The sequence below is a fragment of the Exiguobacterium sp. genome, assembly GCF_020832205.1.
GTDB lineage: Bacteria > Bacillota > Bacilli > Exiguobacteriales > Exiguobacteriaceae > Exiguobacterium.
This window is the reverse complement of record NZ_JAFIFD010000003.1, coordinates 1-56,590: the sequence shown is the minus strand read 5'-3', so window position 1 is coordinate 56,590 and position 56,590 is coordinate 1. Positions and strand designations below refer to the sequence as shown.

The 56,590-nt window shown below is 54.6% G+C and carries 56 protein-coding genes and 1 tRNA gene (1 of these 57 cut by a window edge); 13 read left to right on the top strand and 44 right to left on the bottom strand.

The window, feature by feature from the left end; translation table 11 throughout:
- A protein-coding gene (locus JJU47_RS00550) for a polysaccharide biosynthesis protein (protein ID WP_228615631.1) crosses the window boundary here: on the bottom strand, positions 1-1,400 show its 5' portion. Its footprint begins 514 nt before the window's first position; 1,400 of the gene's 1,914 nt are visible here — the first part of the coding sequence; its start codon is at positions 1,398-1,400; its stop codon lies off the left edge, out of view.
- Between the two features lie 403 nt (positions 1,401-1,803).
- On the opposite strand from JJU47_RS00550, the gene JJU47_RS00545 reads away from it, so the two are divergent.
- Positions 1,804-2,556, top strand: coding sequence for a homing endonuclease associated repeat-containing protein (locus JJU47_RS00545; protein ID WP_228615630.1), 753 nt, complete (start codon positions 1,804-1,806; stop codon positions 2,554-2,556).
- Positions 2,557-2,591: 35 nt separating this feature from the next.
- Here JJU47_RS00545 and JJU47_RS00540 read toward each other — a convergent pair whose 3' ends face one another.
- The 4 genes from JJU47_RS00540 to speE all read right to left on the bottom strand — a co-directional run bounded on the left by JJU47_RS00540 (position 2,592) and on the right by speE (position 5,831).
- A complete protein-coding gene (locus tag JJU47_RS00540; RefSeq protein ID WP_228615629.1) occupies positions 2,592-3,542 on the bottom strand; it encodes a sodium-dependent bicarbonate transport family permease in 951 nt (316 codons plus the stop codon).
- A 200-nt stretch (positions 3,543-3,742) separates the two neighbouring features.
- Positions 3,743-4,111, bottom strand: coding sequence for a Na-translocating system protein MpsC family protein (locus JJU47_RS00535; protein WP_228615628.1), 369 nt, complete (start codon positions 4,109-4,111; stop codon positions 3,743-3,745).
- Between the two features lie 2 nt (positions 4,112-4,113).
- Positions 4,114-4,995 (bottom strand): agmatinase, encoded by an 882-nt coding sequence (gene speB, locus JJU47_RS00530; RefSeq protein WP_228615627.1) that lies wholly within the window; start codon positions 4,993-4,995, stop codon positions 4,114-4,116.
- Entirely contained in the window at positions 4,992-5,831 is an 840-nt protein-coding gene (gene speE, locus JJU47_RS00525; RefSeq protein WP_228615626.1) for a polyamine aminopropyltransferase, read from the bottom strand. Before speE ends, speB begins: the two co-directional genes overlap by 4 nt.
- A 205-nt stretch (positions 5,832-6,036) precedes the next feature.
- On the opposite strand from speE, the gene JJU47_RS00520 reads away from it, so the two are divergent.
- Complete coding sequence (locus JJU47_RS00520; RefSeq protein ID WP_228615625.1) at positions 6,037-6,957, top strand: EAL domain-containing protein; 921 nt, start codon at positions 6,037-6,039, stop codon at positions 6,955-6,957.
- 39 nt (positions 6,958-6,996) lie between these two features.
- On the opposite strand, the gene JJU47_RS00515 is transcribed toward JJU47_RS00520, so the two are convergent.
- Positions 6,997-7,149, bottom strand: coding sequence for a hypothetical protein (locus JJU47_RS00515; protein ID WP_228615624.1), 153 nt, complete (start codon positions 7,147-7,149; stop codon positions 6,997-6,999).
- 135 nt (positions 7,150-7,284) lie between these two features.
- Between JJU47_RS00515 and cls the strand changes: the two genes are divergently transcribed.
- Positions 7,285-8,814 carry a cardiolipin synthase gene (gene cls / locus JJU47_RS00510; RefSeq protein ID WP_228615623.1) on the top strand — a complete coding sequence of 510 codons (1,530 nt, stop codon included), beginning with the start codon at positions 7,285-7,287 and terminating at the stop codon, positions 8,812-8,814.
- On the opposite strand, the gene JJU47_RS00505 is transcribed toward cls, so the two are convergent.
- The 9 genes from JJU47_RS00505 to ypfJ all read right to left on the bottom strand — a co-directional run bounded on the left by JJU47_RS00505 (position 8,790) and on the right by ypfJ (position 17,147).
- Positions 8,790-9,323 (bottom strand): TVP38/TMEM64 family protein, encoded by a 534-nt coding sequence (locus JJU47_RS00505; protein WP_228615622.1) that lies wholly within the window; start codon positions 9,321-9,323, stop codon positions 8,790-8,792. The genes cls and JJU47_RS00505 overlap by 25 nt on opposite strands.
- A 59-nt stretch (positions 9,324-9,382) precedes the next feature.
- Positions 9,383-10,645, bottom strand: coding sequence for a dicarboxylate/amino acid:cation symporter (locus tag JJU47_RS00500; RefSeq protein ID WP_228615621.1), 1,263 nt, complete (start codon positions 10,643-10,645; stop codon positions 9,383-9,385).
- A 159-nt stretch (positions 10,646-10,804) separates the two neighbouring features.
- Entirely contained in the window at positions 10,805-11,308 is a 504-nt protein-coding gene (locus JJU47_RS00495) for a YwhD family protein (protein ID WP_228615620.1), read from the bottom strand.
- Between the two features lie 59 nt (positions 11,309-11,367).
- Positions 11,368-12,417 (bottom strand): DUF871 domain-containing protein, encoded by a 1,050-nt coding sequence (locus tag JJU47_RS00490; protein WP_228615619.1) that lies wholly within the window; start codon positions 12,415-12,417, stop codon positions 11,368-11,370.
- A gap of 50 nt (positions 12,418-12,467) precedes the next feature.
- Complete coding sequence (locus JJU47_RS00485) at positions 12,468-13,841, bottom strand: PTS transporter subunit EIIC (protein WP_228615618.1); 1,374 nt, start codon at positions 13,839-13,841, stop codon at positions 12,468-12,470.
- A 13-nt stretch (positions 13,842-13,854) separates the two neighbouring features.
- The gene (gene murQ / locus JJU47_RS00480; RefSeq protein ID WP_228615617.1) at positions 13,855-14,748 is read right to left on the bottom strand and encodes an N-acetylmuramic acid 6-phosphate etherase; all 894 of its coding nucleotides are present in this window, start codon (positions 14,746-14,748) and stop codon (positions 13,855-13,857) included.
- A 126-nt stretch (positions 14,749-14,874) separates the two neighbouring features.
- Positions 14,875-15,339 carry a GNAT family N-acetyltransferase gene (locus JJU47_RS00475; protein WP_228615616.1) on the bottom strand — a complete coding sequence of 155 codons (465 nt, stop codon included), beginning with the start codon at positions 15,337-15,339 and terminating at the stop codon, positions 14,875-14,877.
- Positions 15,336-16,184 (bottom strand): MurR/RpiR family transcriptional regulator, encoded by an 849-nt coding sequence (locus tag JJU47_RS00470; RefSeq protein WP_228615615.1) that lies wholly within the window; start codon positions 16,182-16,184, stop codon positions 15,336-15,338. The genes JJU47_RS00475 and JJU47_RS00470 overlap by 4 nt, the downstream gene beginning before the upstream one ends.
- Before the next feature lie 108 nt (positions 16,185-16,292).
- Positions 16,293-17,147 (bottom strand): KPN_02809 family neutral zinc metallopeptidase, encoded by an 855-nt coding sequence (gene ypfJ, locus JJU47_RS00465; protein WP_228615614.1) that lies wholly within the window; start codon positions 17,145-17,147, stop codon positions 16,293-16,295.
- Positions 17,148-17,302: 155 nt separating this feature from the next.
- On the opposite strand from ypfJ, the gene JJU47_RS00460 reads away from it, so the two are divergent.
- Both JJU47_RS00460 and JJU47_RS00455 read left to right on the top strand, forming a co-directional pair.
- Entirely contained in the window at positions 17,303-18,082 is a 780-nt protein-coding gene (locus JJU47_RS00460) for a VLRF1 family aeRF1-type release factor (RefSeq protein ID WP_024371138.1), read from the top strand.
- Positions 18,083-18,149: 67 nt separating this feature from the next.
- Positions 18,150-18,338: a 2-hydroxymuconate tautomerase gene (locus JJU47_RS00455; protein ID WP_228615613.1), complete on the top strand. Its 189-nt coding sequence runs from the start codon at positions 18,150-18,152 to the stop codon at positions 18,336-18,338.
- A 41-nt stretch (positions 18,339-18,379) separates the two neighbouring features.
- Here JJU47_RS00455 and JJU47_RS00450 read toward each other — a convergent pair whose 3' ends face one another.
- On the bottom strand, positions 18,380-19,966 hold the full coding sequence (locus JJU47_RS00450) for a Na/Pi cotransporter family protein (protein WP_228615612.1): 1,587 nt from the start codon (positions 19,964-19,966) through the stop codon (positions 18,380-18,382).
- 22 nt (positions 19,967-19,988) lie between these two features.
- Positions 19,989-21,284: an HD domain-containing protein gene (locus JJU47_RS00445; RefSeq protein ID WP_228615611.1), complete on the bottom strand. Its 1,296-nt coding sequence runs from the start codon at positions 21,282-21,284 to the stop codon at positions 19,989-19,991.
- 106 nt (positions 21,285-21,390) lie between these two features.
- On the opposite strand from JJU47_RS00445, the gene JJU47_RS00440 reads away from it, so the two are divergent.
- Both JJU47_RS00440 and JJU47_RS00435 read left to right on the top strand, forming a co-directional pair.
- Positions 21,391-22,233, top strand: coding sequence for a lipoate--protein ligase family protein (locus tag JJU47_RS00440; RefSeq protein ID WP_228615610.1), 843 nt, complete (start codon positions 21,391-21,393; stop codon positions 22,231-22,233).
- A 4-nt stretch (positions 22,234-22,237) separates the two neighbouring features.
- Entirely contained in the window at positions 22,238-23,083 is an 846-nt protein-coding gene (locus tag JJU47_RS00435) for a DegV family protein (protein ID WP_228615609.1), read from the top strand.
- 60 nt (positions 23,084-23,143) lie between these two features.
- On the opposite strand, the gene JJU47_RS00430 is transcribed toward JJU47_RS00435, so the two are convergent.
- Positions 23,144-25,093: a glycoside hydrolase family 3 protein gene (locus JJU47_RS00430; protein WP_228615608.1), complete on the bottom strand. Its 1,950-nt coding sequence runs from the start codon at positions 25,091-25,093 to the stop codon at positions 23,144-23,146.
- A gap of 327 nt (positions 25,094-25,420) precedes the next feature.
- Between JJU47_RS00430 and lipA the strand changes: the two genes are divergently transcribed.
- Together lipA and JJU47_RS00420 are read left to right on the top strand one after the other, a co-directional pair.
- Positions 25,421-26,320 carry a lipoyl synthase gene (gene lipA / locus JJU47_RS00425; protein ID WP_260564018.1) on the top strand — a complete coding sequence of 300 codons (900 nt, stop codon included), beginning with the start codon at positions 25,421-25,423 and terminating at the stop codon, positions 26,318-26,320.
- 18 nt (positions 26,321-26,338) lie between these two features.
- Positions 26,339-27,169 carry a lipoate--protein ligase family protein gene (locus JJU47_RS00420; protein ID WP_228615607.1) on the top strand — a complete coding sequence of 277 codons (831 nt, stop codon included), beginning with the start codon at positions 26,339-26,341 and terminating at the stop codon, positions 27,167-27,169.
- 26 nt (positions 27,170-27,195) lie between these two features.
- Here JJU47_RS00420 and amyS read toward each other — a convergent pair whose 3' ends face one another.
- From amyS to JJU47_RS00405, 3 genes are all read right to left on the bottom strand, one after another.
- Positions 27,196-28,740 carry an alpha-amylase gene (gene amyS / locus JJU47_RS00415; RefSeq protein WP_228615606.1) on the bottom strand — a complete coding sequence of 515 codons (1,545 nt, stop codon included), beginning with the start codon at positions 28,738-28,740 and terminating at the stop codon, positions 27,196-27,198.
- 171 nt (positions 28,741-28,911) lie between these two features.
- Complete coding sequence (locus tag JJU47_RS00410) at positions 28,912-29,439, bottom strand: DUF2812 domain-containing protein (RefSeq protein ID WP_228615605.1); 528 nt, start codon at positions 29,437-29,439, stop codon at positions 28,912-28,914.
- A complete protein-coding gene (locus JJU47_RS00405) occupies positions 29,436-29,768 on the bottom strand; it encodes a PadR family transcriptional regulator (protein ID WP_228615604.1) in 333 nt (110 codons plus the stop codon). Before JJU47_RS00405 ends, JJU47_RS00410 begins: the two co-directional genes overlap by 4 nt.
- 354 nt (positions 29,769-30,122) lie before the next feature.
- Here JJU47_RS00405 and JJU47_RS00400 point away from each other — a divergent pair, with 354 nt between their 5' ends.
- On the top strand, positions 30,123-31,490 hold the full coding sequence (locus tag JJU47_RS00400) for an IS1182 family transposase (RefSeq protein ID WP_228615603.1): 1,368 nt from the start codon (positions 30,123-30,125) through the stop codon (positions 31,488-31,490).
- Positions 31,491-32,127: 637 nt separating this feature from the next.
- On the opposite strand, the gene eno is transcribed toward JJU47_RS00400, so the two are convergent.
- The 8 genes from eno to JJU47_RS00360 form a co-directional block, all read right to left on the bottom strand.
- Positions 32,128-33,420: a phosphopyruvate hydratase gene (eno, locus tag JJU47_RS00395; RefSeq protein WP_228615602.1), complete on the bottom strand. Its 1,293-nt coding sequence runs from the start codon at positions 33,418-33,420 to the stop codon at positions 32,128-32,130.
- A gap of 27 nt (positions 33,421-33,447) precedes the next feature.
- On the bottom strand, positions 33,448-34,989 hold the full coding sequence (gene gpmI, locus JJU47_RS00390; protein ID WP_228615601.1) for a 2,3-bisphosphoglycerate-independent phosphoglycerate mutase: 1,542 nt from the start codon (positions 34,987-34,989) through the stop codon (positions 33,448-33,450).
- Entirely contained in the window at positions 34,990-35,742 is a 753-nt protein-coding gene (tpiA, locus tag JJU47_RS00385) for a triose-phosphate isomerase (RefSeq protein WP_228615600.1), read from the bottom strand. It abuts the gene before it with no gap.
- A gap of 18 nt (positions 35,743-35,760) precedes the next feature.
- Positions 35,761-36,945: a phosphoglycerate kinase gene (locus tag JJU47_RS00380; protein ID WP_228615599.1), complete on the bottom strand. Its 1,185-nt coding sequence runs from the start codon at positions 36,943-36,945 to the stop codon at positions 35,761-35,763.
- 98 nt (positions 36,946-37,043) lie between these two features.
- Positions 37,044-38,051 (bottom strand): type I glyceraldehyde-3-phosphate dehydrogenase, encoded by a 1,008-nt coding sequence (gene gap, locus JJU47_RS00375; RefSeq protein WP_228615598.1) that lies wholly within the window; start codon positions 38,049-38,051, stop codon positions 37,044-37,046.
- Between the two features lie 59 nt (positions 38,052-38,110).
- Entirely contained in the window at positions 38,111-39,139 is a 1,029-nt protein-coding gene (locus tag JJU47_RS00370) for a sugar-binding transcriptional regulator (protein ID WP_228615597.1), read from the bottom strand.
- A gap of 110 nt (positions 39,140-39,249) precedes the next feature.
- Positions 39,250-39,507 carry a glutaredoxin family protein gene (locus JJU47_RS00365; RefSeq protein WP_228615596.1) on the bottom strand — a complete coding sequence of 86 codons (258 nt, stop codon included), beginning with the start codon at positions 39,505-39,507 and terminating at the stop codon, positions 39,250-39,252.
- A 4-nt stretch (positions 39,508-39,511) separates the two neighbouring features.
- The gene (locus JJU47_RS00360; RefSeq protein WP_228615595.1) at positions 39,512-40,654 is read right to left on the bottom strand and encodes an RNA polymerase factor sigma-54; all 1,143 of its coding nucleotides are present in this window, start codon (positions 40,652-40,654) and stop codon (positions 39,512-39,514) included.
- Between the two features lie 121 nt (positions 40,655-40,775).
- Here JJU47_RS00360 and JJU47_RS00355 point away from each other — a divergent pair.
- Positions 40,776-40,848, top strand: a tRNA-Arg gene (locus JJU47_RS00355).
- A gap of 153 nt (positions 40,849-41,001) precedes the next feature.
- Entirely contained in the window at positions 41,002-41,577 is a 576-nt protein-coding gene (gene clpP / locus JJU47_RS00350) for an ATP-dependent Clp endopeptidase proteolytic subunit ClpP (RefSeq protein WP_138859072.1), read from the top strand.
- A gap of 36 nt (positions 41,578-41,613) precedes the next feature.
- On the opposite strand, the gene JJU47_RS00345 is transcribed toward clpP, so the two are convergent.
- The 12 genes from JJU47_RS00345 to hprK all read right to left on the bottom strand — a co-directional run bounded on the left by JJU47_RS00345 (position 41,614) and on the right by hprK (position 51,704).
- Positions 41,614-42,045 carry a hypothetical protein gene (locus tag JJU47_RS00345; RefSeq protein ID WP_228615594.1) on the bottom strand — a complete coding sequence of 144 codons (432 nt, stop codon included), beginning with the start codon at positions 42,043-42,045 and terminating at the stop codon, positions 41,614-41,616.
- A gap of 70 nt (positions 42,046-42,115) precedes the next feature.
- Entirely contained in the window at positions 42,116-42,640 is a 525-nt protein-coding gene (locus JJU47_RS00340; protein WP_024370425.1) for a DUF2179 domain-containing protein, read from the bottom strand.
- A 92-nt stretch (positions 42,641-42,732) separates the two neighbouring features.
- A complete protein-coding gene (locus JJU47_RS00335; protein WP_024370426.1) occupies positions 42,733-42,969 on the bottom strand; it encodes a hypothetical protein in 237 nt (78 codons plus the stop codon).
- 86 nt (positions 42,970-43,055) lie between these two features.
- Complete coding sequence (gene whiA, locus JJU47_RS00330) at positions 43,056-44,009, bottom strand: DNA-binding protein WhiA (RefSeq protein WP_228615593.1); 954 nt, start codon at positions 44,007-44,009, stop codon at positions 43,056-43,058.
- A gap of 30 nt (positions 44,010-44,039) precedes the next feature.
- Complete coding sequence (locus JJU47_RS00325; protein ID WP_228615592.1) at positions 44,040-45,035, bottom strand: gluconeogenesis factor YvcK family protein; 996 nt, start codon at positions 45,033-45,035, stop codon at positions 44,040-44,042.
- A gap of 1 nt (position 45,036) precedes the next feature.
- Positions 45,037-45,909: an RNase adapter RapZ gene (gene rapZ, locus JJU47_RS00320; protein ID WP_024370429.1), complete on the bottom strand. Its 873-nt coding sequence runs from the start codon at positions 45,907-45,909 to the stop codon at positions 45,037-45,039.
- A 123-nt stretch (positions 45,910-46,032) separates the two neighbouring features.
- Positions 46,033-46,986, bottom strand: a complete 954-nt coding sequence (gene trxB, locus JJU47_RS00315) for a thioredoxin-disulfide reductase (protein ID WP_228615591.1) — start codon at positions 46,984-46,986, stop codon at positions 46,033-46,035.
- Between the two features lie 68 nt (positions 46,987-47,054).
- Positions 47,055-48,527: a tetratricopeptide repeat protein gene (locus JJU47_RS00310; protein WP_228615590.1), complete on the bottom strand. Its 1,473-nt coding sequence runs from the start codon at positions 48,525-48,527 to the stop codon at positions 47,055-47,057.
- A gap of 295 nt (positions 48,528-48,822) precedes the next feature.
- Positions 48,823-49,305 carry an acyltransferase gene (locus tag JJU47_RS00305; RefSeq protein ID WP_228615589.1) on the bottom strand — a complete coding sequence of 161 codons (483 nt, stop codon included), beginning with the start codon at positions 49,303-49,305 and terminating at the stop codon, positions 48,823-48,825.
- Positions 49,298-49,948, bottom strand: a complete 651-nt coding sequence (ppaX, locus tag JJU47_RS00300) for a pyrophosphatase PpaX (RefSeq protein ID WP_228615588.1) — start codon at positions 49,946-49,948, stop codon at positions 49,298-49,300. Before ppaX ends, JJU47_RS00305 begins: the two co-directional genes overlap by 8 nt.
- A complete protein-coding gene (gene lgt / locus JJU47_RS00295) occupies positions 49,948-50,766 on the bottom strand; it encodes a prolipoprotein diacylglyceryl transferase (protein ID WP_228615587.1) in 819 nt (272 codons plus the stop codon). The genes ppaX and lgt overlap by 1 nt, the downstream gene beginning before the upstream one ends.
- Complete coding sequence (hprK, locus tag JJU47_RS00290; RefSeq protein ID WP_228615586.1) at positions 50,766-51,704, bottom strand: HPr(Ser) kinase/phosphatase; 939 nt, start codon at positions 51,702-51,704, stop codon at positions 50,766-50,768. Before hprK ends, lgt begins: the two co-directional genes overlap by 1 nt.
- A gap of 153 nt (positions 51,705-51,857) precedes the next feature.
- Between hprK and JJU47_RS00285 the strand changes: the two genes are divergently transcribed.
- A complete protein-coding gene (locus tag JJU47_RS00285; protein WP_228615585.1) occupies positions 51,858-52,214 on the top strand; it encodes a hypothetical protein in 357 nt (118 codons plus the stop codon).
- 44 nt (positions 52,215-52,258) lie between these two features.
- On the opposite strand, the gene JJU47_RS00280 is transcribed toward JJU47_RS00285, so the two are convergent.
- From JJU47_RS00280 to uvrA, 3 genes are all read right to left on the bottom strand, one after another.
- Positions 52,259-52,621 carry a hypothetical protein gene (locus tag JJU47_RS00280; RefSeq protein ID WP_228615584.1) on the bottom strand — a complete coding sequence of 121 codons (363 nt, stop codon included), beginning with the start codon at positions 52,619-52,621 and terminating at the stop codon, positions 52,259-52,261.
- Positions 52,622-52,682: 61 nt separating this feature from the next.
- Positions 52,683-53,852: a DUF4097 family beta strand repeat-containing protein gene (locus tag JJU47_RS00275; protein WP_228615583.1), complete on the bottom strand. Its 1,170-nt coding sequence runs from the start codon at positions 53,850-53,852 to the stop codon at positions 52,683-52,685.
- A gap of 65 nt (positions 53,853-53,917) precedes the next feature.
- Positions 53,918-56,590 (bottom strand): excinuclease ABC subunit UvrA (gene uvrA, locus JJU47_RS00270; RefSeq protein WP_228615582.1); only part of this gene is annotated, 2,673 nt, incomplete at its 5' end.

The window sequence follows — 56,590 nt, the reverse complement described above, 5'->3', positions numbered from 1 at the left end:
ATTTGTTCTTTGAATAAAGGTACGACGGACCCGCGGCTACCTAGTACGTTTCCAAACCGAACGACAGAGAAAATCGTGTCACTCGATCTTGCTTTTTCTTGAACAATCATTTCTGCTATTCGTTTTGTCGCTCCCATTACGTTTGTTGGATTGACGGCTTTATCCGTCGAAATCATCACGAATCGATTGACGTGATGACGAGCCGAAACGTTCACCATATTTTTAGTACCGTAAATATTGTTTTTAACGGCTTCTAACGGATTATCTTCCATTAAGGGAACATGTTTGTGTGCAGCCGCGTGATAGATGATGTCCGGTTTATGCATGGAAAATATTTCTTCAAGTCGATGCTCGTCTTGGACGTCGCCAATCACTGCGTGAAGTAATGTATCTGTCTCGAGCGCTTTTAATTCACGCTCGATTAAATAAATACTATTTTCACCGTGCCCAAGAAGAATCATCTCGGCAGGTGCGAATTTAATAAGTTGGCGACATAGCTCTGATCCTATCGAACCTCCAGCTCCAGTGACGAGCACTTTTGCTCCTTCTACATGATCCGAAATTCCTGAGATGTTCAATTGAACAGGTTCACGTCCGAGCAAGTCTTCAATTTTCACTTCACGGATCTCACTGATTGACACTTTTCCTGTCGCCAGTTCAGATAAGATTGGTAATGCATGCGATTCGGCACCCGTTCGTTCAATTCGTTTAAGAAGTGCGAGACGACGAGAATAAGGGAGGCTTGGAATTGCTAAAATCACGACTTCAATGCAGTGATCTTGAACAATCCGTTCTAACGCCTCGGTTGTTCCGATAATAGGAACTCCATGAACGTAGAGTGATTGGAGTTTAGGATCATCATCTAAAATACCGGTCACATTTAGCACGTTTGTTCGATACTCCTTCAACTCACGTATAATCATTTGTCCAGAATCACCGGCACCAATAATGAGAGCTTTGCGACCAGGCTGATTTGAATGTGGTTTCAGCATGTCAAATACATGATTTCTAGCCAACACTCTCGTCCCGACAATCACATTCAAGGCAAGCATTCCTTGGAAAACGAGTAAGCTGCCGAGCCCATATCCATACTGAGCCTGGCTATACGCAAATAAAATGATGTCACTACCGAGCAATGCGACGATGACTCTTTGAATTTCTCGGATTGAAGCATAACGCCAATCGATTTTATGAATTTTCAAAAGAAAACCAAAGGTGCTAAAACTAATCGTTTTGATGACAATATAAGTTCCTATGTCCACCCCTCCCCATGCCAACGTTGGGAAGAGAAAGGTTGCTGTTAAATACAACGCAGCTGAAATCACGAGTAAATCGAGTAACAAAAAACGCACATTTTTTTGATTATTTCGATACACGTTCACTAAAATCGCCATTTTCATTCGCACCTCCGAGGTCTAAGTTGTGTATTCATGGTGTCGAGGAAGTTCAGAAATGTTCCGTAATGTTAGTAAACTACCCGTCTCGATTCAACAAACTTAAAGAAGATACGAGCTTTTTCTAATCAACGAAATAGATGAGATAAAGGATTTTATGAAATAATTCTCGCTATTTCATTCATTTGCTGAATATTTGTTCGATAAAAGGGAATCACTATGTACATAATCATTAATTGGTTATTGCTTACATTTATCGAAAATAACTAACTTATGGGATGAGAGGGTGATAATCATCCAGTGGAAAGCTACTAACTTGAATTGATTTGGAAAACTCACACAACCGTTCATTCACACCACGAATTCTTCTGAGGCGCTCATGACGTCTTCATAAAGGAGAGACACCAAGATGAAAAAATGGACACGTTCACAAATCGTGCAATCTCTGCAGCTCGCGGCCCAAGAATATACCGAGCTAGACTCAAAGCGGTATAACTTATGGTCGCAACATAAAAACGTACCTTCCTTGTCAACTGTCATTCACCAGTTCGGATCTTGGCGTGAGGCGCTCGTAGCGGCTCAAATTCAAATGTCGTTCCATTATTATTCAGATGAAGATATCTTACGTGCGCTGAACAAAGCCGCGGAAGAATTACCGCTCTTTACGAGCCAAACCTACCGCCAGTGGTCGAAAGTAACCCGTTCCCCCTCCCTTACGTTAATTAGTAGCCGATTCGGTTCTTGGTCGAATGCGCTCCGTGAAGCGAAGCTCCAAACGACTGCAACCAAAAACAACGAGGAACGTATCATTCAAGCGCTCATCGAGGCGTCGGCCGAGCTCGAGCGGCTCACGTCCCAACATTACGCCGTCTGGGCCCAGGAGAAAGGCTATCCGACCGTGGCGACGATCGCCCGGAAATACGGGTCATGGAGTTACGCCTTGTTCGTGTTAGACATCGCCCCGCCGAAGCGGAAATGGGACGAAGAAGACGTCATCACGGCGCTCCGGCTCGCGAAACAAGAGCTGAATCATTTCAGCATCCTTCATTACCGAAAATGGGCAGAAGGCCGCAACGTGCCGAGCACGTCGACAATCAACGCGCTGTTCGGCAGTTGGACGGCTGCGTTGAAATGCCTTGAAGAACAACATGTGACACACTAAAAAAACGCCGTCTCGGGAGCCGAGACGGCGTTTTGTCATGTGACGATCGTGATGAAGAGCGGGATTCCGACGAGCAAGTTGAACGGGAACGTGACTGCGAGGGCGAGCGTCAAATAAAACGACGGCTCGGCTTCCGGCACCGATGCTTGGAGCATGGCCGGTGCGGCGATATACGACCCGCTCGCCGCAAGTGTCATGAGCAGGATTGTCCCTCCATCGGACAGCCCGGCGACCGAGGCTGCGGCGTAACCGATTGCCGCCCCGATTAGCGGGAACGTCATGCCGATCGCTAAAAATTTCATCCCATAGGACGGGACCGTCTTCAGTTGCTGACCGACTTTCACGCCGAGGCTCAGTAAAAACAAGAGCAACACCCCTGGGAACAAGTCGACGAAGAACGGCGTCAGCGCCGATGTGTCCGGTGTGACGAGCCCGACGATGAGCCCGGCGATGAGGAGCAGGATGCTTTTCGAAAGCAAGCTGTCCCGAATGACGGTGAACGACTGGCTCGGGGCGGCCGTGATGCCGAACACGTGGGTTTGATTGTAAAGCAACAAAGCGACGACAAGCCCCGGAATCTCAAGGACGACGACGAGCGTCGTCATGAACGGTTCATACCCGATGCCGAGCCGTTCGAGCTGGGCCGCGGCCGCGACGTAAGTCACGAGCGAGACCGAGCCGAACGTCGCCGCCATGGCGATCCGTTCATGAAAACCGAAGCGGAACAGTCCGCCGAGATAAAACGCGACGAGCGGCAACACCATGCCGAGGATGAGCGTCACCGTGAGCGGGAGCGCCAAGTCGTCAAACGAGACCGACGCGAGCCCCATCCCGCCTTTCAGTCCGATCGCCAGCAGTAAGTACAAGTTGAGCGTGATGCCGAGCGATTCCGGGATTTTCAAGTTCGATTTCCCAAGGGCGGCCACGACACCCGTCATAAACATGAGCACCGGGGCGCTCGTCAATAAAAACGTTAATAGTTCCATCTTTCTCCTCCTAGGCGACAAAAAGCGCACACCTAAAGAAAGGTGTGCGCTGCATGCCGACGGCTCGAACACGTTCGCTCCGTCTAGCCGACAACTGTCGGGGTATATGAGTCCAGCTCCGGGTCAAGACGGCGACGAAGCGTTCCGAAGCTCGCTTCGCCAATCCTGACACGTATCTGTTTTCTAGTGTATAAATGACGTCACGGCTTGTCAATCCCGCTATCCCACGCGGCATCGAGCCGAAACACGATAAGGCGTTCGCCCGTCTTCGTGCTGATGTCCGTGTGGAGCGACGTGATGCGTCTGCCGAGCACGTCTTGAACGATCGCCTCGAGTTGCGTCCGGCCCGACTCGACGAGGTTGTTGCGATACTTTTTCAATTGCTCACGACCCGCCGATTTCATGGCGAGATCATACTCGGCCGGGGTCAAGACGCCTTGGAGCGTCACGATGGCCAAGTCGCGGAGCAGGTCTGCCTTGCACGTCAACGAACCCCGGCCGAGATACTCTTTCTCCCATTGGGTGATCCGAGCGCTCAGTTCCATCTCGAGCTGACCTTTTTTCGGCATCGTTACTTCACGAACCCGATCATCATTTCGCGAAGAATCTTCGCAGCCGCGATTGCCGTCATGTCTGACTGATCGTATGCTGGTGACACTTCCACGAGGTCGGCCCCGATGATGTCGAGGTCGGCGCCAGCGATCGCATGAACGGACTCAAGCAATTCTTTCGTCGTGATGCCGCCGATCTCTTGCGTGCCTGTTCCCGGTGCCGCCGATGGGTCGAGCACGTCGATATCGATCGTGACGTACACTTTTTTCCCGGCGAGTGTCGGCAACACACGCTTGAGCGGTTCGAGCACTTCGTATTTGTACATGTTATAGCCGACTTCTTTCACCCAGTCGAACTCTTCTTTCATCCCTGAACGGATTCCGAACGAGTAACAGTTCGAAGGCCCGATCAACTCGGCCGCTTTTTTGAGCGGTGTCGAGTGCGAGAGCGGCTCGCCTTCGTAATCGTCACGAAGGTCGGTGTGCGCATCAAGGTGCAAGATGACGAAATCGTCGCCGTATTTGTCATGCATCGCTTTGATGACCGGCCATGTGACGAGGTGTTCCCCGCCCATGCCGAGCGGGAACTTGCCTGCGTCGATGACGTCTTTGACGAACGACTCGATCATGTCGAGCGATTTTTGTGCGTTACCGAACGGAAGCGGGATGTCCCCAGCGTCATAGACGGCTGCTTCCGACAAGTCACCGTCAAGGTACGGGCTATATTCTTCAAGACCGATCGACACTTCGCGGATCCGGTTCGGACCGAAACGTGAACCCGGACGGAAACTGACCGTCCAGTCCATCGGCATGCCGTAAAGAACTGTCTTCGCGTCCGTCACTTCCGGAAGGCTCGCGATGAACACTTTGCCTGAATAAGCTTCATCGAAACGTTTGATCATTTTGTCAAATCCTCCACAAATTTCGGAAGGACGAATGCCGCCTTGTGAAGCTTCGGCGTGTAGTACTTCGTCTCGATGTCGTGGAAACGCTCTGCTGATACTTCTTCCGGGTCATACTGCTTCGAACCGATCGTGAACGTCCACATACCGCTCGGGTACGTCGGCACGTTCGCCGTGTACAGCTTCGTGATTGGGAAGATTTCCTTCACATCCCGTTGTACCGTTTGGATGAGTTCTGGGGTGAACCACGGGTTATCCGTCTGCGCGACGAAGATGCCATCCTCTTTGAGCGCTTTCGAGATGCCTGCATAGAAACCTTTCGTGAACAAGTTGGCAGCTGGACCGACCGGTTCTGTCGAGTCGACCATGATGACGTCATACTTGTTCTCTGACTCGGCGATGTGCATGAAGCCGTCACCGACAATGACTTCGACGCGCGGGTTGTCGAGCTCGCCCGCAATATTTGGTAAGTATTTCTTCGAATATTCAATGACTTTCCCGTCGATGTCGACGAGAACCGCTTTTTCGACTGAAGGGTGTTTCATGATCTCACGGATGACGCCGCCGTCTCCGCCGCCGACAACGAGCACGTGCTTCGGATTCGGGTGCGTGAAGAGCGGCACATGTGCCACCATCTCGTGATAGACGAATTCGTCCTTATCCGTCGTCATGACCATACCGTCAAGCAACAACATTGTTCCGAACTCGTCCGTTTCGACCATCTCTAGTCGTTGAAACTCCGTTTGTTCGCTCTCATAAACGTGGTTTACACGGAACGTGATCCCGTAATCTTCTGTCTGGTGCTCCGTAAACCATAATTTTAATTTTTGGTCCATCGATAGAACCCCTTTCTGTTCAAAAAGTTGTTCGTATGCGAGTGGCGTTTTGAGGCGCTTCTTATTCATACGATAGGAAGTATACAAAAACTGTACGCATTTTGCACGATTTTTTTATTTATTCGTCCATGTATGTGAGTTTTCCGTGAGGTTTAACCGATAAACTGGATATAGCTGTAATTTACAATTGGAAAGGAGGGATCCTATGTGGTCTCCTTGCGTGGCATGTTCCACGACAATCCCGTTTATCGAACGGGGCTTATTAGTCGTCAACGATCAGCCCCACCCATACGAATCGTTTGATGAACTCAAAGCGAAGCTATCCTCAGTCGAGGACAACGTCTATTGTGTCAACCCGGCTACAAAGCAACAAACGCCGATTTTATCTGCTGTTGACCTGCTCGAACAGATCGCCAACCGCGACACGATCGAACTGATTCAACACGGGGAGTTCGAGAGCCACTTGCAGCCGATCATCCACCTCGACAGCGGGGAACGATTCGGCTACGAGGCGCTCTTGCGCAGCCGAAACGACATCTCGCCGGGTGAATTATTCCGTGCCGCCAACCGGTTCGGGTTGCACTCGAAACTCGATCAACGAGCGCGGGCCGAGGCGATCAAAGCGACGCACCACGCCGTCCTTCCGCACGAGAAGACGTTCATCAACTTCTTGCCGTCAACGATCTATAACCCGGACTTTTGCCTGCAACATACGTTCGAGGTGATTGACCGGTACAACCTCAGCCCGGACCGGTTCATCTTCGAAGTCGTCGAGACGGAGAAAGTCCAAGACGTGGCCCACTTGCAACACGTGTTTTCTACATATAAGAAGCGCGGGATGAAAGTCGCCCTCGATGACGTCGGGGCCGGATTCTCGACGCTCGATATGTTGAAGCGGCTCGAGCCGGACTACGTCAAAATCGACCGGTCATACGTGTCGTATTGCGACGAGGACGCTGAAAAACGCGCGTTCCTTAAAAACGTCCGTCAATTGACACGCTCAATGGGCATCACTCTCCTCGCCGAAGGCATCGAGCGGAGCGAAGAAGTCGACGTCTGCCGTGAACTCGGTTTTGACCTCGCCCAAGGTTACTATTTCGGCAAGCCGTCTCCTTACGCACTTTAATACACGAATGGCCTCGAGCGTTTGCTCGAGGCCGTTTGTTTAATCGTCGTTCTCTTCCGTGTCATCTTCCATATCGTCGTTTTGCATTTCTGTATCGTCATTGTTCATCGGTTCCTCGTTCGCTCCCCCGCAAGCTCCGAGAATGATGCCTGTCGCCAAGAGCGACGCGGCCAATGTACCTTTTCGTTTCATTCCAAACACCCCTTTTTAGTAGTCGTGTCGTACAGTACGGTTAATTCCCCTCGTCCTTCCGACGAAACGTGTTTTTTGATTAAGAATATGCAAACGGTGGAATGAATTCAGTGATGACAACCGAACCGAAAGAAGGTGTACCTATTGAAACGACGCGTTTTACAATTTTTCACGATGATCCTGTTCGGTATCCTCCTTCTTGTCCTCTTGTACTCGATTGACGGACTTATTCCTTTCCTGATCGTGATCGCCATCGCTGCCCCGCTGCTCGTCGGCTGGCACATTATTTTCGACAAAGTCCAACCGCAGGCGAAACTCGCCTGGCTGCTCGCCGTCTTGTTCATCCCGTTCCTCGGGTCACTCGCCTGGGTGATGTTCGGCCGGACACCGCGACGGCATCGCCGCATCAAACGGACGTCGTCCGAGATTCGGATGTTCCGCCAAGCGATTGAGGACGAACGCATCGAGACGACGAACGACATATCGGACCGTTTCCCGCTCACCCGTACGCTCGAGAAACTCGGGGCGACCGGTGCCGACGGCCATACGTCGACACGGTTGCTCGTCAACGGGGACGCGAAATACGAAGCGGTGCTCAAAGACATCGAGGAAGCGACGCATCACATCCACGTCCAATATTATTTGTTCCGAACCGATGAGATCTCGATGAAAATCCGGGACGCCCTCATCAAGAAATCAAACGAGAACGTCACCGTGCGCTTCCTGTACGATGGACTCGGAAGCCAAGAAATCGGCGAAGCGTTCATCGAGCCGCTCCGGGAGTCACGCGTCCACGTCCAAGCGTTCGACCCGGTCGTCCATCCTCTGCTCGTCTTCAACGCCAACTTCCGTAACCATCAAAAGTTGATCGTCCTCGACGGAAACGTCGCCTATACCGGCGGCTTGAACGTCGGTGACGAGTATCTCGGGAAAGAAGAGAAGCTCGGCTTTTGGCGCGATACCCACCTTCGCGTCGAAGGACCGCTCGTGCGCGAACTGCAACGGCTCTTCATCGAGAACTGGCTCTATGCGGGACACGAGGACGACAAAGAGACGTGGGACTTGTTCGCCGACAGCGAGCATTTACCTGAGTATTTCATCGATGAGCCAAACGCCTCGAACGGGGCGACACAACTGCTCGTCACTTCACCGGGAAAAGACGTGACGATTCGAGACGGTCTGATGCGTCTCATGATGGAAGCGAAAGAGTCGATTTGGATTACGACGCCGTACCTCATCCCTCCGCCGGAACTGCTGGCGCTGCTTGAAGTCGCCGGCAAAAGCGGGATCGATGTCCGCATCGTCGTCCCGGGAAAAGGCGATGAATGGTTCAGTTTCCACGCGACCGAATATTATTTCGAGCAATTGCTCAAACGGAACGTCCGCATTTATAAATACAATCGGCATTTTATTCATGCAAAAACCGTCCTCATCGATGGCAAAATCGCACTCGTCGGGACGGCTAACTTCGATTTTCGGAGCATGTATTTGAACCATGAGATGACGATCGCCCAGTACGAGACGTCTTCTGTCGGCGAGCTACGCGACGCCTTCTTGCAAGACTTCGAGGAATCGATCCTCATCGACTGGTCGATCCTTCGGAAAAAAACGAACGGCAAACGCTTTGTCGAAGCGTTTTGTCACATCTTCTCGCCGCTGCTCTGACGGCTGCGCCAGATGAAATACGTCAAGGCGAGGACGACGACCAACGCAAGTTGCCAGCCCGTCGCGACATCCATGATCGCGGTCACCGCGAGTGCCTCGATCAAGAGCGCGGGCCCTTTTCCGATCGTACTCGCCACCGAGAATGATGAGAGTGTCATCCGGCTGTATGCGGCCGACAGCGTCACGAGTCCCGACGGCACGAACGGCAACAGCCGCATGCCGAGGACGAGAAACCACGCCTCTGCCCCTCCCGCTTCCCGAAGCCGCTTGAGTCGTCTTCCGGACGGCGGCGCATACGTATGTAACGCTTTTCGGTAGAGGATGAAGCTGACGATCGCTCCGAGCGCCTCCCCGGTCATCGAGACGATGACACCGGGTCCGAAGCCGAGCACTTGCACGTTCAGCGCCGTCAAAAACGCGCTCGGCAACACGCCGGCGACCGCAATAAGACTGTTGAGCACGATACTGATTACAATGAACAGCGGGATCGGGATGAGTTCCCATTCCATCACGTCCATCCCCTTTCCTCAAAAAAGGCTGTCCCGCACGTTGCGGGGCAGCCTTCTCGTTATTTCGCTTCGACTTCGTCCCACGCGTCTTCATCGACAGGTGGAAGATGTTTCTCTTCAAGTTTCGATACGACGACCGCACATGTCGCATCACCCGTGATGTTGACAGACGTACGGAGCATGTCGAGGATTCGGTCGACCCCGATGATGAGGGCGATCCCTTCGACCGGCAAGTTGACCGACTGCAAGACGAGTGCGAGCATGATGAGCCCGACACCTGGTACGCCAGCTGTTCCGATTGAGGCGAGGACTGCCGTGATGACGACGGTCACAAGCTCTGTAATCGTCAAGTCGGCCGCAAATACTTGAGCGATGAAGATGGTCGCGACCCCTTGCATGATGGCCGTTCCGTCCATGTTCACCGTCGCGCCGAGCGGCTGGACGAATGACGAGATGGAACGTGGCACGCCGAGCTTCGTTTGGGCGAGCTCCATCGATACCGGGAGCGTCGCGTTCGACGATGACGTCGAGAAAGCGAGCGTGATGGCCTCGTAGAAGTTCTTGAAGAAGAACACCGGGCTCATCTTCCCGAGGAAGAGAAGCGCACCGCCATAGACGATGGTCGCATGCAAGAAGAGCGTCAAGACGACCGCGAACATGTACCACGCCATCGCTGCCACCGCGTCAAATCCGATGCCGCCAATCGCCGAAGCGATCAAGGCGAAGGCACCGTACGGGGCGAGTTTCATGACCAAATGGATGAGGTGCATCATGATGCGGTCCCCTTGTTTCACGAACCGGCGCCACGTTTTGGCGCGTTCTCCGAGCGCGATCATCGCGAAACCGATCAGCGCCGCGAAGACGATGATTTGCAACATGTTGCCTTCGGCTAGCGCTTGGATCGGGTTCGTCGGAATCATGTTGACGAACGTCTGAACGATGTTCGACGATTCTTCCGACGCCGCCGTCTCAAACTCTAAGTTCGCCGTCGGGAAGTCGCCGCGCTCACCTGGCTGAATGACCGATGCCACACCCATCGCGAGCATGATGGCGAGTGCCGTCGTCGTCAAGAAGAACAAAAGTGCCTTCGATCCGACACGACCGAGCTCTTTCGGGTCCCCAAGACCCATAACGCCGAGAATGATCGAGAAGAAGACGATCGGCACGACCAGCATTTTAATCAAGTTCAAAAACACGGTTCCGACCGGGGAAAGTATGTACGTATTGACGATATCATACACGTTGCCAGACAGACCGGCTAGCCCTAGTCCGACGATGACCCCCAGTACAAGACCAATTAGAATTTTCTTCGTTTCACTCATCGTGTCACCCTTTCTTTTTTACACAGTGCGTATAGTATAGCATAATACTGAATTTTCATACAATTACGCTACAATCACAAATTCATAACAGCTCTAGATTCCCGCTTTCTAGCCAAACCAAACAAAAAAGATTGGAGACCGAAACCGGTCCAATCTTTTTCACTCGGCAGCCAAGCGCGCAAGCTCTTCGCGCAGCTCGGTCGACTGCTCCCAAATTTCGGGACGGTGCGCTTGCAAGAAGCGAGCCAAGACGTCCCGGGACGGCGCATCCATCATGTCGATCAAGATGCGTCCTTTGAGCGATTTATCCATCTGGTTGACATGATACGGCAACAATTTATAGCCACGACGCGCCTCGACGTCGACGGACAAGTCACACGCCGCGACGCCTCCGTAGTAAAACCCTTCCGGCTTGCGTCCGACGGTCACCCAGACGATCCAATACGGCTTGCCGTTCGGCACCGCTTCCGGGTCGGTCAAAAACTTGATACGCTTCTCGATCGCCGACTTGGCGTGCATCGCACCCATGTCGATGACAGCCGTGCCCGCCTCGGCGTCGATAATGACCGGAGACATATTGTTCAAGCTGAGCGATCCGACCCCGAACCCGCCGTGTCCGTCCGTCGCATCGTCGGCGATGATGTTAAAGTTGATATCTTTCATAATAGCGTCCCTCCCCCTCTACTGTACACAATGACAAGGGAGCGTGGCAATCACGAACGTCAACTCCACTCGATTCGAAACTTCGTGCCTGGCCCGATCGCTTGGACGAGCGGACGGTCCCGCTCGATGACACGTCCGATGACGTTCACGCGTGCGTCGGCTTGAAGATCCACTTTCGTCACTTGCATTTCGCCAGCATAGCGTCCGTAGTCGACGTTGTCAATCGTGATCGTGCCAAGCGGTCTGGCCGCGCTATGACTCGGAACGAGCGCACCGTCTCCCGGACGTCCATACGACCGGGATTCCACGGAACGCACGACGTCACGCGCCGGGTCCATGCGATTCGTGTGAACGTCAGCCGATGCCAAAACCGCTACGTCCGCTTCCGCGTGGAGGACGACCACGCCTTCCGCATAGGCAGCGAATTGGGCCACGGCCGCCTCCGAAAGTCCCGGGTCCCCGACTAAGATGCGGTCGACGGTCGAGGCGAGATCGATCAAACAAGCGAACGGGGACAAGTGACGGTGGTCTTCAAGCGTCGGCAATCGCTCATATAACGGTCCACGGAGTGTCCCATCGCCCGGGATGAACGCCTGCACGCTCAATCCTTGCCGTTTCAACCACGCATTCTTCTCCTCAAACCACGTCCGGTCGAGTCCCGTCTCCGGCCGCGGATAAAAGTTATGCCATGCCTCGACGTTGTTCGTGTCGAGTCCCTCCCGTTTCATCTCTTCAAGCTCTTCGGCCGATATCGTGCTCGCGTTCAACGCGACCGTCATCCGTTTCGACAAATCGGCGACTTGTCTTGGGGTCACCCCATAATCGACACGGAGACCGGTCACGCCCCATTCGAGAAGCGTATGGGCGTCGTCCCACGTCTTGCCGAGTGCGGCGAGTGACGTCGGGGCGATGTCGGCGAACAGTTCCATCTCATACTGTTTGGCAACTGCGCCGAGCTGCCGGAGCCGCTCCGTATAGACGGAAGGGTCATCTTCCGGAATGTGCAGCGAGGTGAATAGTGACGTGAATCCTATTTCGCGCATGCGCCCGATCCATTCCTCGAACTGTTGGGTGAGCGGTTCGCTCAAGTAAACGGATAATCCTTTCATAGTCCACTCCTCCTAAACAAAAAGGTGACTCCTCGGAGCCACCTCGATTGTCAAATTCCGTCTGCCATCTCTTCTTTGAAGCCGAACAAATACGTGAAGATGAAGCCTGCCGTATACGAGATGACGAGACCCCCAATATACGTCAAGTACATCCCGTTGTCGATGAGCGGTGTGAGCGAGAGACCGGAGACACCGATCCCGAGCGCTGCCGTCTTCATCGTCGCTTGGAACGCTCCGCCGACCGCGGCGCCCATACACGCCGTCAAGAACGGACGCCCGAGCGGGAGCGTGACCCCGTAAAGGAGCGGCTCGCCGATTCCGAGGAAGCCGACCGGGATGGCCCCTTTAATGATGTTGCGGAGACGTTGGTTGCGCGTCTTCACGAAAATCGCAATGGCGGCCCCGACCTGTCCGGCACCAGCCATGGCGAGAATCGGCAACAGCGCCGTGTTCCCGACCGTGTTGAGGAGCTCCAAGTGAATCGGTGTCAACCCGTGGTGCAACCCGACCATAACGAGCGGCAGGAAGAACCCGGCGAGGACGGCCCCGGCGAGCGGTCCGCCGACTTCAAGCACGGCGTTCAGCCCGCGCATGATCCCGTCCGACAAGACACCAGCGACCGGCATGACCGCATAGAGTGCCGTGAAACCGACGACGAGCACCGTGAGAAGCGGTGTGAAGATAATATCGACCGCTGTCGGCATGAACCGACGGACATGCTTCTCGATGTACGTCATGAGCCAAGCCGCAAAAATGACCCCGAACAATCCACCCCGTCCGACGACGAGCGGTTCCCCGTAAATCGTGATGTCGGCGAGCATCGGGTTGAACAAAATTCCCCCGGCGATGGCACCGAGTACCGGTGTGCCTCCGAATTCTTTCGCCGTGTTCCATCCGACGAGAATGGCAAGGTAGGCGAAGACCGTGCTACCGAGCAATAAGAGAATCTGCATCCACGTCTCCGTCGGGTCGACGCCGGCGTTTTTCGCAAAGTTCGCCGTCCCGTTGATGATCCCTGAAGCGACAAGCCCCGGGATGAGCGGGATAAAGATGTTCCCTAAACGGCGCAAGAAACGTTTGAACGGCGACTTCTGTTTGTCTTTCACTTTTTGGCGTTCAATCGCTGCCCGCTCGTCGGGCGTCAAGTTCGCATCGACCGCTTCTTCCCCGATTGCGAGCCCCGTTTCCCGGCTCAAATGGTCGGCGACGCGGTTGACCGTTCCCGGCCCGACGACGATTTGGAGCGTCTCGTCATCGATGACGCCCATGACACCGTCGACTTTTTTCAATCCGTCGATGTTCACTTTCGTTGGGTCTTTTAACGCCAAACGGACGCGCGTCATGCAATGCGCGAGTTGACGGATGTTATCTTTTCCCCCGACATGCTCGAGTATGGCGTGCGCCAACACCTCTTCTTTCTTCATCTCGTAATCCCCCTTAGAGCGCGTCGCGGACGAATCCGTTCGCACGCTGTAATCGCTCGACTGCCTCCGCATAGGAAACGTCGGCTAAAATCATGACGATCGCCGTCTTGACGTGACCGTTCGATGAATCGAAATAACGCGCGGCCGTCTGTTCGTCGACCCCTGTCGCTTCCGCAATCATCCGTTTGGCCCGCACTTCAAGCTTCTCGTTCGTCGGCTGCACGTCGACCATCAAGTTTTGATACACTTTGCCGATGCCGATCATCGACGCCGTCGAGATCATGTTGAGGACGAGCTTTTGAGCCGTCCCAGCTTTCAAGCGCGTCGATCCGGTCAATACTTCCGGACCCGTCTCGACCTCGATTTTAAACTCGGCGTGCTCGCTGATTTTCGATCCTTTATTACACGACAACGCGGCTGTCGTCGCGCCGACCTCGCGCGCGTAATCAAGCCCGCCGATGACGTATGGCGTCCGTCCGCTCGCGGCGATGCCGACGACCGTATCGCGCTCATCCAAGTGAAGCGCTTTCAAATCATTGACTGCCAATTCCTTGCTGTCTTCTGCCCCTTCGACCGCTTTGATGAGCGCGCGTTCGCCCCCGGCGATCAGTCCGACGACCATGTCCGGCGATACCCCGAACGTCGGCACACATTCGGCCGCATCTAAAATCCCGAGCCGTCCGCTCGTCCCAGCCCCGATATAAATCAAGCGCCCGCCTTGTTTAAACGAAGTGATGGCCCGTTCTGCCACTTGGGCGATGACGGCCACTTCTTCTTTGATGACGTGCGGTACACGCGCGTCTTCCTCATTCATCACGGTCAATAGCGCCTCGACCGACATCTCGTCAAGGTTCATCGTCCGTTCATTTCGTCGTTCCGTAGCTAGTTTATGTAGCATCGCCACCATCCTTTCTTCTCTATGCTTTTATTGTACTAATTTGAAATTTAAAGTCAAATTTTTTTAAAAATATAAAGAATTAAAATTTCATAGACGGTGAATCAAATGAAAAACTCGACCGGTCACCCGTCGAGTTCATGCCTTGCCTTCTTTTTTGAGGACGTGGACGGCGTCGCCCCGTGCCGTCACTGAATCTTTCTCATACACGTAGCCTTGCCGCTCCCAAAAGCGGTACGCCCGCTCGTTATGCGGGAGGACGCCAAGCCGAAATACGGAATGATGAGGAAGCATCTGTTCCCGCTCGAGCTGTTCGTAAAGGATTTGCGCGACTCCGTTGCCGTGAAATCGTTCATCGACGACGAACAAACCGAGCCAGAGCGAACCGTCGACCGGGTGCCGTCTCAACAGGTCGGCGATGGCGACGACTCCCTCATCTGCTTCCGCCAACAGGCTGACCGTCCCTTCGGCCTCGAAGTCCGCCACGTTCTCCAGACAAAACGCGTCCGGTGTCTGTTCATTCATGGCGGCAAACGTCACTTGGCGGCGAAGAAACGACTCCAACCGGCCTCGGTCCGCGTTTGTGTACGGTCGAATCTTCATCGCCGCAGCTTCACCATCTCGTCGCGCGCCTCGGCGTACTTGTCGATGAGTCCTTCCCCTTTTCGGTGGAGCAGCCCCATGTAGAGCGTGTCGACAATCGTCAATTGCGTCATCCGTGAAGCGATGCTCGCAATTCTAAAGTCGCGCTCTACGTTCGGCGTACAGAGCCGGACATCGGCTTCGCGGTAAAGCGGTGACTTGTCGAGGTCCGTGATGGCGACGACCGGGACACCTTGCTTTTTCGCGAACCGGACGAGCTCAAGCACATCTTTCGTCCGACCCGACGTGCTGATCGCGACGAACACATCGGTCGGTCCGAGGTGGGGGATGAGCGACAACATATAATGAAAATCTTGTGACGTCTGCGCGGCATAGCCGAGTTTCGTGAACTTATACTGCGCGTCATACGCCGCCGTCGACGAGCCGCCGACTCCATAAAAGACGACGCGGTTGGCGCGGGCGAACGTGTCGATCGCATGTTCGAGCTCGCGCTTGTCCATCGCCTCCGCACACGCTTCGACGGCCATCTTGTTGACGTGGATGACTTTTTGGAACGAGTCGTACGGAGTATCTTTCTGTTGGAGCACGTTGAAGTCGGTCAACGTCGTCTCCGTGATGGCCAAATCTTTCACGAGCGCAAGTTTGAACGCCTTGAAACTGTCGATCCCGACGACACGAGCGAAACGGACGATACTTGCCTCGGACACGTCGGTCTTCAGGGCGAGCTCTTTCGTCGTCATGTTCGGGACGAGTGTCGAGTGTGTCAAAATATAGTCCGCAATTTTTTTCTCGACGGACGTCATCTCGCTCAAGGCGAGTTCGATTTTTTTTAGTAAGGATTCCATCCGGTCATCCCCTTCCTGCTACTGGTGTCTTGTTCTAATGATAGCGGATTCTTTCGGCACAAGCCAACTGCAATCAAAAAAAGGCCGAGCCTGTGCTCGACCTCGTCGTCATAACTTGTTTGTATTGAACGTGTCCCCGCCTTGGATCGTCCCGTTTTGGAATCCTTTCTCGAACCAGCGCTTGCGCTGTTCGGACGTCCCGTGTGTGAACGAGTCCGGCGTGACGTACCCGCGTGCTTGTTTTTGAAGCGTGTCGTCTCCGATTTGGTGAGCGGCGTTCATCGCTTCTTCAAAGTCACCCGCCTCTAGATAGCCCATCCCTTGGGCGTGGTGGGCCCAGACGCCCGCGAAGTAATCCGCCTGTAATTCAAAACGGACTAAGTACTTGTTGAATTCGGCTTCACTCATTTCGTTTCGAAGCGGCATGATTTCATTTGTCGTACCGAGCAGTGTCTGAACGTGGTGACCGACCTCATGAGCGACGACGTACGCCATCGCGAAGTCACCCGGGGCGTTGAAGCGTTGACTCAGTTCGTCATAAAAACTTAAATCGATGTACAGTTTCTGGTCGCCCGGGCAGTAGAACGGGCCGACCGCAGAGCCGGCGATGCCGCACGCCGATTCGACTTGTCCGGAAAATAAGACGAGCGTCGGTTCACGATACGTCAAGCCGTTCTCGGCGAAAATGTCCGTCCATACTTCCTCGGTGTCCCGTAAGACGACCGACACAAAATCAGCCATCTCTTCTTCCCGCGCCGATCCTTGGTACGTTTCCGAGGATTGCGGTTCGTTCAAGCCGATGTTGTTGACGATGTCGGCCGGATTGCCGCCGTTTAAGAGCGTGAACACGATGACCAAAATGAGCCCGAACCCGCCGCCGATGCCGGCGATCCCTTTGCCGCCGACCCGTTGGCCGCGCCGGTCTTCCACGTTTCGACTCGCCTGTCTGCCTTTCCATTTCATAATGTCGTTCCTCCTACGTCTGGTCTGTCTTTTTACTTACCCCGTTTATAGACGTTTCGCACCTGAATTTTCACGATTTCCCATCGTCTTCTGTGTTTGAGCGCCGTCCAAGTAGGTAACAGGTTAAGAGAACGTTGACTTAAGGAGGAATGGATATGGGATTAGCGAGTGATTTGAAACGATTGCGAAACGTGGAGTGTAAAGACAAATGCGTCTTATCGGTTTATTTGAATACGGGACCGAACCAACAAGGCGACTGGAACATTCATTTAAAAAATGGATTAAAGCGAATCGGTGAATATTTGGAAGCGTCCGGAAACGAAGCACAGCAAAAGAGCTTCAAAAAGATGCGGAAAAAAGTCGAAGACGAGCTAGGCAAACATCGGAACGACCTCGCTCGGAGTCTCGTCATCTTCGCCTCTGAAGAGAACGACTTGTTCGAGACGTACTATTTGCAACATGACGTCGAGACGGCGTTTCATTGGGAGACAAAACCGGTACTCGAGCCGCTCGAGGCGCTGCAAGCAACATACCCGTCGACCGGTGTCATCTTGACGAACCTCGACCACGTGACCGTCCTCGACACATCGCTTGGCCATATCGACGCCGCTTTCTCGTTCGCCTTTGACCCGGAGACCGAAGAGTGGGTCCGTTTCGAAGGGACGGCGTCGGGTGACCGGATGGCGTCAAGCAGTTCCCAAGTCGACAAATTCGACCGCCGTCTCGCCGAGAACTTGAACCGTTTCTATCGTGACCTCGCTCAAACGGTCGAACAGATGAAAGGGGCGCATGACTGGGAAGGGCTCGTCGTCATCGGTGAAGCCGAACTTGCCAACTCGTTCCGTGACGAGTTGCGGACGAAGCCGGAACGGGTCATCCATAAAAACTTGTCCAAGTCGAGTGAGCCAAAAATCATCGAAGCGGCATTCCATTGATTTTCTGCTTCCTTCACGCTCTCGGATTCTCTAAACTATAAGAGAACGAGAAAAAGGAGGAATCACTATGCCATACGTAACCGTGAAAATGCTGCCGGGCCGTACAGTCGAACAGAAACGCGCCTTGATCGAAAAAGTGACGGACGCCGTCTCCGAGACGACGAACGCCCCGAAAGAAAACATCACCGTCTTCATCGAAGAGATGGAAGCGACGCATTACGGCCAAGCCGGCGTCATGCACGCTGACAAGAAATAACACGTTCACCCGCCTGTCACGTCCGACAGGCGGGTGTTTTTTTAGTCTTCCAAATTCACTTCGAACCGCTCGCTCGGAACGGTCGGTTTGATCAAATGACGCGTCGCCCGCCAGACGTGATAACCGATCCGGTCGAGCCAAAGGAGCGCCTGTACTTTCCGAATCGTCAAATCCATCTCGAGCTGGTTGGCTGCCGTTTCTTCAAGCAGTTCGGCCCGATGCGCTTTTCGGTATTCGGCGAGCTGTTTCGACGCTGTCTTCCACTGTTTCGCCTCTTCCGGCGGGGTGTGATGATTCAAACTTTCGACGAGTTCGAGCTCGTGTAAGACGAGCTCTCGGGCGACTAAAAAGTCGGTGTCCCGAAGCGCATCGACCGGCTCGACTTCGCGCATGACGAACAGCCACCGCTCAAGGTGATCGATCGTATGGAGCAGCGATAAATGTTGACCGTAGTCGTTTCGGCCGCGTGCTTCCTCGAGCTGAATCGTGCTCAAAAAGACACGGACGTCACCGAGCGTCTTTTCGACGAGTTGCAGCTCGTCCTCCCGCTTCCTCCCCTCTTCAAGTAACAACCTCGTCTCCCGGCCGAGATACCGTTCAATTTCAATCAACGAGCGCCGCGCCGCCTCGAGGGCGACCGCTGGGATGCGGGACATGTTCGGGTCAAGGAAACGGGTCAGCTTCTCCGCCCGGCTTGGGATCCATTTCAACAACCGACGGCTGAACGCTTCATGGAATGGCAAGAACGTGAACACGCCGAGCAAATGAAACGATGTATGGAAGAGGGCGAGACGCAGCAACTCATTCCAGTTCAAGCGGTCCGCGATCCCGTTGACGACCCCGAACAAGAGCGGGAACGTCAGCCAACCGATCAACAGAATCGATCCATGGACGAGAACGTGGGCCAAGACGAGACGCCGCGCCGACTTCCATCCCCCTAAAGAGCCGATGGCAACGACGAGGCTCGTCCCGGCGCTTTGACCGAGCACGAGGAGCGACGCTTGCGTGAGCGACACCGTATCGGTCGCGAGCGCCGTCATCGTCAACACGAGACCGATCGTCGACGACTGGAGGACGGCCGTCATGAGCAGCCCCGTCCCGAGAAGCGCGAGTTGATGGAGCGGCGTCTCGGCGTCCCACTCGTTGAGCGAGAACGTGACGGTGTCTTGCATCGATTCTTGCAGCGTACCGATTCCGACGAAAATGAGACCGATGCCGACGAAGAGCATGCCGATCCGCTTCACGCGACGGTCGATCAAACGAAGCGCCATACCGACGCCGATGAGCGGTAAGAACAGCTGGCGAATGTCGAGGTTGTAGCCGAGGAGCGCCACGATCCATCCGGTCGTCGCACTGCCCGCGTTCGCCCCGATGACGAGCGTGAGCGCCTGGGTGAACGTCAACAGCCCCGCACTGACGAAACCGATCGTCATGAGCGTCGTCACGGTCGATGATTGGAACAACGTCGTCATCGTCGCCCCGAGCAGGGCGCCGGCGGCCGGTCCTTCGGCGAACTGGTTGAGCCGGCGCCGCAACCGCTCACCGGCGAGACTTTTTAACGTGTCGGTCAACAGCATCATCCCGAGCAAGAAAATTCCGATTCCTCCGATTAGCGTCGCGACCCCCATCGTCTCACTTCCTTTTCAGGTGTCAGTCCCCTCGTAACGTTGACAGCATCCACGATTTTTCTGAAGCATGGTCCTTCAAATTGAGGAGCACGTCTTCCGGATAGTAAATCTTCTCGTCCGACTGCCGCGAGTTGAGAATCGATTGGACGAGCATCGATACTTCTGAGATTTCTCGCCGATCGCCATCGTTCATTTGCAAGAGGATGCCTTCATAGTTACCGTGTCCTTTATACAAGTCATACGGCAGCTGGCTGAGCTGATCCTCGAGCAAGTAATAGCGCGTCGGCAAGCCGATCCTCTCCATCGTCTCCTTCAACCGGTCCATGTAGCGGACGCGGTTCGCTTCCGGGAAGTTTTTATATTTGAGCAACCGTCGATTGACGAAACGGCTCGCGAGATCGGATAAGATCGCGTCCTCTTCTTCCATCCACTCTTGGAAATAGAAGTAGACGACCGTCTCGTCGAGTTTCAAGTAATGGGCGAGCGTCATGTCTTCCCGGTTGAAGATTGGAAGGAAGTGGCGCGGTTCCATGTTGAAGGTGTAACCCGATTCATACAGTTCTTGCGCCCGCTCGAGGACCGCTTTTAACAACAAGTCGCTCGACCGCGTCGCCGGGTGCAAATAAACTTGCCAGTACATTTGATAACGCCGCATGATATAGTCCTCAATCGTGTGCATCCCTGACTGTTTGACGACGACTTGGTCTTCATCAGGACGAAGGACGCGCAACATGCGCTCCAAGTCGAACTTGCCGTAACTGACGCCGGCGAAGTGGGCGTCGCGGAGCAAATAGTCCATCCGATCGACGTCGAGCTGTGAGCTGAGCATGTTGACGAGCAGACGGTTCGGATGCGTCTTGTTGATGATGGCCGCGACTTCTTCCGGAAAGCCGACTCCCATCTCCGATAACACTTTGTTCACTTCCGTGTCGCCTAAGATGATGCGCTCGGTCCATACTTCGTGACGGACGGAGAAGACGTGTTCGAACGCGTGCGAGAACGGTCCGTGTCCGACGTCATGGAGGAGCGCCGCCGCGAGCAACAGTTCGCGGTTGCGGTCGTCCCACTCTGGGTACTCGTGGAACTGATCGATGAGTTGGCGTGCGATCTCATAGACGCCGAGCGAATGATGGAAGCGGGTATGTTCCGCCCCATGGAACGTCAAAAACGATGTGCCGAGCTGTTTGATGCGGCGCAACCGTTGAAATTCTTTCGTGTTGATCAATTCCCAAATGAGATGATCATAGACGTAAATATAGCGATGCACCGGATCTTTGAACACTTTTGACCCGGATAATTGACCACGTGACGTGTACATGACGTTTCCCCCTACGTTTCATTATTATGTGAATTCGCCTTTTAGCGAGTACTTCCCTCCATGTTATACTAGAGAGGAAACTATTTTTTGAAAAGGAATTATGTATATGATCCATCCACTTTTACGCCAACCGACATACCGCGTCATCGACCAGTCCGCCCTCGGCCCGATGTTCCAAGCCGAGCAGTCGTTCGCGACCGATGACACGCTTTGCGCCTCGACGAAAGCACAAGGTGCCGTCCTTCGCGCCTGGGTCCATTTGAACACGGTCGTGCTCGGCATTCAAGACGCTCGCCTTCCCCACTTGAAGGACGGCATCCGTCTGCTTCAAGAACGGGGCTATCGTCCCGTCGTCCGCAACTCGGGAGGACTTGCCGTCGTCCTTGACGAAGATGTATTGAACTTATCTCTTATTCTACCCGAGAATGACGGCATTCAAATCGACAGCGGCTACGAAGCGATGACTTCTCTCATCCAACACATGTTCGCCGACGTGACCGATGCAATCGTCGCCGGCGAAATCGTCGGGTCATACTGTCCCGGCAGCTTCGATTTATCGATCGACGGCAAAAAGTTCGCCGGCATCTCGCAACGACGCGTCCGTGGCGGCGTCGCCGTCCAAATCTATTTGAGCGTCCGCAGAAGCGGTAGTACGCGCGCCGCACTCATCCGCGACTTCTATAACGTAGCCATCCAAGGTGAAGCGACGCGTCACACGTATCCGGCCATCATTCCAGAGACGATGGCCTCACTCGAAGACTTGCTTCAAATCCCGCTCACCGTCCAGGACGTGTTGCGCCGCGCCTATGACGTGCTCGGACACTTCAGCGAACTTCACCCGGGCACGCTCGACCACGCCGAGCAAGACACGCTCGCCACCCAGCTCGACCGGATGTGGAAACGAAACGAACCGATTCGCGACATCGAACACCAATTAGCAGAGGAGTGACCCTATGTTTAAAATCATCACTGACACCGGAGCTGATTTGACGCAAGATCAAATCGTCGAATACGGCCTCGAAATGTTACCGCTCGGCGTCATCATCGACAACGAAGAATTCTTTGACGGTGAGACGATTCAACCGAAAGATGTATACAATGCGATGCGTGACGGCAAGACGCCGAAGACGTTCCAAATCGAGGCGTCCCGCCTCGAACGTTGCTTCCGGCAACACCTCGAGTCCGAGATCCCGTTCATCTACCTCGCCTTCTCGGGCGAGCTGTCGGGTACGTACCAGACGGCCGTCATGGTCGGAAACACGCTGAGAGAAGAGTATCCGGACAGCACGTTCCATATTCTTGACACGCGTGCCGCCTCGGTCGGCCAAGGACTGTTCGTCAAGACAGTCGCCGAGTATGGACAAGACCATACATACGAAGAGACCATCGCCTATGCGACGTCTCTCGTCGGCAAGATTCGTCACTTGTTCACCGTCGAATCGCTCGAATATTTGATGCGCGGCGGCCGCGTCTCGAAAGCGAGCGCGTTCATCGGCGACTTGTTGACGATCCTCCCGCTCCTTACGGTCGAAGACGGGAAACTCGTGCCAATCGAGAAGGTTCGCGGCCATAAAAAAGTGCTCCGCCGGATCGCCGAATGGATGACGGAGTCAAAACCGCTCATCGAAGAAGGACACATCTTCATCGGCCACGGGGACGATCCCGAAAAGGCGGATCAATTCGAATCGTTGCTCCGGACACACGTCACACCGCGTCACGTGACGAAGACGATCGTCGGCTCGGCCATCGGGGCGCATACCGGCCCAGGCCTCCTCGTCGTCGCTTATTTTGAGGCATAATAGTTGGATGACTGAAAACAGCGAGCGCCCGCTTGGGCACTCGCTGTTTTTTGTGTGGCATCACTTGTTCCAGTTACGGAATCCGTCACCAAATTCGAGATGAAGCTCGTTTTGGAACGTCCCGTTCTCAAACTGCGGCACGTCGACCGGGAGCTTGCCGCCCGGTTTCACTTCACCGAAGATGGCACGGATGCCGGCCGGGAGGTTCGGTCCGGCCGATTTCGCGTTGCCTGCCTCTGAATCCGGTCCGTTCGGATCGCCTTTGAAGCCGTAAATAAGAAGCTGGGCCGGTGCGTCCGGCTGCACAGCGACGTCATACGGGTTCCGCAGGCTTAAGAGCACCGATTTCTTGCCGGTCTCGTTCGCATAGCGGAACACTTCCGCCGGCACGTAGTTGTCGGCCGACGTCGGACGGAGTTTCGCACTGTTGTTCACGTTCGAGCCGACGATGATGTAGTCCGCCGCCTCGACTTTTTGCTTCAGTGCCGGGTTTTGGTCAAGATGCGGCGTCGACGCCGTATAGTTCGCCGTCGTGACGGTCACACCTTGCATGTTGCCGGCATTTTTTTCAAGCGACTTGATCGTCTTCACCATGCTGTCTGTCTGGTCTTTCGCTGGCGAGATGACGAGTACCGTCTCCCCTTTTTTCGGTTTGAACGGCAGCGTCTTGTCGTCATTCTTCACGAGCGTGACGGCCGCTTCGGCAATCTCCCGTTCTTTTGCCTTATGCTCGGCACTGCCGACGACCGCGTTCGCCTCGGCAAGTTTCGCCTCGAGCGTCGTCGAATCGACCGATTCTTCCCAAATGCCGCGTTCGGCCTTCAACTTCAAGATCCGTTCGACCGCCGCATCGATTTTCGCTTCATCGAGGCGCCCGCTCTCCACGGCAGCCATGACTTCTTCAAAGATCGTCTCGAGTTTCGTGACGTCCGCATTCGTCCGTAAAATCGTCGGCATGAGCGCGATATCGACGCCCGCCTCAAACGTCTTGATGACGGCTTCGGCTTCTGTGAAGTTGTCTGAAATGGCCTGCATGTTCAAAGCGTCCGTGATGACGATGCCGTCATAGCCCATCTCTTCACGCAAGACGCCGGTGATGACGTCATCTGAGAGTGTCGCCGGAAGCGGGAACGTGCCGCGCGCAGATTCAACGACCTCGTCCTCGATTTGCGGCATGCCGATGTGCGCCGTCATGATCATGTCGATCCCTTCCGTGATGGCACGCTTGAACGGAAGCAGTTCGAGTCCGCGCAAGTCTTCAAGCGACTTGTCGACGATCGGCAAGCCGTAATGCGAGTCGACCGCCGTATCGCCATGACCCGGGAAATGTTTCGCCGTTGCGGCGACGCCTTGGTCTTGGATCCCTTGTGTCATCGCCGAACCGAGTTCACCGACAAGCTCCGGGTCGCTCGAGAACGAACGGACACCGATGACCGGGTTGGCCGGGTTGTTGTTCACGTCTAACACCGGTCCGAAGTTGACGTTCACGCCAAGCGCGTTCAACTCCGAGCCGATGATGTTCCCCGCGTCATACGCGTACTGGCTGCTCCGTGTCGCCCCGAGCGCCATGTTGCCCGGAAGGTTCGTGCCGGTCCCGAGCCGTGTCACGATCCCGCCTTCTTGGTCGATCGTGATGAAGAGCGGGATATCGTTGCTTTCGTCTTGTTTGACGACTTCTTGCAAGTCGTGGACGAGTTTTGTCGTCTGTTCCGTCTCGGTCACGTTCTCCGCGAACAAGATGACCCCCCCGAGGTCGAATCGGTCGATGACGCGCGCCACATCCGGCGCGAGCGCCGTGTGGTTCGCGCCGTTCCATAATCGGAAGTCTGGCATGATCATTTGGCCGAGTTTCTGTTCAAGCGTCATGGCGTCAAGCTTGTTGTTCACCCGCTGTTCAATCGACAGCGGCGGTGTTTCCTCTGCTACGACTGCATTCGCCATCGGGACCGATGAGACGAGTAGTGCCGTCGTCAGTCCGAGTGTCGCCGTCCAGTTCAGTGCTTTGTTCATGGTTCCCCACTCCTTTTTGAAAGTTTTTCCCCGACCCCCAAACGAAAAGGCATGGAGGAAGAAGCGTTGCCTCACCAACGCTCGTTCACCCCATGCCTGATCGTATCAGTTACATATGGTCCTTATTCAGGTGGTCAACGTCAGTATAGCAACTCCAAAATCCGGAAACAACACTTCTCATGAAAGCGTAACCAATTTGAAATAAACAACCTGTTTTGTAACAACCTTCCTCTGTATTGGCAAAACCAATAATTTGAGTGGTTCGAATCTATCTTGTTTTTTGGTAAACTCATTTCGTTAGGGGTTAACTTAAAAAAGGGGGAAATCATCTTGGCACGAGGGGAACTGAAACGAAAGCCGGAATGGTTAAAGATTAAACTGAACACGAACGAGACGTACACCGGTCTGAAGAACATGATGCGGGAGAAAAACCTACATACGGTATGTGAGGAAGCGAAATGTCCGAACATCCATGAGTGTTGGGCGGTGCGCCGCACGGCGACGTTCATGATTCTTGGCAGCATCTGTACCCGCGCCTGCCGCTTTTGTGCGGTCACGACCGGTAAACCGAACGAGCTCGACTGGGAAGAACCGAAACGCGTCGCCGAGTCGGTCCGTCTCATGAATTTGAAACACGTCGTCATCACTGCCGTCGCGCGCGACGACTTGAGCGATTATGGGGCGACGGTGTTCGCCGAGACGGTCCGTGCCGTCCGCGCCATGAATCCGGAGACGTCGATCGAAGTGTTGCCGTCTGACATGATGGGCGACTTCTCCGCACTTCAAACACTGATTGATGCCGGACCAGACATCATGAACCATAACTTGGAGACGGTGCGCCGCTTGACGCCGAGAGTGCGGGCGAAAGCGACGTACGACCGCACACTCGAATTTCTGAAACGGTCGAAAGAGTTGAACCCGGATATCCCGACGAAGTCGTCAATCATGGTCGGGCTCGGCGAGACGAAAGACGAGTTGATTCAAGCGATGGATGACCTTCGGGCCCACCACGTCGACATCTTGACGCTCGGTCAATACTTGCAACCGACGAAGAAACACTTAGACGTCGAGCGTTACTATCACCCGGATGAGTTCGCCGAGTTGAAAGAGATTGCCCTCGCGAAAGGGTTCTCGCACTGCGAGGCCGGCCCGCTCGTCCGCTCGTCGTATCACGCCGACGAACAAGTCCACAAGGCACGTCGCCATACGATGCTGCCAATCGATTAAGAGAAAGAAGCGACATATATGAATGGAACGACATGGCACCTACTGACGACAAAAGACCACACCCCGGCCGAAAACATGGCCATCGATGAAGCGGTCGCCACGTTCGTCGCCCGAGGCGAACTAAAACCGACGCTCCGTTTCTACTCGTGGGCGCCGCACGCCATCAGCGTCGGCCGCTTTCAACGAGCGACGCGCGACCTCGACCGGGCACGGCTAAAAACAAATGACATCCCGGTCGTCCGGCGCTTGACCGGGGGGCGGGCCGTCCTTCATGCGGATGAACTGACGTATAGTGTCATCTTGCCGGAGACGATGCCTTCTTTGCCGACGAACGTCATCGAGAGCTATCGTCTGCTGACCGAAGGGGTCCGGCGCGGCTACCAGTCACTCGGTGTCCCCGCTGAATTCTCGGTCCCTTTGACCGACGCCGACCGCGAAGCGCTGCGAAAACCGAAGTCGGCCGTCTGCTTCGACGCCGCCTCCTACTATGAGCTCGCCGTCGACGGCAGAAAAATCGCCGGTAGTGCCCAAGTGCGCCATCAAGGCGCCGTTCTTCAACACGGGTCGATCCCGTTGTCGATTGACGACGACGTCTTGTTCGACTGTTTCAGTATGGAAGCAGACGAGAAGGCACGCGCGAAAGAACGGTTCAGCGGCAAAGCCGTCGCCTTGAACGAGACGCTCGGCCGAACGATCGCATTCGATGAAGTCGCCGCCGCCTTCACGGACGGTTTCCGCGACGCGTTCGACTTGACGTTCGAACCGCTCGTGTTCACGGACACGCAACAAGAAACGATTCGTCAGCTCGTCTTGAAGTACGAGAGCGACGACTGGAGTTGGAAACGCTAAAAAACGAGTCTCACGACTCGTTTTTCTTATTGTTGCGTATAAATCGACACCGATCCTCCGTTGACGAAGAACTGGCCCCAACCATCACTATTGATCGTGACGAGACGGGTGTTGTTGCCGGTCATGTCTTTCCAAACCTCACCGGCGTTTCGTTTCCCGACGTACATCCATTTCGAGCCGCCTGGTCCGTCCGACAAAATCGTCGCTAAACCTGACTTAGCCCGGTCGGTCACCCCTTCGCGTGTCCAGCCGATGACGTCGTGATGGTCGATATAGTCGTGTTGTGTGCCGTAGGCGAAGTCTTTCCGTGCCTGCATGATCGGTCGGAGCGACGCCGACATGTTCGGGATTTCCCGGTTCGTCGTCCCTTTCGTCCCGTAGTAGTCTCCGTAGAAGAGCGTCGGGTAGCCTTGTCCGCGCGTCATGATCGTCGCGTAGGCGAGCGGTTTAAACCAGTTGGCGACCGTCGATTCGAGCGATTGCCCCGGTTGCGAGTCGTGGTTGTCGACGATCGTCACGGCAAGCGTCGGATGTTGTTCAACGACCGTCCCTTTTAAGATGTTGCGCATGTCATAGAACCCGCCGCCGTTGCCGGCTGCTTGGAAGTTATAGTGGAGCGGCACATCGAAGACGGAATGCGTATAACCGGTCTTCGCGAGATAGTCGTTGATGGCACCGAGGTCGTTCTTCCAATACTCGGCGACGGTGAACATCTCTTTGCCGGTCGTCTGGCGGACGCTCGTCACCCACTCACGTAAATATGCATGGCTGATGTGTTTGACCGCATCCAAACGGAAGCCGTCGAGACCGAGCGAGTCGGCGTACCATTTGCCCCAGTTCTTCATCTCTTGCCTGACTTCCGGATGGTCGAAGTCGACGTCGGCATACATGAGGTAGTCGTAGTTGCCGTTCTCGTTCGAGACGTCCGTGTCCCACGCCTTGCCCGTGCTCTTGAACTTGTAGATTCGGCTCAAGTTCCGTGATTGATCCCAATCGGTGCCGTCAAAATGGTACCAGCGCCACTTGAACGGGGAGTATGTATTGTTGCGCCCCGCAAAATTGAAGCCGGTCCAAGCCGAAATCGCATACTCGCCGGACGTCTCTTGGTTCCGGTTCGACGGATTGACCTCGATTGCTTGGACGGTCTCGGTATAGTCGGCGCCGCCTTTATGGTTCATGACGACGTCACCGTACACGCCGATGCCTTTGCCGCGCAAGTTCGTGATGGCCGCTTGGAGCTGGGCTTTCGTGCCGTACTTCGTCCGGACCGTCCCTTTTTGATTGAACTCGCCGAGATCATACAAATCGTACGCGCCGTAGCCGACATCGTTTTGCGACGTGCCTTTATACGCCGGCGGAATCCATACGGTCGTCACCCCGATGTCTTTCAGGTTCTGCGAGTCGTTCGATAACCGATTCCAATGCAGCCCGTCGTTCGGGACGTACCATTCAAAATACTGCATCATCGTACCGTTTTGCGGTGTCGCCGCTTGCGCGACCGGTTGCCCAGCAAGTAGTGCAATCGCCGTGACTCCTGCCGTCAAAGCGATTCCTTTCCGTCGTTTCGCCATGCCCTTTCCTCCTCATCAAATTAATGCAAGCGCTTTCATTAATCATCATGCCTGATTCCATTTTCTTTGAATAGAGGCTTTTCGAAAAACGGTGCTTCCCGCCTAACTATTTTTTATTTGAATAGTTCAGTCGGCCAAAACAAAAACGGATGGCTTGTGCCATCCGCCTAGTCAGCTGTCGCGTTCCATCCATTTTCGCTTCATGAGGAAACCGAGGTACGGGAGTCCTGTGAAGATGAGTCCGATTGTGATAAGCAGATGGACTAGGATAATCACTGTCCTGATCATGCTCGACCAATCGAGTTGCAACATGAGGAGAAAGCCGAGCCATACGACAAGTAACGTGAGCGCCGCCCGCCCCATCTGCCGCTCTTCTGTCGCATACTTCGCGATCATCGTGTCACAATCTGAATAAATCGGCCGTGCGTCCGGGCGACCTTTAAAGATGTGAATCTCGTCTCCCGTCGACGTGACATGCTCCCACCCGCTCGCCGCGAACATCTCGAAATACTCTTCGTCCGGACGTTTCCGGTAATCGAGGCTGTACTGGACGTCCATCGGTTCGCCTTCGACTAAAGAATAGCCGAGCGGTGCGAACTTCTCTAAGTGCCAGCCACGAGCCGCCATTTGCTCAAGCTTTCGCATCTCTCGCTCTTCGGCAAACGCGAGCCCCCAGCTCGACATATACTTCCGTTTCATACGTGTCCCTCCCCTTCTAAAATGAACCGTGCATCCTCGACAATCGCTTGGCGTCGCTTCATATCATCTCGGAGCAAATCGCGCCCCACATCTGTGATCAAGTAACTCTTTTTCTTCCCGTCCCCATCGAGCGGGTGGATGAGTCCCGCAGCGACGAGCTTCTTGATAATCGTATACATCGAAGCCGGTCCGATTTGCATCCGGCCCGCCGTCAATTCTTCGACGAACTGCATAATCAAGTAGCCATGTCTCGGCTCGGTCAAGGCGAGCAAAATATAAAACATACTGTCGGTCAACTCGCCGAGCTCAATCGTGTCATTACGTGGCATGTGGCCACCTCCTATATCATTCAACGATATACTTCATACGTCCACTATATATCGTTGAATGATATATGTCAATGAATGACATAAAAAAGTCACGGACTAATTTGTCCGTGACGCAGACTGTAGACAAAACATTGTCTGCAGTCTTTTTTATTTGCCCGACCGGGCACAGCTCGCTTTTCTGGGGGCAAGCAGGGAGCCGCATCGCGACTTTGTCGCTGCTGGGTCTCCCTTCGCTTGCTGATCCCCTGGAAGTCTCGCCGTGCCCGCGGTCGGTCTACGCATCAATCCCTCTTTTCGTACCGCCGTCGCTTTTTTATAATGAGAGATATAGAAACAGTCATGGAGGCGGATCGGATGATCAGGAAATCAACAGAATCGGAAACCAATCGGACACAACTGGAGATGGTCACGCTCGACGAGCTCGTGCCAGCGGACCATCTGGTCCGGAAAATCGAGGCGGTGATTGACTTTGAGTTCATCTACCCGCTCGTGGAGGACTTATATTCTGAGGACCGTGGTCGACCGAGCGTCGACCCTGTCGTCCTGATCAAAATGGCCTTCCTTCAGTACCTTTTCGGTATCCGGTCCATGCGACAGACGATCCGTGAGATTGAGACGAACGTCGCATACCGTTGGTTTCTCGGGTTCGGGTTCACGGACAAGGTGCCACATTTCTCGACGTTCGGGAAGAACTATGTTCGTCGCTTCCAGTACACGAGCTTATTCGACGACATCTTCTATCACATCCTTGAACAGGCTGCAGACGCTGGATTCATCGATCGAGCCGTCCTATTCGTCGACTCGACGCACGTTAAAGCGAACGCGAACAAGCGGAAGCTCGTCAAGAAGACCGTCCGGCAAGAGGTGAAACACTATCAGGTACAACTCGATGCCGAGGTCGAGCGAGACCGCGAAGAGAGTGGAAAGAAGCTCTTAGGGCCAAAAAAGAATCAGGCGGAGGAGACGAAGGAAATCAAGGTCAGTACGACGGACCCTGAGAGTGGATATTACGTGAAGGGTGAGCGTGAGAAGCAGTTCGCTTACTCGGTCCATGCGGCGAGCGACGCCCATGGGTTCGTGCTCGGTGCCGTCGTCACGCCGGGGAACGTGCACGATAGTGTGGCGTTTCCCGATCTGCTCGACAAGGTCTCCGACCGCCTGATTCAACCGTTCGCCGTCGCTGCCGACTCCGCCTATAAAAATCCGGCCATTGCCAAGCTGCTGATCGACCGTGGGATCCTGCCGGTCTTCCCTTACACGCGCCCGAAGGGCAAGAAGGGCGCCTTCAAGACCAAAGATTTCATCTATGACGAGCACCATGATGTCTACATCTGCCCGAACAACGAGTTATTAACGTACAGCACGACGATGCGCGAGGGGAAACGCAAGTACGTCTCAAACCCAGCGGTTTGTGTGAACTGCCCGTTGCTCGAACAGTGCACGAAGAGCCAGAAGCACCAACGGATAATCGAGCGACATCTCTGGCAACCCTATATGGACGAGGTCGAAGACCTCCGCCACACGGAATTGAACCGCAACATCTATGACCGGCGGAAACAGACGGTCGAGCGCGTGTTCGCGGACGCAAAAGAGAAGCATGGCATGCGTTGGACCCGCTATCGGGGACTTGAAAAAGTTTCAATGCAGGCGATGCTTACTTTTGCTGCCCTCAATCTCAAGAAGATGGCGGGCTGGGCATGGAAGAACACCCAGCCCGCCTGAACAGGGGCTCGGGCAGAGCGCCTCAAGGCCCTAAAACGACAAAGTCACGTTTCAGTTCGCCTGAAACGTGACTTTGTCTACAATCTGCGGTCGTGACATGCGTCACGACCATTTCCGGTCTTCCATGGCTTTATACAAGAAGTAGCCACCAATCCCGAGGACAATGAGAAGAAGGAACAGCCCGCTGATCATCATGACGAACGCCTCCTTTCACCTACACTGTCCTATTCCCGAAATGATGGGTTAACATACCTCATGTTTTTGGCTTCACTAGACGGCAGGCTGCTTTCCTGGGGTGATGCGGATGCCTCCGCAGCGCAATGCGCTTTGCGGGGTCATCCTTGCATCACTCTCCCCTAGGAGTCAGCCTGCCGTCTTGTTTCGCGTTCCGCTTTACACGCGAGACGTACGTCATCGAATGAATGATGTACCCTAAAAAGTATGAGCGTGAGCGAACGTCCACACCCGTCCAAGCGGCACCGTGACTCTTGCAGGAAAGCAATCTCGCGGAGACCCCACAAGCGCGTAGCGCGAGGAGGCTCCGTGGATTGCCTGCAGAAAGCATCGGTGCCGCCAGGACGGGTTGAAAAACATACAAAAAAACAGGCCCGCCAGTTGGCGAGCCTGAAACAATCAATTATTTTTTGAGGTTGTAGAACGACTTGATACCGTCGTATTTCGCTACATCGCCGAGCATGTCTTCGATGCGGAGAAGTTGGTTGTACTTCGCGATACGGTCTGTACGTGAAAGTGAACCTGTTTTGATTTGACCAGCGTTTGTCGCAACAGCGATATCCGCGATTGTCGCATCTTCTGTTTCACCAGAACGGTGTGAGATAACAGCTGTGTAGCCAGCTTTTTTAGCCATTTCGATCGCGTCGAACGTTTCTGTGAGCGTACCGATTTGGTTAACTTTGATAAGGATCGAGTTCGAGATGCCTTTCTCGATACCTTCAGCGAGTTTCTCAGTGTTCGTTACGAAGAGGTCATCCCCAACGAGTTGAACTTTGTCACCGATTTTGTCAGTGAGCAATTTAAAGCCGTCCCAGTCGTTTTCGTCGCAACCGTCTTCGATTGAGATGATTGGGTACTTGCTTACGAGCTCAGCGTAGAAGTCTACGAGCTCAGCAGTTGTCATTGACTTGCCTTCGCCAGCGAGTTCGTACTTGCCAGTCGACTTGTCGTAGAACTCAGACGATGCAACATCCATTGCGAGGTAGATGTCTTCGCCAGCTTTGTAGCCAGCTTTTTCGATCGCTTCAAGAATAACTGTGATCGCTTCTTCGTTTGACTTAAGGTTTGGTGCGAAACCACCTTCGTCACCGACAGCTGTGTTAAGACCCATACCAGAAAGAACATCTTTGAGGGCGTGGAATACTTCTGCACCCATGCGGAGCGCTTCACGGAACGTTGGCGCGCCTACAGGCATGATCATGAACTCTTGGAAGTCAACGTTGTTGTCAGCGTGCGAACCACCGTTGATGATGTTCATCATTGGAGTTGGAAGCGTCTTCGCGTTGAATCCACCGAGGTACGTGTAAAGTGGAAGGCCGAGCTCGTCTGCTGCTGCGTGTGCTGCTGCCATTGAGACACCAAGGATTGCGTTTGCGCCGAGTTTACCTTTGTTTTTCGTACCGTCGAGCTCGATCATTTTAGCATCGAGTGCGTTTTGGTCGAATACATCGTAACCGATGAGTTCAGGTGCGATTGTGTCGTTTACGTTAGCAACGGCTTTGAGTACGCCTTTACCAAGGTAACGTGACTTGTCGCCATCGCGGAGTTCGACTGCTTCGTGCTCACCAGTTGATGCGCCTGATGGGACGAGGGCACGACCGAAACCGCCATCTTCTGTGAAGACTTCTACTTCGATTGTTGGGTTACCGCGTGAATCCAAAATTTCGCGTGCGTAAATTTCTGTAATCATTGACATATTATTTCTCTCCTTTTTGGTTGGAAATTATTTTTTTGTAACGATTGACGTACCAGTCATTTCAGCCGGTTGATCAGCACCGAGAAGGTCGATCAACGTCGGCGCGAGGTCGCAAAGCGAACCTTTTAGAACAGGTTTCAGTTCCACGCCTGACTTCGTGATGATACATGGGACAGGTTCTGTCGTATGCGCCGTCATCGGTGAACCGTCCGGGTTCGTGACGAGGTCAGCGTTCCCGTGGTCTGCCGTGATGATCGCCGCGCCGCCTTTGGCAATGAGTGCGTCCACTACTTTACCGAGGCATTCGTCGACGACTTCGACCGCTTTTTTCGTCGGTTCGAGCATACCCGAGTGACCGACCATGTCCGGGTTCGCGTAGTTGATGATGTACGCGTCGTACGTATCCGACTCGATACGCTCAAGAAGTCCTTCTGTGAGCTCGTATGCGCTCATTTCCGGTTTCAAATCGTACGTCGCGACTTTCGGCGACGGTACGAGGAAGCGATCTTCGCCTTCAAACGGTGTTTCTTGTTGTCCGTTCAAGAAGAACGTGACGTGCGGGTATTTCTCAGTTTCCGCGGCGCGGAGCTGTTTGTACCCTTGCGCGGCGAGTGTTTCACCGAGCGTGTTTTTCAAATCTTCCGGTGGGAAGACGATGTCCGTGTCGATTTCATCCGAGAACTTCGTCATTGAGACGAGCAAGATGTTCTCTGGATGTGTGCTCGCAAGTTCGAAGCCTTTGAAGCCGGTCTTCTCTTTGAACACTTTCGCCAATTCGATCGCCCGGTCCGGACGGAAGTTGAAGAACATAATCGCGTCGTTGTCTTTGATCGTCGCGATCGGTTGTCCGTCTTTCTCGATGACCGTCGGGTTGACGAACTCATCCGTGAGCCCCGCTTCATACGACTGGTTCAAGACGTCGACGGCGTTCGTGCCGACTTCGCCTTCACCTTTGACGAGAACGTCGTATACTTTCACGACGCGCTCCCAACGGTTGTCGCGGTCCATGGCATAGTAACGTCCAGACACGCTAGCGACTTGACCGACACCGAGTTCAGCGAGCTTCGCTTCCGTCTGTTCGAGGAAGCTTGCACCTGATTTCGGATCACAGTCACGGCCGTCCGTGAAAGCGTGAATGTATACTTTTTCAATGCCATGAAGTTTTGCGAACTCAACGACAGCGAACATATGTTGAATGTGGGAGTGAATCCCACCGTCCGAAACGAGACCCATGATGTGGAGGCTCGAATCGTACTTCTTCACATGTCCCGCCAAGTGGTTCATCGCTTGACGATCGAAGAAAGAACGGTCTTTGATGGCGTTGTTGACGCGTGAGAGTGACTGATAGACGACCCGGCCGGCACCGATGTTCAAGTGACCGACTTCCGAGTTACCCATCTGACCTTCAGGAAGGCCGACGTACTCGCCTTGCGCGTTGAGAAGCGTATGCGGATACGTTTCCCAGAAACGGTCGAAGTTCGGTTTGTTCGCCGCAGCGACCGCGTTACCGAACGTCTCGTCCCGCATTCCAAAACCATCTAAGATGATGAGGGCGACTGGTCTTGCCATTTAAATCGCCTCCAACAACTTGAGGAACGAAGCAGCTTCAAGTGAAGCACCGCCGACGAGTGCGCCGTCGATGTCTTCTTGCGCCATATACTCCTTGATGTTCTCAGGTTTTACAGAACCGCCGTATTGGATGCGAACTGCAGCCGCCACGTCTTCACCGTAAAGACCTTTTACCACGTCACGAACATATTTGCATGAGCTTTGTGCGTCTGCTTCGTCCGCTGATTTACCCGTACCGATCGCCCAAACTGGCTCGTAAGCGATGACGAGTTGTTTCACTTGGTCAGCTGAAAGGTCCGCGAGGCCACCTTCGACTTGCGTCTTGATGACTTCTTCGAACTTACCGCCTTCGCGCTCCTCGAGTGTTTCACCGACGCAAACGATTGGCGTAAGACCGTGTTCGAACGCTTTTTTCGTTTTGCTGTTGATGAACGCATCCGACTCGCCGAAGTATTCGCGGCGCTCTGAGTGTCCAAGGATGACGTACGTCACGCCGAGGTCAGCGATCATGGCCGGGCTTGTTTCGCCTGTGTATGCCCCGCTGTCTTTGTCGTACATGTTTTGGGCACTCAACTTCAAGTTCGATCCTTTGGCCGCTTCTACCATTGGGGCCAAGAATACTGCTGGTGCGCCGATCGCCGCGTCAACTTTGTCCGTTGACGGGATGTTGTTTTTGACTTCCTCTACGAAAGCGACGGCTTCCGAGAGTGTTTTGTTCATTTTCCAGTTACCTGCAATAATCGGTTTACGCATCGATAATCCTCCTCTGTTTTACTTGTCGTTGAGCGCCTCGACGCCTGGAAGTTTTTTGCCTTCCATGAATTCGAGTGAAGCGCCACCACCAGTTGAAATGTGGCTCATTTGATCTGCAAGGCCAAACTTGGCAGCTGCAGCGGCTGAGTCCCCACCACCGATGATTGAGTATGCGTCGCTGTCTGCGAGTGCTTGAGCGACACCTTTCGTTCCGTTTGCGTATTTATCAAGTTCGAATACGCCCATCGGTCCGTTCCAAACGACAAGTTTCGATTCGCGAATTGCTTCCGCGTAAATTTCGACTGTTTTCGGTCCGATATCAAGACCCATATGATCCGCAGGGATCGAGTCGATGTCGACTGGTCCGACGTAAGTCTCTTCGCCGAATTCTTTCGCAATGACGCAGTCGACTGGCATCAAGAACTTCACGCCTTTGTCTTCTGCTTTTTTCATGAATTGACGTGCGAGGTCGAGCTTGTCTTCCTCAAGGAGTGACGTCCCGACTTCGTGCCCGAGTGCTTTCGAGAACGTGTACGAGAGACCGCCACCGATGATGAGTGTGTCAACGATGTCAAGCAAGTGGTCGATGACCCCAATCTTGTCAGCAACTTTCGAACCGCCGATGATCGCCGTGAACGGACGGTCCGGGTTCGAGAGCGCCTTGCCGAGCACTTCAAGTTCTTTCTCCATCAACAGACCAGCAACTGCCGTCTCGACGTTTTGCGCGATGCCTTCTGTCGAAGCGTGGGCACGGTGAGCCGCACCGAACGCGTCGTTGACGAAGACGTCAGCAAGCGCCGCGAAACCTTTGGCAAGTTCCGGGTCGTTTTTCGTTTCACCTGGGTAGAAACGAACGTTTTCAAGAACGAGGACGTCGCCTTCAGCAAGTTTTGCAACTGCTTCTTCAGCATCCGGGCCGTACGCTTCTTTCGCGAGCGGTACTTCTTTTCCAAGAAGCTCACTCAAACGTTCTGCGACCGGTGCAAGCGAGTATTTCTCGTTCTTCTCGCCGCCTGGACGGCCGAGGTGGCTCGCCAAGATGACTTTCGCGCCGCCGTCGATCAAATGCTTGATCGTCGGGAGGGCCGCTTGAATACGAGTCTCGTCTTGAATGACGCCATCTTTGAGTGGAACGTTGAAGTCAACGCGGCAGAAGACGCGTTTCCCTTTTACATCGATGTCACGAATAGACTTTTTGTTCATAACCTTCGCCTCCATGTGTCGTGCATTTCAATTTCATAAATAGAGCGGAGAACAATCACTTGTTTCCGCTCCTATTTGATTCTATTTAGTTCACGAACTTACTTCGCGATTTCAGCGAAGTGCTTGAGTGTGCGAACCAATTGTGCAGTGTAAGACATTTCGTTGTCGTACCAAGCTACTGTCTTAACGAGTTGCTTGTCGCCGACTGTCATGACTTTCGTTTGCGTCGCGTCGAAGAGTGAACCGTACGTGATGCCGACGATGTCAGAAGAAACGATTTCGTCTTCAGTGTAGCCGTAAGATTCGTTCGCTGCTGCTTTCATCGCTGCGTTGATTTCGTCAACAGAAACTGTTTTCTCAAGAACTGTTACGAGTTCAGTGAGTGAACCTGTTGCAACTGGTACACGTTGTGCCGCACCGTCAAGTTTACCTTGAAGTTCTGGGATAACGAGACCGATCGCTTTAGCCGCACCAGTTGTGTTCGGTACGATGTTTGCTGCTGCCGCACGTGCACGACGGAAGTCGCCTTTAGGGTGTGGAGCGTCAAGCGTGTTTTGGTCGCCTGTGTAAGCGTGGATCGTTGTCATGAGACCTTCAACGATTCCGAACTGGTCTTGGAGAACTTTCGCCATTGGCGCCAAGCAGTTTGTCGTACATGAAGCACCTGAGATGACTGTTTCAGAACCGTCAAGGATCTCGTGGTTCGTGTTGAAGACGACAGTCTTCATGTCACCTGTAGCTGGAGCCGAGATGACAACTTTTTTCGCGCCAGCTTTCAAGTGAAGCTCCGCTTTTTCTTTGTCTGTGAAGAATCCAGTACATTCGAGAACGATGTCGACACCGAGCTCGCCCCATGGAAGTTCTTCTGGGTTGCGGTTAGCAAGTGTAACGACTTTCTCGCCGTTTACGAGGAAGTGACCGTCGTGTACTTCTACTTCTCCGTCGAAACGACCTTGTGTCGTGTCATACTTGAGAAGGTGAGCAAGCATCTTCGTGTCAGTCAAGTCGTTGATTGCAACAACTTCGACTCCTTCGTTCTTGATGATCTCGCGGAATGCCAAGCGTCCGATACGTCCAAATCCGTTAATACCAACTTTTACTGCCATAGTTAATTTCCTCCTTAGGGTAGAAGCTATTTATTGAAGAGCCAACGGGGGTCAACTCTTTAATAACACGTTAATAATTCTGTTGCCGCACCTTCGTCTGTGACGAGGATGATGTTCGGCGTATGTTTCGCATAAGCGGCAATCGCCTGCGCCTTCGACTTTCCTCCAGCGACTGCGATGACGGTGTCCATGTTGTCGAGCTCTTCTAATTGAATGCCGACCGTCTTGACCCGATGAACGATTTCTCCTTCTGCGTTGAAATAATATCCGAACGCTTCGGCGACGGCTTCATGCCGTTCGATCATCCGCAAATGCTCCGGTGTGGCGTGACGACGTTTTGCCATCGTTTCCGCCTCACCAATTCCATGTACCACTATTCGCGCCGCTCTAATCATTTCCAGCACATTTTTTATGCTAGGTTCCTCCACCATCCGCTCGAACGTCTCTTGAGAAACTTCGTCGGGAATATGAAGGAGATGATAGTCGGCATGGGCCCGGTCCGCCATGCGAGAGCAGACGGTGTTCGCTTGAAGTTCAAGCGTCTCGCCGAGGCCTCCGCGCGCTGGCACGAAATGCATCGGTCGTTCTTTCTTGTCGGGCGACATCATCGCCGCGACGGATGCCATCGTCGTCCCGCCTGTGACCGCGATAATATTGTCATCCGGTGCCAGTCGCGCTTTTAACTGCGTGACGGCGGCCCGGCCAATATCGCGCTGGACCCAGAACGTCTCGTCCGAATCTCCCGGTACGATGACGACTTGGCGAACGCCTAGCTTTTGCTCGAGTTCTCGCGCGACTTCTGAGATCCCAAGGATTTCTCCCATGACCTCATGCAAGTCCCGAAGAACGTTTCGGCCCGATTCCGTAAGGGAAATACCTTGAGTGGCGACTGTCAGCAGACCTTGGTCTTTTAAAAAGTCGACCTCTCGCCTTAAGATTCGTTCCGTCAGCCCGAGGCTTGTGGCCAATGTCCTGCGGCCGATCGGCTGCATCAAACGGACATAATGTAAGATGTCGTAACGATGTCGGAGCGTATCGAGCAGGTCTGGGACGATTTGCTTCTGAACATGAATCAGTTGCTGGATCATACCTCATTCCCCCTCGACCTCAAGTGTGGACATTTTTTGTCCCACTTTTATTTTTACGTCCCACCGCTACGAGTTCATCTTATCAATCACCTTTCCGTCTTGCAACCCCTCTAAACGTTTTTTTTCGATGTAAGCGTATACTTAACAAAATCTTCAACTTTGCTGCCATCATATCGCCCTTGACTAATGACCGTGTCTTCGTGTACGACGACGGGGATTTCGAACATGTACTTGGCCTCAAGCGCATCGTCCGTCGTGATATCGCTTAGTTCGAGCTCGAACGGATAGTCTTCTTTCAGCCATTCGAGCATGACGAACGCCTCTTCGCAAAGGGAGCAGTTGTCCCGGCGGTAAAGTGTCAGCTTCATTTATTTATTGCCCTCCTTTCCATAGTTGCCGTTCCCGCTCCCTCGAGTTTCCAAAACCGAGCGCTTCCCGATAGTTGGCCACCGTCCGTCGCGTCACATGATAATCCATCCGGGCGAGTTCTTCGGTGAGCGCTTTGTCGCTAAGCGGCGACGTCTCTTTGCGGATCAGTTCGGCGATCGCCCGCTTGATCATGAACGGCGACTGCCCTTGTTCTGTCGCTCGGACGAAGAAGTCGCGCCATGCCATCATCCCGCCCTCAGTCAACACGTACTTCCGTTGGATCGCCCGGCCGACCGTCGACTCGTGCTTCCCGATTTGTTCGGCGACTTCTTTTCGGGTGAGCGGATGCAAGACGAGCTCCCCTTTCAACCAGCCGGCTTGGCGCTCGGCGATGACGTCCCAAATCGCTTGAAGCGTCTCTGCGCGCATATTGAGCGTCTCTTGCCACCATTTCACGTCACGGTCCGGCACCGCTTTGGCGTCAAGCGTCGGGCTGAACCAAGTCGTCGTCAGCATCCCGTCGCTATAACTGACCTCGAGCTCCGGATAAATGTGCTCGGTTTCTTCATATAATAGCGGCGCTTTCGGAAGCGTGGCGATGATCCGGGTGACCCGGTCCACCTCTGCCGGCGTGATGCCGAGTCGGCTCGCGATGTCGGTGACGCCTGCCTCGATCGCTTCAAATACGTCCAAGACGAGCGGGTCGTCCTGCTCGATCGCATGGCGGTATTGACAGTCATGCTCGTCTTTCGCTCCTACCCCCGTCGGTTCGAGAAACAAGAGCGCCCGGCGCGCCGCCTCGACGTCGATCGGTTCGACGCCGAAACGAGTCGCGAGCGCAGCGTCCGTGTCCGGGAGCAAGCCTCGGTGATCGAGGGCGGTGACGAGTTGCCGTTGCAGCCGCTTCTCTACTTCCGTCCCGCTCCCGTCCTCGATTTGGGCGAACAGCCTTGCTTCGAACCCTGCCCCAGCCTCGGCGATCCAATCGATCGCGCCGCTCCCTGCCGCGACGTTTTTGTTGCGCGCCGACATGCGGGCGAGCTGAAAGACGAGCGCGGCCCGGTCCGCCTCTAAAACCGGCAACCGCCGCAGCATGTCTTGTGTCAGTTGCTGCCGTTGTACTTGTTGCTGTTCTTGCCGTTGCATCGGTCTTCCCCCTCTCGCTTTCATTGTAGCCGAACCGTCCGAACCACGCTGAAAAAAAAGTGACGACAACAGGATTGCTTTTTTAAAAAAACAAATGTATAATAAATCGTGTCAGAGACATGCACCCGTAGCTCAGGGGATAGAGCACTGGTTTCCGGTGCCAGGTGTCGGGAGTTCGAATCTCTCCGGGTGTATCATATGTAAGAGGTCAGGCAATCGCCTGGCCTCTTTTTTCGTTTTAGAAAGCGGGAATGGTGGAATAGGTGAAAAACGATGACTATCGTTTGACCAACATTGACTATAGCGGTATGATATGTTTACAACCTACATAAAAGGAGGCAGATTCAATGTTAATTCCAACAGTTATCGAACAAACAGGTCGCGGGGAACGCGCGTACGATATTTACTCACGCTTGCTCAAAGACCGCATCATCCTTCTCGGGAGTGCGATTGACGACAACGTCGCCAACTCGATCGTCGCTCAGCTCCTCTTCCTTGCAGCTGAGGATCCAGACAAGGATATCTCGCTTTACATCAACAGCCCAGGTGGTTCGATCACTTCCGGAATGGCGATTTATGACACGATGAACTTCATCAAGCCAAACGTGTCGACGATTTGTATCGGAATGGCCGCATCGATGGGCGCCTTCTTGCTCCAAGCCGGTGAAAAAGGGAAACGCTTCGCATTGCCGAACGCGGAGATCATGATTCACCAACCGCTCGGCGGCACGCAAGGTCAAGCATCGGACATTAAGATCCATGCGGAACGGATCATCAAGATGCGTGAGAAATTGAACCAAATCATGGCCGACAACACGGGTCAGCCGCTTGAAGTCATCGAGCGCGACACTGAGCGCGACTACTTCATGTCAGCTGAACAAGCGAAAGACTACGGTCTTATCGACAAAGTCATGACACGCTAATCGTCTGAACCCCTTCTCACTCGAGAAGGGGTTTTTTTATTCTGGGACGATGACGCCAAATACGTATCGGCTGTCGCCATGCTGCCACTCCCCGCCGGTCTCGAACACGTACGTGCCCGGCTCCGTCGGGACGACTTTTTCCGAAGCGACGAGCTCGCCGTCGATGATCCGATGGAACGTCTCCCGTTTCGGTGTTTCATGGAACTCGACGTTGATTGCTGCACCCGGTTCGACCGTCACGAGTTGCAAATCGTCCGCCTCCGGCAAGGCGTGGTCTTCACAGACGGCCTCGCTCCCGTTCGACCAGCAATACGTCGATTGTTTCACTTCGGCCGTCACCGACCCGACGCGGACCGTCGGGAGCGGCGGTTTCGTCCCGGAAGCGCCCTGCCATGACGACAACGTGTACACCAGCCCTCCGGCAATCAATAGCCCAATCACTAACAACCACATCCCTGTTCGTCTCATCCGATTCACTCCTTTTGCCTGTCTATTCCCGTTCCAACAAAAAAAGACCCACTTTCGTGAGTCTACCTCGTCATTTCGGGCGCCGTAGCCCTTTCAACATATAGCCGCCTTTAAAGTCGACCGGGTCGAACGCGACGAGAAACGCTTTCGGTTCGTAATGCTCGACGAGTTCGCGCAACTCTTTCATCCGCGTCCGTGCCGCTAAGACGTCGAGGCGATAGCGGACCCCGTCACGGCCTTGGCCTTGATAGTGGGTCACCCCATAACCGCTGTCGCGCATCTTTTGGATGAGCTCGGCCGGGAACTCTTGCGTGTGCACTTGAATCATGTTGTACCCGATGGCAAGTTTCCGCTCGACGAATCCGCCGACGAGAATCCCGAGTCCAAACCCGAGCGCGTAGACGAGCATTCCGAGCGTCGTCAAATCTTGGAACACGATCCCGAGCGCGAAGATGTAGATGAGCGTCTCGAGCGTCCCGAACATCGCCGCGATGACCGTTTTCCCTTTGACGAGCATAATCGTGCGGAGCGTGAGCACCGGAACGAAGAGTAGTTGTAGCATTAAAATGAGCAGCAGTTGGCTCGCTTGTCCCATAGGATTGCCCTCCAATCAATTCAATATCTCCACTATTCCAAATTTCCGGGGTGGATGCAACCAAAAAAGGCTGACCGCAGTCAGCCTTTTACTCAGTTATCTAAGTTGCGGACACTTGTGAGCAACTCATAATCCTTACGGATGACTTGATAGATTGCGTTCGTGTTGCCTGAAAGCATCTCTTCTGCCCGCAATTGGTTGAGGAAGAGGCTCGTCGCAAACGTCACGAGTGCGCTTTTTGGAATCCCGATTTCTTTTGCACGCTCAGTGATGACGCGGTCTAGCTCAGCGTCGATCGTGAGCGAAAGTCGTTTCTTATCATTCGCCATAATCATAAAGCTCCTTTAGTTCGCTTTTCAAAATCCTATACACAATTGCTAATTATATAGGAAGAATGGTTTTGACGCAACCGGCGTCACGAAGAGCTGATTTCCTCACCGTTCCGTACTTTCTCGGCGATCTGGTCGATCTTCCGGAGCCGGTGGTTGATCCCCGACTTCGAGATCGGTCCCGTCTCGAGCATTTCTCCGAGTTCCTGCAGCGACACGTCCTGATGTGTGACGCGCAGCTCGGCGATTTCACGCAGTTTCACCGGCAACACTTCAAGGCCGACCGTCCGTTCGAGATACTTGATGTTCTCGACTTGGCGGAGTGCCGCCCCGACCGTCTTGTTCAAGTTGGCCGTCTCACAGTTGACGAGCCGATTCACCGAGTTGCGCATGTCTTTAATGATTCGTGCGTCCTCGAAGTCGAGCATGCCGCGCGTCGCCCCGATCAACTTCAAAAAGTCCGAGATTTTCTCACTCTCTTTAATGTAGAGGATGTGCCCTTTTTTCCGTTCGAGCGTCTTCGCATTCAAGCCGAAGCGATTGGCGAGGTCACGGAGCGCCTGGTTATGGTTCTCATACAGGCTGTACACTTCAAGATGGTACGACGACGTCTTCGGGTGATTGATCGACCCGCCGGCAAGGAAAGCACCGCGCAAGTAGGCACGAGCCAAATTCTCGTCGCGCGTCATGTCTGAGTTGAGCGTCCGAATCATCTCGTAGTTCTCTCCGAGGATCTCGAGGTCACGCAACATCGTCTCGGCGTGCTGAGACACGCGGACGATGTAGACGTTGTTTTTCTTCAGCCGCATTTTCTTCCGGACGAACAAGTCGAGATGGTGGTCGTACAGCCGTTTCATGAGGGAATAAATCCGACGGGCGATGGCCGCGTTCTCCGTCGAGACGTCGAGCGTCATGCCGCGCCCGAGAGCGAGCGAGATGACACCGTTCATCCGGACGAGAGCGGACAGTTCCGCCTTCGCCTCGGGGTCGGTCACCTCGAGTTGTGTCAATTCTTTCTTGACGTCTGAGGCAAAGCTCATCGCGTTCCCCTCCTTTCTCTGTCTTTCATTCTATTTCAATTCAAGCTCCTGGAACGAGCGTGGTTTCTTGATTCGCAACACACGTTGCATGACGAGCCCGGCAATCGCATCCGAGTCGTGACGGATGTAGTCGCGGTTATAGTCGACGATATCTCCGGCCAAGACGTTCGTTCCGTGATTGCGGAGCTTCTTCCGGTCAAACCGGACTTCTTCCGAACCGTCCTCGAGGTACCGTTCTAAATACCCGTCCTCGATCGGCTCGTTGTTGACGACGATCGTATCGATCGACGCCTTGCCGAGGTACGCCTCGACCGCTTTCAAGTGCTTCATCGCATCGTACCCTTTCGTCTCGCCCGGCTGGGTCATGACGTTACATATATAGACGACAGGAACTCCGGCGTCGACGATCGCTTCCCGCACTTCCGGGATCAACAAGTTTGGAATGATACTCGTGTAAAGGCTGCCGGGACCGAGCACGATGACGTCGGCTCCTTTGATCGCCTCGACGACGCCTGGTGCCGGCTTGATGCCGTCCTCGAGCAAGAACAACCGTTTGATCGGCTTCTCGACGAGCGGGATCTTCGACTCGCCTTTGACGATCGTGCCGTCCTCAAACTCGGCCGCGAGCGTCATGAGCGTCTCCGTGACCGGGAGCACCCGGCCTTGGGCGTTCAACAGTTGCGACAAGACGTCGACCGCCTTGACGAACGACCCTTCACAAATATGCGTCGCCGCCGTCAACATGAGGTTGCCGAGCGAATGCCCTTCGAGCCCGTAACCGCTGTCGAACCGATACTGTAAGATCTTGTCCATGAGCGGCTCGACTTCAGACAAGGCGAGGATGACGTTGCGGATGTCTCCTGGCGGCAACATGTGGAACTCGTCGCGAAGCCGTCCTGAGCTCCCGCCGTCATCTCCGACCGTGACGATGGCCGTGATGTCGAGCGGATAATGCTTCAACCCACGTACGAGTGTCGATAATCCCGTCCCGCCGCCGATGGCGACGACTTTTCGATCGCGTCTCATCTTATTTCTCCTTCGTCGCGTGCGCTAAGTCGCGATGGACGGTCTTGACGTTGTAGCGCTCCGCGAAATGTTCCGATACTTTTTCGGCGAACGTGATCGATCGATGCTTCCCGCCCGTACAACCGAAGGCGACGACGACTTGCGTCTTGCCTTCCCGCTTGTACTGCGGCAACAAGAATTCGAGCATGTCGATCAACTTTTTATAGAACGCCCGCGCCTCGGGATGCGACATGACGTATTCCTGCACTTCGCTCGTCTGACCCGTGAGCGGACGGAGCTCCGGGATGTAGAACGGGTTCGTGATGAAACGGACGTCGAACAACAAATCGATGTCGAGCGGCACGCCGTGCTTGAATCCGAACGACATGAAGTTGACCGTGAACGGGATGCGCTCTTCATTGAACTGGAGCAAGATCCGGTCTTTGAGCATTTGCGGTTTCAAATCACTCGTGTCGTACAGCGTGTGCGCCCGGTCGCGGAACCCTTCGAGCAGTTCACGCTCCATCTGGATGCCGACGAGCGGCGCGTCTTCCGGTGCGAGCGGATGCGACCGGCGCGTCTCTTTATAACGCCTTACGAGCACTTCGTCGCGCGTGTCGAGATAAAGCAGGTGCGGGTGCACGCTCTTTTGTTCTAAGTCATCGATGACGATGAACAGACTGTCGATGAAGTCCCGCGTTCGCGTGTCGATGGCGACCGCGATCTTCGGACGGACCGAGCTGATGACATCGATCAATTGCGGCAACAAGACCGGCGGCAAGTTATCGACGCAAAAATAGCCAAGGTCCTCGAAGCTATTCATCGCGACCGATTTCCCGGCCCCGCTCATCCCGCTGATGATGATCAATTCTTCTAATCCTTTAAAGTCTTCCATATCGCTGACGCCCCCTTATTTTGACAACCGAGCCGTGTGTGTAGCTCTCTTCAACCTTTAGTATAGCGAACGCTCGAAAAAAAGAGAAGGGATTGCGGTCGCCCGCAATGCCTTCTCCGTAAATCACGCGTTTTGTTCGTGCAACGCCTCGAGGAGTCCCTCGATGTAATGTTGCGCGTTTTGCGCGGCAATCGATCCGTCGTTCGTCGCGGTGACGACTTGGCGGAGCGTCTTGTCGCGAACGTCTCCGGCCGCGAAGATCCCAGGGATCTTCGTCTCCATCGCTTCGTTCGTGACGATGTAGCCTTGCTCGTTCGTGATGCCGAGGTCTTTGACGAAGCCCGTGATCGGGTTCATGCCGATGTAGATGAACACGCCGTCAATCGTATGCTCCGACTCCGTGCCGTCAACCGTGCTGACGAGACGGGCGCCGCCGACCTTGCCGTTGTCTTCTGTGATCTCTTTCAACGTATGGTTCCAGATGAAGTCGATTTTCGGGTTGTCGAACGCCCGTTTTTGCAAGATCTTTTGCGCGCGAAGCTCGTCGCGGCGGTGGACGATCGTCACTTTGTTCGCGAAACGTGTCAAGAACACACCTTCTTCGACGGCAGAGTCGCCGCCGCCGATGACGAACAAGTCTTTCCCTTTGAAGAACGCCCCGTCACAGACCGCACAGTACGATACACCGCGGCCGCCGAGCTCTTCTTCGCCCGGAACGCCGATTTTCTTGTACTGGGCGCCTGACGCGAGGATGATCGCCCGCGCTTTGTAGTCGCGGTTATGGGCGTGTACGACTTTAACTTCTTGCTCATCCGAGATGCTCTGGACATCGCCGTACGCATATTCCGCGCCGAACGCTTTCGAGTGGTCGAACATCTTTTGAGACAGGTCCGGTCCGAGGATGCTGTCGTACCCTGGATAGTTTTCGATATCTTCCGTGTTCGCCATCTGGCCACCCGGGATGCCTCGCTCGATCATGAGTGTCGACAAGTTGGCGCGCGACGCGTAAAGCGCCGCCGTCATGCCGGCTGGGCCGGCCCCGATGATGATGACGTCATAGATTTTTTCTTCTGTCATTAGGATTCCACCTCTGCATGAAATTGATTGACTTCAGTATATGAAACCTAGGGAGGTATCGTCTATCTTTATGCTCGTTCGAGTTCTTGCTTGAACGAACGGATCGTCTCCGTCAACGTGTCGACCGTGATACCGAACGCGTCGGCACAGTCTGAAAGGACGAGCGCGTCCCGTTTCGCATAAAACATCCAGACGAGCGCCGCGGCCGATGCCTTGACGTCATCGAACGTGTGCCCGGTGAGCAACAAACGAGAGAACCGTTCATAGAAGTCACCTTCTAGGCTCATCTGTTCTGCTTCCGGGACGTGTCGTTCAGCGACGAGGAGCGCTTCATACGCCCGCTCGATCCGTTTGTCGCCTCGGTAAGGTGCCGCACAGATGTTGGCCCGGCACTTCTCGGCGAAGGCGATGACCGTCTCGTTGTCCGTGACCGTGTTCGTCAGCGCGAGTGCCTCGAACGCCTCATCGTCTTCAAGCTTCGAGATGATGCGTATGATCTCGACGCGCGCCAAATCGTCTTCTTGACGCAAGCCTTGGACGAGCGCCGAACGGAACTCGAGGTTTTCCCGAATATCGAACGACGGCTTGGCTTCGAATTGTTTCAACGCCTCACCGTTCAAATAGGTCGCCGCTTCTTCAAGACGTCCGGTCTTGTAGGCGGAGACGCTGAGCCAATGCCCAAACAGTGAATCCCCACGGAAGCCCCGCTCTTGCAAGAGACGGAGTTCTTCATAGGCGTGATCGTAATGTCCGACGAGCGCGAGCGTCGTCGCGAGTTTATAGCGCATCTCGAATTGGAGCGGACGGACGCGAGTGAGTGGTGCCGACAAGTGGAGCGCCGCAGCCGATTGGCCGGCCTCGTGGAGCAACATGATCGTGTTCAAGATCGCGTGCAAGTTGCCAGGGTTCTCATCGAGCACGTATTCGAGTGTCTCGAACGCCGTCTCATCGTTTCCGAGATAAAAGTGGACGATGGCCAAGTTGTTATACGCCGGCCAAAACGCCGGATACCGGTCGATCAACCGTTCGAGCGTCGACTTGGCGGCGAAGAGCCGGCCTTTGTCGATTTGACGCTGCGCCTCGGTGTGCCACGTGATCAATTCGTCTTCTTCCTCATCCTCGAGCTCTTGTTCGAGTTCGATCAGTTCGAGCAAGGATTGGACCGACTCGGCGTACGGGCCGTGTGCTTCTTTTTCAAGGTAACGGCTCGCGTACGTCGCCGCTTCTTCATATTGTGAGATGTAGGCACAGTTGCTCGCGAGGTGATAAAGGGCCTCTGTCGCCGTATCATCGAGTTCAAGCACCCGTTTCCACACGTCGTTGGCGTGGTAGACCTCTCCTACTTCAAATAACAGTTCAGCGTACTGTTTATGATAGTCGACGCGATGCGTGGCGGCTGTCGTAGCTTCAGCCATGAAAAAAGTCGCTTCATCTAGGCGACCTTCTCGTAACGCACGACGACCTCTATAGTAGTGGAGCTCCGCAGCGAGCGGAGATTCTGGTTCGGGTAGCGTCATTAGTGCTTCATAGTTCGCTTCCATATTCTAAATCCCCCACATCAGTTCTTAATCATTTTTTAGTTGCAGGGTTAAGAATACCGCACTCAATCCGCGAGGGCAACTGAAAAACTTAAAAAAAATCGGGACTATATTCCTTCTATAATGAATATATTTTATAGGGTACTCAAAAAGCTTTTCAGCAAAAACATGCATCCACGCTTCAAGCCCATGAAGACACAAAAAAGCGGCATCACTTGTTTAAAATGTGATACCGCTCAAGTATTTTCCAGACGTGACATTCATCACGCCGGTAAAATGATTTCGTGCTAAATTGTGTCTATTTCGTGTCGACCGTCTGCAGTTTGGCCCCGATGACGTGCTCGCCCGGCAAGACGTCGCGGTGGACGACAGCACCGGCACCGACGACGGCCCGGTCACCGATCGTGACACCCGGCAAGATCGTCACGTTCGCCCCGATCAACACGTCGTCCCCAATGCGCACGTCCCCGATCCGATACTCATCGACGAGATATTCGTGGCAAAGGATCGTCGTGTTGAAGCCGACGACCGTGTTGCGGCCGATCGAGATGCGTTCCGGGAACATGACGTCCGGCGTCACCATGAGGGCGAGCGCGCTGTACGGTCCGATGTCCATGCCGAGGAACGTCCGGTAAAGCCAACGCTTCGCCTTCACTGACGGGAAGAACCGTCCGATCAGCACGACCGTCGTGTTTTTAAAGACGCGGAAGAACCGGATCGTCCGGTACATCTGCCAGAGCGGGTTCGGCCCATCGAGACGGAACCGTTCCGTCTTACGCATGGACCGTGACCTCGTCGAGCCACGCCTCGAAATGTTCCATCGAGTCGATGATGACGTCCGGCTCGAGCGCCTCGAGGAACGCTCGGCCTTTCAAGGCCCATCCGACGGCGACCGTCTTCGTCCCGGCGTTCTTGCCGCTGAAGATGTCCGTGTCATTGTCCCCGACCATGACGGCCCGGTCCGCAGTCGAACCGAGCGCGCGGAGCGCCTGCTCGACCGGTTCGGCGTGCGGCTTCTCGTTCTCGACGTCATCGGCTGTGACGACGACGCCGAAGAAGTGGTCGATGTTGAACAAGCGTAGGCCGTGTTCAACGACCGGGCGCCCTTTCGACGTGACGACGCCGAGCTTGTACCCTTTCGCGTGTAGGCGATGCAGTCCGTCGATCACACCCGGATACTCAGCGACGAGCGCGTCGTGCATCGCGATGTTGAAGCTGCGGTAAAATGCCTGCATCTCTTTCCACTCCGGCTCATTCAATTCGCGGAACGACTTCTCGAGCGTCGGCCCGATGAACGGGTACAAGTCCTCATCCCGGTACGTCTCTTCCGGAAAGTAGTAACTGAGCGTATGGCGGAAGCTCGCGAGGATGAGCGGGTTCGTGTCGAGCAACGTTCCGTCCAAATCAAATAACAACGTATCCATCAATCGAACAGTCCTTTCTCTGAAGGGTCATTGTAACGTTTCGCTTTCCGGCGCACGACCATCATGACGATCCCGAAGATGATCATCGCGATCGAGACGAGTTGGGCCGTCCGCAAGTCACCGGCCATGAGGCTGTCGGTGCGGAGTCCTTCGATGTAGAAGCGGCCGATCGAGTACCAGACGAGGTATGACAAGAAGATGTAGCCGCGCGGCGGGTTGCCGACCATGCGCCAGACGACGAGCAAGATGACGCCGATGATGTTCCAGACGCTCTCGAACAAGAACGTCGGCAAGTAATACGCCCCGTCGATATACATCTGGTTGACGATCCAATCCGGAAACAACAACGTCTCTTTCAAGAAACGACTCGTCGTCTCGGCGCCGTGTGCTTCTTGGTTCATGAAGTTGCCCCAGCGCCCGACGGCTTGTCCGAGCAGAAGCGACGGCGCCAAGATGTCCGTCACTTTCCAAAACGACATCGACTTGCGCATGCTGTAGATGATGACGACGAGCAAGGCCCCGAAGATGGCGCCGTGAATCGCGATCCCACCTTGGCGGATATCGATGATTTGCCCGAGGTTTTGGCTGTAGTAATCCCATTGGAAGACGACATAGTAGAGGCGGGCGAAGACGATGCTGATCGGGATCGACCAGATGACGACGTCGACGAGCCGCTCCGAGTCATAGTTGATGCGTTTCGCCTCGAACAAGGCGAGGACGAGTCCGAGCATCGCCCCGAAAGCGATGATCATCCCATACCAGTAGATCGGGAGCGACCCGATTTCAAACGCTACACGGTCAAACGTCGGTTCCACCATTATTCCATGTCTCCTTCGTTATCGTGGATCGCGTTCGCGAGGCGCTCGGCGAACTCTTCCGCGGTATTGATGCCCATGTTTTGCAGGCGATAGTTCATCGCAGCGACTTCGACGATGACGGCCAAGTTGCGTCCCGGACGGACCGGGATCGTGAGGAGCGGCACTTCGCTGTCGATGATCTTCATCGTATTGTGGTCGAGCCCGACACGGTCATACACTTTGCCCGCATCCCAGTTCTCAAGATTGATGATCAAGCTGATCTTCTTATGCGAACGGACGGCGCCGGCCCCGAAGAGCGTCATGACGTCGATGATGCCGATCCCGCGAATCTCGAGCAAGTGACGAATCAGTTTCGGTGCCGATCCGACGAGCAGTTGGTCGCCCGTCTGACGAATCTCGACCGAATCGTCGGCGACGAGGCGATGCCCCCGCTTGACGAGTTCGAGCGCGGTCTCGGATTTCCCGACGCCGCTTTGACCTTTGATGAGGACTCCGACGCCGTAAATGTCGACGAGCACACCGTGCATCGCCGTCATCGGTGCGAGTTCCATCTCGAGGAAGTTCGTGATCTGTGACTCGATCGACGTCGTCACCGCGTTCGTGCGCATGAGCGGCACGTTCGCCGCCTCAGCCTCTTCTTCGATTTCTTTCGGGATATCGAAGCCGCGAGTGATGAGGATGCCCGGTGTCGATTCCGTGCACAAAATCTTCGCCCGCTCGCGCCGGCTCTCTTCGGACAGGCTCGCGTAGAACGTGAGCTCCGTCTTGCCGAGCACTTGCAGGCGATTTTTCGCATAGTGGGTATAGTAGCCGGCGAGGACGAGCCCCGGGCGACTGAGGTCTGGTGTGGCGACCGGACGATGGAGTCCTTCTTCACCTGAAATGACTTGAAGTTTGAAGCGCTCAACGAGTTGAGCCGTACGTACGATATTTTGCATGAGTATCTGCCCCTTTCACGCTCATTATTGTATCATAGCTCTCACGCATTCGCGTTAGTGAAAGTGAGGCGGGACGTGTCGGAAAAAAGAAGTGAAACTAATCGGTCGGGATTTCGTAGAACGGGTATAGACCGATAGAGGAGGTGAATACTCATGAACTCACTATTTTGGATTGCCATCGTCTTTATTGTTATCGTCGGAATCGCGGCGCTCGTCTATTTAATCAAGTCGCTCATCGACATGTGGCGCGAGTACGCCGCCACGAAAAACGAGACCGTGCTCTTGTTGTTCATCTTGAACATCGTCGGCGTCTTCTTGTCGGGCTCGCTCCTGTCGATGATCGTCGCCATCATCTTCTACTGGAACCGGTCGAAGATGATGCGGAACCTCGGGATTTTCTTGCTCATCGCCGGCCCGATTTTGATCATCCTGTTGATCATCGGCTCGTTCACGTTGTACGACGCCCCGATGATGGACTGGGAACAGATGGAATACGAAATGAATCTATGACGAAACAACGCCCGGAGGCACGATGCCTTCGGGCGTTGTTATTGTCATTCGCTCGGCATATAGCCGACCACTTCATTCGATTCCGGAGCGATCAAGACGGTCGGGACGCCGACGACACTGTCCGGTTTCGCCTCAAACGAGACGGCGAGTGCTTCTTCGTCCTTATACGTGTCGTCCAGGAGCTCATAGTCATCATCGATCACGACGCGACTTACGTCGGCGTTTCGTCCACCGTCGACCGCCGCTTCTTCCCAATTCCGTGCGGTGACGTACGCCCATGCGACAGCAATCGCTTCGTCACCGCCCTCCGTCTCGTTCACGTTGACGACCCGTTGCTGTTCATCACACCCGCCGAGCAACAGCGCCGCGATCATCATCCACCCGATTGACGGACCGGCTATCCTCATCTCGTTCCTCCTCCCTTTCATGGATAAAAGAAACCCGAAGGCAACGCCTCCGGGTCATAGATCACTTCTGATGGAACGGGTTGTTCAAATCGCCCGGATTGACCGGGTCGACCGGATCAACCGGTTCGAGCTTGTCTTCCTCGAGGAACGTCGACGGCGTGTGTTGTGAACCGTGTTCGAGGTCGATCGTTCCGGTACGTGTCCCGGCTTCGACTTCGATGCGCGGCGTCTGGCCGCGGCCTGACATGAACTCGAGACGGCGCTGGGCGACGTCTTTGCGGTCACGGACGATTTCGAGTTCGTCCAAGTTGCAATGGAGTCCACCGAAGTTCGTCTCGAGCTCGCCTTCGACCTCGACGCCGTGCGGCAAGACGAGACGGACGTTACCGGCGAGCGAGGCGAGTTCGAACTTGGCCGCACGAGCCGTCGCGAGCTCGGCCCGGATGTTGCCGTTCCCGGTTTTGAGCGACGCTTTGTCATACTTCCCGCTCACGATGACCGCGCCGTTGCCGGTGCGGACGTGAACGAGTTCCGATTCGACACCGCCGACCTCGACCGTGCCGTTGCCCGTGTTGAGCAGTAGCTCCGAAGCGTGTACTTCATGGAGCACGACCCGGCCGTTCGCCGTCTGGACGCGGACGCTCTCGACGTCGAGCCCGTCGGCACGGACTTCCCCGTTAAGTGTCTGGACATGAAGATGGTCGAAATGATGATGCGGGACGAACAGTTCGACGTGCGCCCGGACGAGCTTGTCGCGAAGCGAGACGACGAGACGGTCACCGATGACGGAGTGCTTCACCGCCGATTGGAGCTGTTCGAGCGCCTTGTCCGCATCTTGTTGACGGAGCGGTCGGCCCGTCACGATCAGTTCACACTCTTCGTTGTCCGACGAGACAATCGTCGCCGAGGCGTTGAACAAGTCGAGCGAGATGTCTTTCCCGGTGAACGGGAACGATTTCGAATACGTCACTTCCGGTCCGAAGTTCGAGCTGAACGAGAAGTCGCTGTCACGAAGCTTCGTGACGAGCCCTTCGACCGCTGACGTCAGTTTCGTCGTCAGCGACTCGACCGAGTAAGCGTCGACCTTTTCCGTCTCTTGATACTCGTCGAGCGCTTGGACGCGCTCCGGCTCTAACTTCTCGAGCCGTTCGAGTTGGGTCATGCCCTCCTCGATCGTCAACTTGCCGTCTTTTACTTGCTGGAGAATCAGTTCACGCATTTCTTGTTTCACGTTCGTTTCCCCCTTTGATTTGGTTACACGTCAATCATGTTCCCGTTTCTCATCATTTCTATACCTTACTTCCGTTTTCCTGCTTTCGGTTTGGCCCGGGCCGCATCGCGCTCTAGCACCGGCTTCAAATACTTGCCGGTGTAGGAAGCTGTGACTTCGGCGACTTCTTCCGGCGTGCCCGTGGCGACGATCATCCCGCCGCCGTCCCCGCCTTCAGGACCGAGATCGATCAAGTAGTCGGCTGACTTGATGACGTCCAAGTTATGCTCGATGACGAGCACCGTGTCCCCGTTCTCGACGAGGCGCTGGAGCACTTTCAACAAGCGCGCGATATCGTCGACGTGAAGACCGGTCGTCGGTTCGTCCAAAATGTAAATCGTCTTCCCGGTCGACCGCTTATGGAGCTCAGAGGCGAGCTTGACGCGTTGCGCTTCCCCGCCCGACAGTTCGGTCGCCGGTTGGCCGAGTTTCATATAGCCGAGACCGACGTCATGGATCGTCTGGATCTTCCGCTTAATTTTCGGAATTTTGTCAAAGAATTCGAGCCCTTCCTCGATTGTCATGTCGAGCACATCGGCGATCGTCTTGCCTTTATACTTCACTTCGAGCGTCTCCCGGTTGTAACGTTTCCCGTGACAGACCTCACACGGGACGTAGACGTCCGGCAGGAAGTGCATCTCGATCTTGATGATGCCGTCCCCGCGGCACGCCTCGCAGCGTCCGCCTTTGACGTTAAAACTGAAGCGGCCTTTCTTATAACCGCGCATCTTCGCCTCGTTCGTCGTGGCGAACACGTCGCGGATATCGTCGAACACGCCCGTGTACGTCGCCGGGTTCGACCGCGGCGTCCGCCCGATCGGGGACTGGTCGATGTCGATGACTTTGTCGATCTGGTCGAGTCCTTCGATTTTCTTATGCTTCCCGGGCTTCGCTTTCGCCCGGTTAATATGGTGGGCGAGCGACTTGTACAAAATCTCGTTGATGAGCGTCGACTTCCCGGAACCGGAGACGCCTGTCACGGCGATGAACATACCGAGCGGGATTGAGACATCGACCCCTTTCAAGTTATTCTCTTCCGCCTTCAAAATTTTCAAGAAACGGTCGTCCGGCACTTTGCGCTCGGCCGGGAGCGGGATGAATTTCTTGCCGGCCAAATATTGACCGGTGAGCGATTTCCGGTTTTTCATGAGCTGCTTCGGCGTGCCGGCGGCGATGACTTCGCCCCCGTGCTCGCCCGCTCCCGGCCCGATGTCGATCAAGTAGTCAGCTTCCATCATCGTGTCCTCGTCGTGCTCGACGACGATGAGGGTGTTGCCGATGTCGCGCATCTGTTTGAGCGTCGCAATCAAGCGGTCGTTGTCGCGCTGATGGAGCCCAATTGACGGCTCGTCCAAGACGTACAAGACGCCCGTGAGCCGTGAACCGATTTGCGTCGCGAGACGAATCCGTTGCGCTTCTCCGCCCGAGAGCGTCCCGGCCGCCCGCGACAACGTCAAGTAGTCGAGCCCGACGTTGTTCAAGAAGCTGAGCCGCTCGCAAATCTCTTGTAAGATCAAGCGCGCGATAGCGATGTCTTTCTCGCTCAATTCGTTCATGATCGAATCGAACAGTTTGATCGCGTTGACGACAGACAACTCGGTCACGTGCCCGATATGTTGCCCTGTGATCTTGACGGCGAGCGTCTCTTCTTTCAAACGATAGCCGTTACACGTCGGACAGGCGTGCGTCGCCATGTACATCTCCATCTGTTCGCGAATATAGTCGGACGTCGTCTCTTTATAGCGGCGCTCGATGTTGCGCAGCACTCCTTCAAAGAAGATCGTGTTCGTCCGGACTTGGCCGAAGTCGTTCTCATATCGGAACAAGAACGACTCTTCGTCCGTTCCTTTCAAGACGAGATTTTGGTCCCGTTCCGACAACCGTTCGAACGGCACGTCCATGTCGATGTCAAAGTGGTTGCACATCGCGGCGAGCAGTTGCGGGTAGTATTGGGAACTCGTCGGTTGCCATGCGGCGACCGCGCCTTCTTTCAACGTCTTCGTCGGGTCCGGAATGACGAGCTCCGGGTCGACGTCAAGTTTCGTTCCGAGTCCGTCGCATGTCGGACATGCGCCGAACGGCGAGTTGAACGAGAACATGCGCGGTTCGAGCTCACCGATCGAAAAGCCGCAAATCGGGCAGGCGTGGTGTTCGCTGAAGAGCAGTTCCGACCCGTCCATCTTGTCGATGATGGCCCGGCCGTCGGCGAGGCGGAGCGCCGTCTCGAGTGAGTCGGCGAGACGTCCTTCGACGTCTGGTCGGACAACGAGCCGGTCGACGACGACCTCGATCGAATGTTTCTTGTTTTTGTCGAGCTCGATGTCATCGGTCAACTCGACCGTTTCCCCGTTGACGCGGACGCGGACGAACCCTTCTTTTTTGAGCGAGTCGAACACTTTGACGTGCGTCCCTTTTCGTCCGGAGACGATTGGCGCCAAGATTTGCAGCCTTGTCTTCTCGGGCAGTTCCATCACTTGGTCGACCATTTGCGAGATCGTCTGGCTCGAGATCTCGATGCCGTGGTTCGGACAGACCGGTTTGCCGATGCGGGCGAACAAGAGGCGTAAGTAATCGTAAATCTCGGTGACCGTCCCAACGGTCGAGCGCGGGTTCCGGCTTGTCGTCTTTTGATCGATCGAGATGGCCGGACTGAGTCCCTCGATTGTATCGACGTCCGGTTTGTCCATCTGCCCGAGGAA

Excerpts from the sequence above, each read along its gene's own strand:
- JJU47_RS00545 (WP_228615630.1), top strand. The coding sequence starts at position 1,804 with ATGAAAAAATGGACACGTTCACAAATCGTGCAATCTCTGCAGCTCGCG.
- JJU47_RS00540 (WP_228615629.1), bottom strand. The coding sequence starts at position 3,542 with ATGGAACTATTAACGTTTTTATTGACGAGCGCCCCGGTGCTCATGTTT.
- JJU47_RS00535 (WP_228615628.1), bottom strand. The coding sequence starts at position 4,111 with ATGCCGAAAAAAGGTCAGCTCGAGATGGAACTGAGCGCTCGGATCACC.
- speB (WP_228615627.1), bottom strand. The coding sequence starts at position 4,995 with ATGATCAAACGTTTCGATGAAGCTTATTCAGGCAAAGTGTTCATCGCG.
- speE (WP_228615626.1), bottom strand. The coding sequence starts at position 5,831 with ATGGACCAAAAATTAAAATTATGGTTTACGGAGCACCAGACAGAAGAT.
- JJU47_RS00520 (WP_228615625.1), top strand. The coding sequence starts at position 6,037 with ATGTGGTCTCCTTGCGTGGCATGTTCCACGACAATCCCGTTTATCGAA.
- JJU47_RS00515 (WP_228615624.1), bottom strand. The coding sequence starts at position 7,149 with ATGAAACGAAAAGGTACATTGGCCGCGTCGCTCTTGGCGACAGGCATC.
- JJU47_RS00505 (WP_228615622.1), bottom strand. The coding sequence starts at position 9,323 with ATGGAATGGGAACTCATCCCGATCCCGCTGTTCATTGTAATCAGTATC.
- JJU47_RS00500 (WP_228615621.1), bottom strand. The coding sequence starts at position 10,645 with ATGAGTGAAACGAAGAAAATTCTAATTGGTCTTGTACTGGGGGTCATC.
- JJU47_RS00495 (WP_228615620.1), bottom strand. The coding sequence starts at position 11,308 with ATGAAAGATATCAACTTTAACATCATCGCCGACGATGCGACGGACGGA.
- JJU47_RS00490 (WP_228615619.1), bottom strand. The coding sequence starts at position 12,417 with ATGAAAGGATTATCCGTTTACTTGAGCGAACCGCTCACCCAACAGTTC.
- JJU47_RS00485 (WP_228615618.1), bottom strand. The coding sequence starts at position 13,841 with ATGAAGAAAGAAGAGGTGTTGGCGCACGCCATACTCGAGCATGTCGGG.
- murQ (WP_228615617.1), bottom strand. The coding sequence starts at position 14,748 with ATGGTGGCGATGCTACATAAACTAGCTACGGAACGACGAAATGAACGG.
- JJU47_RS00475 (WP_228615616.1), bottom strand. The coding sequence starts at position 15,339 with ATGAAGATTCGACCGTACACAAACGCGGACCGAGGCCGGTTGGAGTCG.
- JJU47_RS00470 (WP_228615615.1), bottom strand. The coding sequence starts at position 16,184 with ATGGAATCCTTACTAAAAAAAATCGAACTCGCCTTGAGCGAGATGACG.
- ypfJ (WP_228615614.1), bottom strand. The coding sequence starts at position 17,147 with ATGAAATGGAAAGGCAGACAGGCGAGTCGAAACGTGGAAGACCGGCGC.
- JJU47_RS00460 (WP_024371138.1), top strand. The coding sequence starts at position 17,303 with ATGGGATTAGCGAGTGATTTGAAACGATTGCGAAACGTGGAGTGTAAA.
- JJU47_RS00455 (WP_228615613.1), top strand. The coding sequence starts at position 18,150 with ATGCCATACGTAACCGTGAAAATGCTGCCGGGCCGTACAGTCGAACAG.
- JJU47_RS00450 (WP_228615612.1), bottom strand. The coding sequence starts at position 19,966 with ATGGGGGTCGCGACGCTAATCGGAGGAATCGGAATTTTCTTGCTCGGG.
- JJU47_RS00445 (WP_228615611.1), bottom strand. The coding sequence starts at position 21,284 with ATGTACACGTCACGTGGTCAATTATCCGGGTCAAAAGTGTTCAAAGAT.
- JJU47_RS00440 (WP_228615610.1), top strand. The coding sequence starts at position 21,391 with ATGATCCATCCACTTTTACGCCAACCGACATACCGCGTCATCGACCAG.
- JJU47_RS00435 (WP_228615609.1), top strand. The coding sequence starts at position 22,238 with ATGTTTAAAATCATCACTGACACCGGAGCTGATTTGACGCAAGATCAA.
- JJU47_RS00430 (WP_228615608.1), bottom strand. The coding sequence starts at position 25,093 with ATGAACAAAGCACTGAACTGGACGGCGACACTCGGACTGACGACGGCA.
- JJU47_RS00420 (WP_228615607.1), top strand. The coding sequence starts at position 26,339 with ATGAATGGAACGACATGGCACCTACTGACGACAAAAGACCACACCCCG.
- amyS (WP_228615606.1), bottom strand. The coding sequence starts at position 28,740 with ATGGCGAAACGACGGAAAGGAATCGCTTTGACGGCAGGAGTCACGGCG.
- JJU47_RS00410 (WP_228615605.1), bottom strand. The coding sequence starts at position 29,439 with ATGAAACGGAAGTATATGTCGAGCTGGGGGCTCGCGTTTGCCGAAGAG.
- JJU47_RS00405 (WP_228615604.1), bottom strand. The coding sequence starts at position 29,768 with ATGCCACGTAATGACACGATTGAGCTCGGCGAGTTGACCGACAGTATG.
- JJU47_RS00400 (WP_228615603.1), top strand. The coding sequence starts at position 30,123 with ATGATCAGGAAATCAACAGAATCGGAAACCAATCGGACACAACTGGAG.
- eno (WP_228615602.1), bottom strand. The coding sequence starts at position 33,420 with ATGTCAATGATTACAGAAATTTACGCACGCGAAATTTTGGATTCACGC.
- gpmI (WP_228615601.1), bottom strand. The coding sequence starts at position 34,989 with ATGGCAAGACCAGTCGCCCTCATCATCTTAGATGGTTTTGGAATGCGG.
- tpiA (WP_228615600.1), bottom strand. The coding sequence starts at position 35,742 with ATGCGTAAACCGATTATTGCAGGTAACTGGAAAATGAACAAAACACTC.
- JJU47_RS00380 (WP_228615599.1), bottom strand. The coding sequence starts at position 36,945 with ATGAACAAAAAGTCTATTCGTGACATCGATGTAAAAGGGAAACGCGTC.
- gap (WP_228615598.1), bottom strand. The coding sequence starts at position 38,051 with ATGGCAGTAAAAGTTGGTATTAACGGATTTGGACGTATCGGACGCTTG.
- JJU47_RS00370 (WP_228615597.1), bottom strand. The coding sequence starts at position 39,139 with ATGATCCAGCAACTGATTCATGTTCAGAAGCAAATCGTCCCAGACCTG.
- JJU47_RS00365 (WP_228615596.1), bottom strand. The coding sequence starts at position 39,507 with ATGAAGCTGACACTTTACCGCCGGGACAACTGCTCCCTTTGCGAAGAG.
- JJU47_RS00360 (WP_228615595.1), bottom strand. The coding sequence starts at position 40,654 with ATGCAACGGCAAGAACAGCAACAAGTACAACGGCAGCAACTGACACAA.
- clpP (WP_138859072.1), top strand. The coding sequence starts at position 41,002 with ATGTTAATTCCAACAGTTATCGAACAAACAGGTCGCGGGGAACGCGCG.
- JJU47_RS00345 (WP_228615594.1), bottom strand. The coding sequence starts at position 42,045 with ATGAGACGAACAGGGATGTGGTTGTTAGTGATTGGGCTATTGATTGCC.
- JJU47_RS00340 (WP_024370425.1), bottom strand. The coding sequence starts at position 42,640 with ATGGGACAAGCGAGCCAACTGCTGCTCATTTTAATGCTACAACTACTC.
- JJU47_RS00335 (WP_024370426.1), bottom strand. The coding sequence starts at position 42,969 with ATGGCGAATGATAAGAAACGACTTTCGCTCACGATCGACGCTGAGCTA.
- whiA (WP_228615593.1), bottom strand. The coding sequence starts at position 44,009 with ATGAGCTTTGCCTCAGACGTCAAGAAAGAATTGACACAACTCGAGGTG.
- JJU47_RS00325 (WP_228615592.1), bottom strand. The coding sequence starts at position 45,035 with ATGAGACGCGATCGAAAAGTCGTCGCCATCGGCGGCGGGACGGGATTA.
- rapZ (WP_024370429.1), bottom strand. The coding sequence starts at position 45,909 with ATGGAAGACTTTAAAGGATTAGAAGAATTGATCATCATCAGCGGGATG.
- trxB (WP_228615591.1), bottom strand. The coding sequence starts at position 46,986 with ATGACAGAAGAAAAAATCTATGACGTCATCATCATCGGGGCCGGCCCA.
- JJU47_RS00310 (WP_228615590.1), bottom strand. The coding sequence starts at position 48,527 with ATGGAAGCGAACTATGAAGCACTAATGACGCTACCCGAACCAGAATCT.
- JJU47_RS00305 (WP_228615589.1), bottom strand. The coding sequence starts at position 49,305 with ATGCGTAAGACGGAACGGTTCCGTCTCGATGGGCCGAACCCGCTCTGG.
- ppaX (WP_228615588.1), bottom strand. The coding sequence starts at position 49,948 with ATGGATACGTTGTTATTTGATTTGGACGGAACGTTGCTCGACACGAAC.
- lgt (WP_228615587.1), bottom strand. The coding sequence starts at position 50,766 with ATGGTGGAACCGACGTTTGACCGTGTAGCGTTTGAAATCGGGTCGCTC.
- hprK (WP_228615586.1), bottom strand. The coding sequence starts at position 51,704 with ATGCAAAATATCGTACGTACGGCTCAACTCGTTGAGCGCTTCAAACTT.
- JJU47_RS00285 (WP_228615585.1), top strand. The coding sequence starts at position 51,858 with ATGAACTCACTATTTTGGATTGCCATCGTCTTTATTGTTATCGTCGGA.
- JJU47_RS00280 (WP_228615584.1), bottom strand. The coding sequence starts at position 52,621 with ATGAGGATAGCCGGTCCGTCAATCGGGTGGATGATGATCGCGGCGCTG.